Below are 57671 nucleotides of genomic sequence, written 5' to 3' on the forward strand. Positions count from 1 at the left end.
CAGCCATTCCCCCGACAGGATGCGCGATTCGATATCGTCCAGAATACGCTGATGCAGCGAAAGCGCCGGTGTTTCCTTTGCGATCGAATCTCCGCCAGCCATGCCGTCTCCTGTCAGGCGAGTAATTCGCCTATGGTTTTCTGGAAAGCACGCTCGGCTTCATCGCGCAAGCGGTGACGCCCGCCTTCCACCTGTTTAACGCCGCGCACCCATACATCGTTGATATGGGCGCGACCGCCGAAAATCCAGCCGTCCAGCACCGCGTCGCCTTTTGCATGCGGCAGACGCCCCGCATCAAGCGCAATGAAATCGGCTGAAGCGCCAATTTTCAGGCCATCGCCGGCGCGTCCCATGGCGATATTGCCGCCCGCAACCGCGCCATCGAACAGCGCGCGTCCGGTCGATCCTTCGTTTTCGGCCAGCACATTGCGGGCGCGATGGAACAGACGCTGCGAATATTCGAGCTGTCGCAACTCGTCGCCAATGCCGATCAGCACGTTCGAATCCGAGCCAATGCCGAACTTGCCACCGGCAGCGGCAAAGACCGTCGCGTTGAAAGTGCCGTCGCCGAGATTGGCTTCCGTCACCGGGCAGAGACCGGCAATCGCACCCGCCTCGGCCATATGCTTCGTTTCATCGTCAGTCATGTGGGTTGCATGAATGAGGCACCAGCGCGACGACAGGTCCTGATTATCGAGTAACCATTCGACCGGGCGCTTGCCCGACCAGGCGATGCAGTCCTCGACTTCCTTCACCTGCTCGGCCACGTGGATATGCACCGGCGCATCGGGCAGAAGCTGCGTAACGACCTTGAGTTCATCCGGCGTGACGGCGCGCAAACTGTGCGGCGCAACACCCAGAACAGCGCCATCGAAACCCGCCAGCGCCTGTTTGCAGCCTTCCAGCAGTCGCGCAAAGCGCTCCGGATCGTTGATGAACCGGCGCTGGCCTTCATTGGGAGCCGCGCCGCCAAAGCTCGAATGCGCATAAAAGACCGGCAGGAGCGTCAGGCCCATACCCGCCTTTTTGGCAGCGGAGACAATACGATCCGTCATTTCAGAAAGATTGGCGTAAGGCGCGCCATCACGATCATGGTGCAGGTAATGGAATTCGCCGACGCGCGTAAATCCAGCCTCCAGCATATCGACGTAGAGGCGCAGCGCCACGGCTTCCGCCTGTTCGGGCGACATGGTGAGCGCGAATTTATACATGATCTCGCGCCAGCTCCAGAACGAATCGGCGGACGGGCCGCGCCGTTCCGCAAGTCCTGCCATGCCATATTGGAAAGCGTGGCTGTGCAGGTTCGGCATGCCCGCGATGACGACAGCATGAGGCTCATCACCCGGCTTCACGGACGAACCCGCTTCGAGCGACACGATCTTTCCATCAGCAATGCCGATCCGCACGTCGTCGGCCCAGCCGCTCTCGAGGAGTGCCTGACCGGCATGGACAAAACGTGTTTTGAGCGTGGCATCTGACATGGATAGGCTCTCCTCGGCTTCGTTCTCATGCATTTCGACGCAAAGCGGTTTCCGCTTTTGGATCGAAAATGCTCCGGCGCATTTTTTTCTTTGCTGTTCCGGTAATATGTATATACATTATCTCAAAACAGGGGAAGCGAGAAAACGCTCATGCTCAAGAATTCAAGCACCGTTTTCACCAACGCTCGCATTGCGACGCTGGAGGAAAATGCCGCAAATCTCGGTTTGATCGAACGGTCGGCGCTTGCCGTCAGGGATGGCAGGATCGTCTATGTCGGCCCCGAAAGCGCGCTGCCGGGTGAATATGATTCCTTCGACAGGATAGATTGTGGCAACCGGCTCATCACGCCGGGATTGATCGACTGCCACACGCATCTTGTCCATGCAGGTAATCGCGCGCACGAGTTCGAACTGCGTCTCAACGGTGCATCCTATGAGGAAGTCGCGCGCGCTGGCGGCGGCATTGTTTCCTCGGTCAAGAACCTGCGTGCCGCCAGCGAAGACGATCTGGTGCGCGAAACCCTGCCCCGCCTCGATGCGCTGATTGCCGAAGGCGTCACCACCGTCGAAGTCAAATCGGGTTACGGTCTCGACCGTGACAGCGAGATCAAGTCCCTGAAAGCGGCTCGCCGTCTTGGCGAAGAGCGCGACGTGGCGATCCGCACGACCTTTCTCGGCGCGCACGCCCTGCCGCCCGAAATGAACGGCGACAAGGCCGCCTATATCGATCGCGTCATCAATGACATGCTGCCCGCCATTGCCGCTGATGGACTGGCCGATGCCGTCGACGGCTTCTGCGAGGGGATCGCCTTCCTGCCTGATGAAATCGCCCGCGTGTTCGATGCGGCCAGAGCCCATGGTCTTGCCGTCAAGCTTCATGCAGACCAGCTTTCCAACCTGCATGGCGCGGCACTTGCCGCGTCCTATGGCGCGCTTTCAGCCGACCATCTGGAATATACGGACGCGGAAGGCGCTGCCGCGATGGTCAAGGCTGGAACCGTGGCCGTGCTGCTGCCCGGTGCCTATTACTTCATCCGGGAAACGCAAAAGCCGCCGGTCGATGCTTTCCGCGCCGCAGGCACCAGGATGGCGCTTGCCACCGACAACAATCCGGGCACGTCGCCGCTGACCTCGCTGCTCCTGACCATGAACATGGGCGCAACGCTCTTCCACATGACGGTGGACGAATGCATCGGAGGCGTTACCCGCGAGGCCGCACGCGCGCTCGGCATACTCGACCGTACCGGAACGCTGGAGACCGGCAAGGACGCCGATCTCGCCATATGGGACGTCGACCGTCCGGCTGAACTTGTCTACCGCATCGGCTTCAATCCGCTCTGGAAGCGGGTGTTCAAAGGCCAGCTTTAACTCATTTGCAATGGAGCCTTCCATGACCATCATCCTCAAGCCCGGCAGCGTATCGCTGGAAACGCTTGAAACAATCTATCGCGATGGCCTCCCCGTCCGCATCGATCCGGCCTTTCATGCCGGTGTTGAAAAAGCGGCAGCGCGCATTGCGGAAATCGCGGCAGGCGACGAGCCGGTTTACGGCATCAATACGGGCTTCGGAAAACTCGCCTCGATCCGCATCGCGGCAGGCGATGTCGCCACCTTGCAGCGCAATCTGATCCTCTCGCATTGCTGCGGCGTCGGCGAGCCGCTTTCGGAAAACATCGTGCGTCTCATCATGGCGCTGAAGCTGATTTCGCTCGGTCGCGGCGCATCCGGCGTACGGCTTGAAGTCATCACCCTCATCGAAGACATGCTGGAAAAAGGCGTGATCCCGATGATCCCCGAAAAAGGCTCCGTCGGCGCTTCCGGTGATCTGGCGCCGCTTGCGCACATGACTGCGGCCATGATCGGCGAAGGCGAAGCCTTTTATAAGGGCGAGCGCCTCTCCGGCGCAAAGGCGCTGGAAAAGGCTGGCCTGAAACCGGTCGTGCTTGCCGCCAAGGAAGGGCTGGCGCTGATCAACGGCACCCAGACTTCGACTGCGCTCGCACTCGCAGGCCTCTTCCGCGCCCATCGTGCGGCACAGACGGCGCTCATCACCGGCGCCCTTTCCACTGATGCCGCCATGGGATCGGACGCGCCTTTCCACGAGGAAATCCACACGCTGCGCGGCCATAAGGGCCAGATCGATGCCGGGCGGGCGCTGCGTGCCCTGCTCGAAGGTTCCGTCATCCGCCAGAGCCACCTTGAAGGCGACCAGCGCGTGCAGGACCCCTATTGCATTCGCTGCCAGCCACAGGTCGACGGCGCATGTCTCGACATTCTGCGGCAGGCCGCACGCACGCTTGAAATCGAAGCCAATGCCGTCACCGACAATCCGCTGGTTCTCTCGGACGGCCGCGCGGTATCGGGCGGGAATTTCCACGCCGAACCCGTTGCCTTCGCCGCCGACCAGATCGCGCTCGCAATCTGCGAAATCGGCGCGATTTCGCAGCGCCGCATCGCTCTGCTGGTCGACCCGGCCTTGTCCTTCGGCCTTCCGGCTTTCCTCGCCCGCAAGCCCGGCCTCAATTCCGGCCTGATGATCGCCGAAGTCACTTCCGCCGCGCTGATGAGCGAGAACAAGCAGATGGCGCACCCGGCCTCGGTCGATTCCACCCCCACCTCCGCCAATCAGGAAGACCATGTGTCCATGGCCTGCCATGGCGCGCGTCGTCTTCTCCAGATGACCGCCAACCTCAATGCAATCATCGGCATCGAGGCGCTGACCGGCGCGCTCGGCGTCGAACTGCGCGAACCGCTGACCACCAGCCCTGAGCTTGCCAGGGTGATCGCCGCATTGCGTGACCGCGTGCCGACGCTGGAAGACGACCGCTACATGGCCGACGACCTCAGGAATGCTGCCGATCTGGTGGCCGACGGCGTGCTTGCCGGGGCGGTCTCGGGCGGCATCCTGCCAACGCTGGAGGCCTGATCATGAGCGCCTTTGAAGTCCGGCAAGGCACGTCGCCCGTCATTCTGGGCCTTCCTCACACGGGCACGGATGTTCCCGGCGACATCTGGGCGCGCCTCAATGAAAATGGCAGGATTCTCGCCGATACCGACTGGCACATCCACCGGCTTTATGACGGTATCCTTGAAGGCGCGACCATGGTTCGCGCCACCTTCCACCGCTATTGCATCGACGCCAATCGCGACCCGGAAGGCGTCAGCCTCTATCCCGGCCAAAACACCACGACGCTGATCCCGGAAACCGACTTTGACGGGCTTTCGATCTGGAAGGACGGCGAGGCGCCGACCGAAACCGATATTGCCGATCGCATCGCCCGTTTCCACAAGCCCTATCACGACGCGCTTGCCGCCGAGATCAGCCGTGTGAAGGCTATCCACGGCGTCGCCATCCTATATGACTGCCATTCGATCCGGTCCCACATCCCGTTCCTGTTCGAAGGCAAGCTGCCGGATTTCAACATCGGGACGGATATGGGCAAGACCTGCGCGCCCGCCATTGAGGCCGCCGCTGCCGAGATAACGGGACAGGCCGAGGGCTACACGTCGATCCTCAATGGCCGCTTCAAGGGCGGGTGGACGACCCGCCATTACGGCAAGCCCGAAACCGGCGTGCACGCCATCCAGATGGAGCTTGCCCAGTCCACGCACCTGGCCACAGAAGCCGTTCCCTTCGCCTATGACGAGGCCAAGGCGGACAAGCTTCGCGTACATCTCAAATCTCTTTTGCAGCAGCTGGAACAGCTGGCTCCCAAATTAATTTCCTGAGGAGAACATCATGTCCAATCCACGCCATAACGAGCGCGAAGTGCGTGCTCCACGCGGCAGCGAACTCAATGCAAAAAGCTGGCTGACCGAAGCGCCGCTTCGCATGTTGATGAACAACCTCGACCCTGACGTGGCCGAGCGCCCGCATGAACTGGTCGTCTATGGCGGCATCGGCCGCGCAGCCCGCACATGGGATGATTTCGACACGATCATCGCGACCCTCAAGACGCTCAACGAAGACGAAACCCTGCTGGTGCAGTCGGGCAAGCCCGTCGGCGTGTTCCGCACCCACAAGGATGCGCCACGCGTCCTGATCGCCAATTCCAACCTCGTGCCGCATTGGGCGACCTGGGACCATTTCAACGAACTGGATAAGAAGGGTCTTGCCATGTATGGCCAGATGACCGCCGGTTCGTGGATCTATATCGGTGCGCAGGGCATCGTTCAGGGCACCTATGAGACCTTTGTCGAAGCCGGTCGCCAGCATTATGACGGCAACCTCAAGGGCAAGTGGATTTTGACCGGCGGTTTGGGCGGCATGGGCGGTGCCCAGCCCCTTGCAGCGGTTATGGCTGGTGCCTGCTGCCTTGCGGTCGAATGCGACGAAACCCGCGCCGATTTTCGTCTGCGCACCCGTTATGTCGATGAAAAGACCCACAGCCTCGATGAGGCTCTGGCGAAGATTGAAGCATGGACCAAGGCTGGCGAGGCAAAGTCCATTGCGCTCATCGGCAATGCAGCCGAAATCTTCCCGGAACTCGTCAAGCGCGGCGTGAAGCCGGATATCGTCACCGACCAGACTTCCGCTCACGATCCGGTGCACGGCTATCTGCCGATCGGCTGGTCCGTCGCCGAATGGCGCGCCAAGCAGGAAAGCGATCCAAAGGCCGTTGCCAAGGCTGCCCGCGCCTCGATGAAGGTGCAAGTTCAAGCCATGCTCGACTTCTGGAACGCAGGCATTCCAACGGTCGATTACGGCAACAATATCCGCCAGATGGCGCTGGAAGAAGGACTGGAGAACGCTTTCGATTTCCCGGGCTTCGTGCCGGCCTATATCCGCCCGCTCTTCTGCCGCGGCATCGGGCCTTTCCGCTGGGCTGCCCTTTCCGGCGACCCTGAGGATATTGCCAAGACCGACGCCAAGGTGAAGGAACTGTTGCCCGACAACAAGCACCTGCACAACTGGCTCGACATGGCGAAGGAGCGCATCGCGTTCCAGGGCCTGCCCGCACGCATCTGCTGGGTCGGCCTCGGCGACCGTCACCGCCTTGGCCTCGCCTTCAACGAAATGGTCAGGAACGGCGAGCTGAAAGCACCGGTCGTGATCGGTCGCGACCATCTCGACAGCGGCTCGGTTGCTTCACCGAACCGCGAGACCGAAGCGATGAAGGACGGCTCGGACGCCGTCTCCGACTGGCCGCTTCTGAACGCGCTTCTCAACACGGCCTCGGGCGCGACATGGGTGTCGCTCCATCACGGCGGCGGCGTCGGCATGGGCTTCAGCCAGCATTCCGGCATGGTCATCTGTTGCGACGGCACCGAAGATGCCGATGAGCGTATCGGTCGCGTGCTGTGGAACGACCCTGCAACCGGGGTCATGCGCCATGCCGATGCGGGCTATGACATAGCGCTCGACTGGGCGAAGCAGCAGGGCCTGCGCCTGCCCGGCATACTCGGAAACTGAGGTCGAATGGCGCTCACGATCCTCAAGGCCGAAAACCATCGCCGCATGCCGTGGAAAAACGGCGGCGGCGTCACGGTCGAAATCGCCATTCATCCGCAAGGCGCGTCAGTCGATGATTTCGACTGGCGCGTTTCCATGGCCACGGTGGCCAGCGATGGCCCGTTTTCCGTCTTTCCCGGTATCGACCGCACATTGTCGGTGCTGGAGGGAGACGGCATCCTGCTCGATGTCGAGGGGGAGGAAACGAAGCTCACCCGCGAAAGCGCACCGCTGGCTTTTGCCGCCGATGCGCATTCCAGCGCGCGGCTGATCGGATCGGCCATTACCGATCTCAACGTCATGACACGGCGCGGTCGCCTTGCCCATAATGTCAGGCGCCTGCCTGTCGATGGCACCACATTGAGCGTGGCCGATGGCAACCCGGCGCTTCTTTTGTGTTCCGAAGGCCCGCTCGACTTGAATTCAGGTTCCGGGGCAGTTCGCCTGGAGAAACTGGACTGCGCGGTTTTCGCAGGCGGCAACGCCGAGCCTCTGACGATCAAGGGCAAGGGAACGGCATTTCTGATCTCGATTGTTGCAATCTGACCAGAGCCGTTTGCAGCAGGCAGACAGGCCGCACGAAAAATATTCCCTTAAAACATTCAGTGGCATATGAAAGGGCCGCGACTTGTGTCGCGGCCCTTTCACTTCAGGATTCATCCCACATGGCCGTTTCAGCAGAAGACCTCGAAAACCGTATTGTCTACGTCAACGGTGAATATGTCCCCGCCCGCGATGCACGCATTTCCATCTTTGACCGCGGCTTTCTGTTCGGTGACGGCATCTATGAAGTGACCGCCGTGCTGGAAGGCAAGCTCGTCGACAGCGAACCGCATATGCGGCGCCTGCGCCGCTCGACCGGCGAGATTGGCATTCCGATGCCGATGGATGAAAACGAGATCGTGGCCATCGAGCGCGAGCTGATCCGCCGCAACAATCTGACCGAAGGTCTGGTCTATCTGCAGGTGACACGCGGCGACGGGCGCGACCGCGATTTCGTGCCTGCAAAGGGCATGAAGCCATCGGTTGTCCTGTTCACGCAGGAAGCGAACCTGCTCGACAAGCCTGCGCTGAAAACCGGCGCGCGCGTGCTGTCGCTGGAAGATCTGCGCTGGAAGCGCCGGGACATCAAGACTGTCTGCCTGCTGCCGCAGGCGCTCGCCAAGGAAATCGCCAAGAATGCCGGCTGCGATGAAGCGTGGATGATCGAGGACGGCTATGTGACCGAAGGTGCGTCGTCCACCGCCTATATCGTCACACAGGATGACGTCATCGTCACGCGCCCCAACAGCAATTCCATCCTGCCCGGCTGCACGCGCCTGTCGCTGCTGCAACTGATCGCCGAGACCGGCATGAAGCTGGAGGAGCGCCTTTTCACCATCGATGAGGCCTATGCGGCAAAGGAAGCTTTCCTCACCAGCGCAGGCACATTCGTCACGCCGATCACCGTCATTGATGAAAAGTCCGTCGGCGATGGCAAACCCGGCCCTGTCGCCCGGCGCCTGCGCGAAATCTATCTCGATCACGCCCGCCGCACGGCGATCTGAGGCACGACGCACCCATTTTTCTTCGCTCCTCATCCTGAGCTTGTCGAAGGATCGAAGGGCGAGGGAAAACGCACAACGCCTGCCCTCGTCCTTCGAGGCTTCGCTCCGCTCCGCACCTCAGGATGAGGGATAAGCGTCGCGACAGACAAAGCTGCAATGATTTCCCCCAAACACAGAACCGCGCCGGAATAGCTTCCGGCGTGGTCTGGAGCTTCGCCCGCCCCCGACGGCGAAGCACCAGGCGTATTTTGGCTATGGTGAGCCGAAAATGGTGGAGTTTGAGAACCGGCGCGCAACGTACTTAAAGGTACGTGAGCACCGGAAGAGCAAAACAACGCCATTTGCAGGCCACCAGAGCCGAAATATCAGCGCTTCTGGTTATAGACGTCGATGCAGACAGCCCCCAGCAGCACGATCCCCTTGATGACCTGCTGATAGTCGATGCCGATGCCGAGGATCGACATGCCGTTGTTCATGACGCCCATGATGAGCGCGCCGATCACCGCACCCGTCACACGGCCCACACCGCCATAGGCCGATGCGCCGCCGATGAAGCAAGCGGCGATCACGTCCAGCTCGAAGCCGATGCCGGCCTTCGGCGTCGCCGTATTGAGGCGCGCCGCGAAGACAAGACCGGCAAGTGCTGCCAGCACGCCCATATTGACGAAAGCGAGGAAGGTCAGCCGCTCGGTCTTCACGCCGGAAAGCTTTGCCGCATGGCGGTTTCCGCCCACTGCATAGATCTGCCGTCCGAGCACCGTCCGGTTGGTGAGAAACGCATAGGCCGCAATCAGAACCGCCATGATGATGAGCACGTTCGGCAAGCCGCGATGCATGGAAATCAAGAGCGACAGATAGGCAATCGCTGCAAAGAACAGAATGTTCTTGATGACGAACAGGCCGAACGGCTCCGTTTCCACTTCATGGGCAATATGGCGCTGGCGTGATTTCACGTTCTGCCAGATCATGAAACCGGCAAGCAGCACGCCGATGATGAGCGATGTCAGATACACACCGCCGGTCGTACCGATGATTTCCGGTATGAAGCCGGACGACAGTTTCTGGAACACGACCGGAAACGGGCCCACCGACTGCCCGCCCAGCACGGCCAGCATCAGGCCCTTGAAGACCAGCATGCCCGCGAGTGTGACGATGAAGGACGGAATGTTGAAATAGGCGACCCAGAACCCCTGTATCGCGCCGATGAGACCGCCCACCAGCAGGCAGAGAATTGCCGCGATGGGAAAGGGCACGCCGAGCCTCACCATCATCACGGCGGCAAGCGCGCCGATAAAACCGCAGACCGAGCCGACCGAAAGATCGATATGGCCGGTGACGATGATGAGAAGCATCCCCAATGCCATGATGACGATATAGCTGTTCTGCAGCACCAGATTGGTGAGGTTCAGCGGCTTCATCAGCACGCCGCCCGTCACGATCTGGAAAAATATCATGATCGCGACCAGCGAGAGCAGCATGCCGGATTCACGCAGATTGTTCTTGAGATAACGCCCCACGCTGCTTGCAGGAACTTTCGATCCACTGCTTCCGATGATATTCTCGCTCATTGCCGTTTTCCCTTGTTCCGCATGATGGCGCGCATGATGTTTTCCTGCGTTGCTTCCTCGCCGGCGACTTCGCCGACAAAGGCACCTTCATGCATGACGACGATGCGGTCGCAGATGCCGATCAGTTCCGGCATTTCCGAAGAAATGACGACCACGCCCTTGCCGCTGTCTGCCAGTGAATTGATGATTGTGTAGATGTCGTATTTCGCGCCGACATCGATGCCGCGCGTCGGCTCGTCGAGGATGAGCACGTCGGGGCCGGTGAAGAGCCACTTCGACAGCACGACCTTCTGCTGGTTGCCGCCCGAAAGCGTGCCGGTTTCCTGATAGACGTTGTGGCAGCGAATGCTCATCTGCTCGCGATAGGAATTCGCGATCTTCATTTCGCGAATGTCGTCGATGACGCCTTTCGGACTGACGCCGCGCAAGTGCGCGAGCGAGATGTTACGCGAAATGTTTTCGCCTAAGACCAGGCCGAGCTTCTTGCGGTCCTCGGTCACATAGGCAAGCCCTGCCTTGATCGCCCGCGCGACGGTGGAAATATCCGCCTGCCGACCGTTGATGCGTGCGTCGCCGCTGATATTCGTTCCCCATGAACGCCCGAAAAGGCTCATGGCGAATTCCGTGCGGCCCGCGCCCATCAAACCGGCAATGCCGACGATTTCGCCCGCCCGCACCTTGAACGATACGTTCTTGACCGAATGACGCTCGGGATGCAGCGGATGATAGACCGACCAGTTATCGACTTCGAAGATGACATCGCCGATCTTGGGATCACGCTTCGGGTAGCGGCTTTCCAGGTCGCGATCCACCATCTTGCGGATGATGTCGTCCTCCTCCACTTCGCCTGCATGACAATCCAGCGTGGCCACCGCCTTGCCGTCGCGCAGCACGGTGATCTTGTCGGCGACCTCGCGGATTTCATTGAGCTTGTGCGAAATGAGGATCGACGTGATGCCCTGCGCGCGAAACTCCCGCAGAAGCGCCAGCAACGCCGCGCTGTCGGTCTCGTTGAGGCTCGCGGTCGGTTCGTCGAGGATCAGGAGCCGCACGCGCTTCGACAATGCCTTGGCGATTTCGACAAGCTGCTGCTTGCCCACGCCGATATCGGTGACGAGCGTATCTGGCTGTTCCGACAGGCCGACCTTCTGCAAAAGCTCGCGGGTGCGCTTGTGCACCGTGCTGCGGTCGATGACGCCATAGCTCGCGGGCGGATTGACGAGGAAAATGTTCTCGGCAATCGTCATCAGCGGTATGAGCGCCAGTTCCTGATGGATGATGACGATGCCAAGCGCTTCGGAATCGTTGATGTCGCGAAACTGCCGTTCCTCGCCGTCGAAGAAGATCGACCCCTCATAGCTGCCATGCGGATAGACCCCCGACAGCACCTTCATCAAGGTCGACTTGCCCGCCCCGTTCTCACCCACAAAGGCGTGGATCTCGCCCGGCATCACGGTAAAATTGACATCGCTCAGCGCTTTGACAACCCCGAAAGACTTGCTGATGCCGCGCATTTCCAGAAGCGGCTTGCCGGCGATATCCGGCTCGCCGTCAGGCTGCTCGCGCAGGACAGGATTGGCTACATTCATCGCTCGCTCCCATTACAAATTCTGCAACCATTGCCCGCGCTGGAAAGACAACGCTGTCAATCGCCAAGCCTACCCCAGCCGAAAGGCTGGGGGGTTTGGGGCAATGGCTTGCAGAATAGTTCCGGGCACATCCTCCGATACGCCCGGAACAATAAATTACTGAATCTGGTCTTCCTTGTAGTAACCGCTATCGACCAGAACCTGCTTCCAGTTCGACTTGTCGACGATCACCGGCTTGAGCAGGTAGGACGGCACGACCTTGACGCCATTGTCATAGGTCTTGGTGTCGTTGACTTCCGGCTCCTTGCCGCTCATCAGCGCATCGACCATGTCGACCGTGACCTTGGCGAGTTCACGGGTATCCTTGAAGATGGTCGAGTTCTGCTCACCGGCGAGGATCGACTTCACCGAAGGCACTTCCGCGTCCTGACCGGAGACGACCGGCATCGGCATGTCGCCACTGCCATAGCCTACACCCTTGAGCGACGACAGGATACCGATGGAAATGCCGTCATAAGGCGACAGGACCGCATCGAGCTTCTTGTCGGCATAATAGGCGGAAAGGATCGAATCCATGCGGGCCTGAGCGGTTGCACCGTCCCAGCGCAGGGTCGCCACCTTGTCCATGCCGGTCTGGCCGCTGCCGATAACGACCTTGCCGCTATCGATATAAGGCTGAAGCACCGACATCGCGCCGTTGTAGAAGAAGTAGGCGTTGTTATCGTCCGGCGAGCCGCCGAAAAGCTCGATATTGAACGGGCCCGGCTTGTTCTTCAGGTCCAGAGCCTTTTCAATAGACTGCGCCTGCAGCACGCCGACCTGGAAATTGTCGAAGGTCGCATAGTAATCGACATTCGGCGTATCGCGGATCAGGCGATCATAGGCGATGACCTTGATGCCTGCGTCATGTGCCTTGGCCAGCACGTCGGAAAGCGTCGTGCCGTCGATCGATGCAACCACGAGAACCTTGGCGCCCTTGGTCACCATGTTTTCGATCTGCGCAAGCTGGTTGGGCACGTCGTCTTCGGCGTATTGAAGATCGGTCTGGTAGCCGCGTTCCTTCAGCACCTTGACCATGTTGTCGCCATCGGCGATCCAGCGCGCCGAAGACTTCGTCGGCATGGCGACGGCGACAAGACCCTTGTCTTCCGCATGCGCCAGACCGCTAAAGGCAAGCGCGGCCATCGCGACTGCCAGTGTTAGAGATTTCATGCCTGCCATTGTCTCACTCCCAAATTGGGACAGGTTTTTCTGCCTGTCGTTCTCCCAAAATTTCCGCCCCCACCTTCCGGCCACGCGGAATTCTTCCCGTCGCGAAGCTTCTCAGCCCGCGATCTTGTCCCATGCCGCAACCGCGCGCTCAGCACGTTCACGAACTTCGGCCGCCGTAAAGCCGGCCTTGTAAAGACTGGAACCCAAACCGAAGCAGCTTACTCCCGCTGTCCGATAGGTCGCAAAATCAGCCTCGGAAACACCGCCCACGGCGCCGACCGGAATATCCTTCGGCAAGACGGCGCATACCGCCCTTGATGCCGTCAGCACCCAGCACGCTTGCCGGAAAGAATTTCAGCGCCGACGCGCCTGCGCGGATCGCCGTGAAAGCTTCCGTCGGCGTGAACACGCCCGGCATCGTCACCATGCCATGCTGTCCGGCACGGCGGATGACCTCCTGCTCGACATTCGGGCTCACCAGCAGCCTGCCGCCGACATCATTGAGGCGGTCCACATCTTCGACACTCAGCACTGTTCCCGCGCCAATCAGCACATTGGCAGGCGCGAGCTTGGCGGCCTTTTCGATCGACACGAAAGGTTCCGGCGAATTGAGCGGGATTTCGATAGCCTCGAAACCCGTCTCGATCAGCGCGCCGACAATCGCCTCGGTTTCTTGCCAGCGGATGCCGCGCAGGATAGCGACCAGCGGATAGCGCAATTTCGGCCATGCGATATGCCCGCTCATTGCGCAATTCCTCCGAAGGCGTGTCTTGCCGCCATGAAGAGACCATCCCGTACCAGCTCGTCCGCCGCCACGCGCCGGACCTTCAGCCCCGCGATTTCAAGCGCGCTGGCATAAAGCGCCCCCATCGTGTCGTCCGAAAGGAGCAGCACTTCTTCAGGTCCGCCATGGAGCGTGCGCCCGCCAGCAACTTCCAGCCCGATCAGCAGGCCCGACAGACGGGCCAATTGGTCCGTCGGCTTGCGATCATGCACGAGCCAGCCTGCACGAACGGAAAAGAGCGCGTTGGAAATCAGCGCCGGACTTTCCAGCGAGGCTTTCACACCCGCAGCGAAAGCCTCGCCATTCGGATCGACCGCACCCGCACCTTCCAGCGCACCGGCCAGCACCGATTTATCCTTCAGGAGAGCGAACATTTCGCCGGTCATGAAGGTGCGATAATCGGCGAGACCGCCATCGGCAATCCGCACCCATTTGGCATGGGTGCCGGGCATGACCACCACCGCATCCCGCGTTCCGCGATGCACGAGGCCCAGAAGCTTGGTTTCCTCCCCACGCATCACGTCGGGGGCCAGTTCGTCCCGGCGCGCGACACCCGGCAGCATGATGACGTGGCGACGCGCAGGCACGCGCACCGCCGCCTTCACAATGCCCTCCAGCCCGGCGGGCAGGCTCATATAGGGCGCTTCGATCCAGCCGGTCCGCGAACCGGCCATGCCGCATATCACCACCGGCAGATCATCCGCTGCGCCGACAGAAGCAAGGTGCCGTTCGAGCGTTGGCTCGAAACCGGCTTCCTTTGCCTGCAGCAGACCGTCATCGCCACGGCTTTCGCCCAGCACATTGCCATCGGCATCCAGCGTCCAGAGGCGGAACCGGGTGGTGCCCCAGTCCGCTACTGCTGCAAATGGCTTTTTATCGAGAGCCATCGGGACCGGCCTTAGTGATTGTCTCGCGGCAGGCCGCGCGTATGCGCGATATCCTGATACTTGACCGCATTTTCCAGAACCGCGCCGGTTTCCATCTGGCCGACAACGGCGCGCTGGATTTCCTGCCACGGCGTCTGGCTTTCCGGATATTTATAGCCGCCCGCAGCTTCCAGCGCCTTGCGGCGCTCGGCCAGTTCCTCATCCGAGATCAGAATATCCGCCGTGCCGCGACCGAGATCGATGCGCACGCGGTCGCCGGTCTTCAGAATGGCCAGTCCGCCGCCCGCGGCCGCTTCCGGCGAAGCGTTGAGGATCGAAGGCGAACCCGATGTGCCCGACTGGCGACCGTCGCCGATGCAAGGCAGCGAAGTAACGCCCTTCTTCAAGAGATAATCCGGCGCGCGCATGTTGACGACTTCCGCCGCGCCCGGATAGCCGATCGGGCCTGCACCGCGCATGAACAGCACCGTATGCTCGTCGATTTCCAGCGACGGATCGTCGATGCGGTGATGATAATCTTCCGGTCCGTCAAACACGACCGCCTTGCCTTCAAAGGCATTCGGGTCCTTGTCGTCGGACAGGTAGCGATTGCGGAACTCGTCCGAAATCACGCTGAGCTTCATGATCGCCGACGAGAACAGATTGCCGCGCAGCACGCGGAAACCGGCATGTTTCTTCAGCGGCTGGTCGTAGGTCTTGATGACATTGCCGTCTTCAATAGTCGCGTTCCTGCAGTTCTCGCCGATGGTCTTGCCGTTGACGGTCAGCGCGTCCTCATTGATGAGGCCCTGCCCCATCAGCTGATTGACGACAGCCGGTACGCCGCCGGCATGGTAATAGTCCTCGCCGAGATATTCACCGGCGGGCTGGAGATTGACCAGAAGCGGAATTTCCTCGCCATATTTCTGCCAGTCATCGACCGTCAGGTCCACGCCGACATGGCGGGCAAGTGCGTTCAGGTGGATCGGCGCATTGGTCGAGCCGCCGATAGCGGAATTGACGCGGATCGCATTGACGAAGGCATCCTTGGTCAGAATATCCGACGGCTTCAGGTCTTCATGAACCATTTCCACGATGCGGCGTCCGGTGAGATAAGCCACTTCCTGCCGGTCGCGATAGGGCGCCGGGATGGCGGCGGAACCGGGAAGCTGCATGCCGAGCGCTTCGGCAAGCGAGTTCATCGTCGTCGCCGTGCCCATCGTGTTGCAATAGCCGGTCGATGGAGCCGAGGAAGCAACGAGCTTCACGAAGCCCTGATAGTCGATTTCACCCTTGGCGAGCAGTTCGCGCGCCTTCCAGACGATGGTGCCCGAACCGGTGCGTTCGCCACGGAACCAGCCATTGAGCATCGGACCGACCGAAAGGGCGATGGCCGGAATGTTGACGGTTGCCGCCGCCATAAGGCAGGCGGGCGTGGTCTTGTCGCAGCCGATCGTCAGCACCACGCCGTCGAGCGGGTAGCCGTAAAGCACTTCCACGAGGCCGAGATAGGCAAGGTTGCGGTCGAGGCCCGCCGTCGGGCGCTTGCCGGTTTCCTGGATCGGATGGACCGGAAACTCGATGACAATGCCGCCAGCCTCACGCACGCCTTCGCGCACGCGCTTGGCCAGTTCCAGATGATGACGGTTGCAAGGCGAGAGGTCGGAACCCGTCTGCGCAATGCCGATGATCGGGCGACCGGACTGCAGCTCTTCCTGGCTCAGGCCGTAATTCATGTAGCGCTCCAGATAGAGCGCGGTCATGTCGACATTATCGGGATTGTCGAACCAGGCGCGGGAGCGGAACTTTGGCGGTTTCGGAGAGACGGGCTTGTTCATTTCATTGTCCTGCGTGGGTGAGAGACCGGACAGCGGTCTCGATTCCTTCGACGCCGATCCTTAAAATCAGATCGACATTCCAAATGTTTGGTTCATCGCGCATCTTGTCCGAAAACCGTTTCACACTTTTCGGGATGCGCTTTAATCTTCAAATGCTTCGACGACATGTCGCTTTCCGAGCAGAAACGCATCGGCCACATGGGTCAGCGGAGCGAGATCGACATCCGAACGCCCCGCACGGATCAATTGCACGAAACGCTTGTAAAGTCGTTGATATTCGCGGTCCGGCTCGGCCATCTTCTCGGTTCCGGCAATGGCCAGGCGGCTGCCGCCATGACTGAGCAGAACCGTGCCCTTGTCGGTCTCGACGCGAATGTCCCAGGTCTGCGGGCCGGTCTGGCGCCAGTCCAGCTCGAACGAAACCGGCAAGCCGCTTTCCGTCTCAAATTTGAGATCGGCGGCAATCGGCGCTGCACGGTTTTCAGGAAAATACAGATCGGACTGCTTCAGGAAAAAGCGCTCCGGCAGGATATGCGTCACGATGGAAAGCGCATTGATGCCCGGATCGAACACACCGAGCCCGCCCGGCTCCCATATCCATTGCTGGCCGGGATGCCAGTGGCGCACATCTTCCTTCCATATGACCGAGACCGAACGGATTTCCGCATCTTTCAGGAATTCCCGCGCCGGTTCGACCGCTGCCGCTTCCCGCGAATGCCACGTAGCATAAAGCGTCACGCCTGCCGCTTGCGCGAGCCGTTCCAGCGCCTGCACTTCCGAAATGGTCGCGCCCGGAGGTTTTTCCAGCATCACATGCTTGCGCGCCTTCAGGGCCGCGTAAGCCTGTTGAAAACGCCCTTGCGGCGGCGTGCAGAGCGACACCGCGTCAATGGCGACATCGCTGCCAAGCAGCGCATCGATATCGTGAAAGGACGACAGGCCGTCCAGCCCGGCATTGCGGCTGGCGATGGCTTTCAGCTCGATGCCATCGACGGCCTCGATGGACGGCAGATGCTGGTCGCGCGCGATCTTGCCGAGACCGACGATTGCGACAGCGATGTTCGATTCAGCCGCCATTTCAGAGCGCCTTCACAACAACGTCTTCGGCGGACGCCTGCGCCAGCCTGTTGACCAGCGGATAGCGGAACGGCTTGGCGGAAATCTCGAACCGGTCGCCAGTTTCCGTCTTCACGCCTTCCGAGAAGGACAGGGTCGCCGTGCCGAAGAAGTGGACATGAATGTCGCCCGGACGGCGGAACAGCTCATATTTGAAATGATGATGTTCTAGATTGGCGATGGTGTGCGACATGTTCGCTTCGCCCGACAGGAACGGCTTTTCAAAAATGATCTCATCGCCGCGACGAATGCGTGAAACGCCTTCCACATGATCCGGCAGCGCGCCCACATAAAGCTCCGGCCCAAGCGCCGCCTGCCGCAGTTTGGAATGGGCAAGCCAGAGATAGTTCTGCTTTTCGGTCACATGGTCGGAAAACTCGTTGGCAAGGCAGAAGCCGAGCCGGAACGGCGTACCATCCGGGCCGATCAGATAGATGCCTGCAAGCTCCGGCTCTTCGCCGCCATCTTCGGCAAAGGAAGGCGAAACCAGTTCGCCACCGGTAGCGACCAGCGCGGAGCCGTCGCCCTTGTAGAACCATTCCGGCTGAACGCCGGTCTCACCCGGCTGCGGCTTGCCGCCTTCGACGCCCATCAGGAACATGCGCATGGAATCGGTCGGCTTCTCGGCAGCCTGCGCGGCCTTGTGCATCTTGTCGCGGCCATCGGCGGAACCCAGATGCGTCAAGCCCGTACCGGCCACGATCAGATGGGCCGGATCGGCATGCGTGATCGGCAGGCCGACGCGGCCCGCTGCCAGGGCGGCATCGATATCGACAGCTTCACCCTTGCCGCTCTTCGCCACCTGTTCTTCAAGGCTGACGCCTGCGGCAATTGCCGCCGAGGCCAGTTCATAGGTCGTTGCCACGCCCCTGACGACATGCGCCGCTCCCTCGTCATTGCAGGCAGCCACACGCATTTCTCCGCTTTCGTCGCGGAACTGGACCAGACGTAACATTAAACCTCCCGTTTTCCGCATTACCCTTTGCGGAATTCACCCTGACCGCTTGAAAAACACCACAAGGCGTCAATCCACGGTTCGCGTTATTAATATGACTATTTTGCTGCAGGCTGCTTTGTCAAGCAAGCAGACGCCCCCACATGCATCGTTCAGAAAAGCTGCTCCCCGCGCAATGATACAAGCCTTTGTTTCATATTCATAAATTTAGATATTGCCCGTTTGTCACACCAGCATTTTATTGGGAATTATCGAAAGGCGCTTGCCATAAAGTAATATTATATGCTTCATAAACACGAAGGCCGGGAGGGCCTTATTATTGGGAGGAACTATCATGAAACGCAGTCTGGCGGCTCTGACGGCCGCACTATCGCTTGCCCTGATTTCGAGCGCATCCGCCGCATCGCTGACGGTCGGCTTTTCGCAGATCGGTTCGGAATCGGGCTGGCGCGCCGCAGAAACGGCCCTGACCAAGCAGGAAGCCGAAAAGCGCGGCTATACGCTGAAATTCGCCGACGCCCAGCAAAAGCAGGAAAACCAGATCAAGGCCGTCCGCGGCTTCATTGCTCAAGGCGTCGATGCGATCCTGATCGCGCCGGTCGTTTCCACCGGCTGGGATGCGGTCTTGAAGGAAGCCAAGGAAGCGGAAATTCCGGTCGTGCTGCTTGATCGCCAGATCGATTCCCCGGAAGATCTTTACCTCACCGCCGTCACCTCCGACCAGGTGCATGAAGGCAAGGTGGCCGGCGACTGGCTGGTGAAGGATGTGGGCGACAAGCCATGCAACGTGGTTGAGCTTCAGGGCACCACCGGCTCCTCGCCTGCCATCAACCGCAAGAAGGGCTTTGAGGACGCGATCAAGGGACACGACAACATCAAGATCACCCGTTCGCAGACCGGTGACTTCACCCGCACCAAGGGCAAGGAAGTCATGGAAAGCTTCATCAAGGCCGAAGGCGGCGGCAAGAATATCTGCGCGGTCTACGCCCATAATGACGACATGGCCGTCGGCGCCATCCAGGCCATCAAGGAAGCTGGCCTGAAGCCGGGTACGGAAATCAAGATCGTGTCGATCGACTCCGTGCCGGATATCTTTCAGGCCATGGCGGCTGGAGAAGCCAACGCAACCGTCGAGCTGACGCCGAACATGGCAGGCCCGGCCTTCGACGCGATTGAAGCCTTCAAGGACAAGGGCACCGTTCCGCCGAAATGGATCCAGACGGAATCGAAGCTTTATACACAGGCTGACGATCCGAAGGCCGTCTACGAAGCCAAGAAGGGCCTCGGCTACTGATCCGCTTCATCCGGGCCGCTGTCGGCCCGGATACCCCTTTGCGAAGCGCAAACGGAAGAATGCCATGGCTGCAAAAGACGCTGCATCGGCGGTGGGAACACCGCTTCTTGAAGCCCGTTCGATCACCAAATCCTTTCTGGGCGTAACCGCGCTCGACCATGTCGATTTCACGCTTCACCGCGGCGAAATCCACGCCTTGCTCGGCGAAAACGGCGCGGGCAAATCCACGCTCATCAAGATCCTGACCGGCGCCTATCACGGCTTCGATGGATCGATCCTGCTTGAAGGCCAGCCGATTGCGCCCGCATCCGTGGCGGAAGCCCAGACGCTCGGCATCGGCACGGTCTATCAGGAAGTGAACCTGCTCGAAAACCTGACGGTTGCAGAAAACCTGTTCCTTGGACGCCAGCCCAGGCGCTTCGGGCTGGTCGATCGCGGGCGGATGGAAAGGGATGCAGCGCAACTCCTTTCGCGCTACGGCCTCGCTATTGATGTCGGTGCGCCTCTGTCTGCCTATTCCGTCGCCATCCGCCAGATCATCGCCATTGCCCGCGCCGTCGATCTTTCCGGCAAGGTGCTGGTGCTCGATGAGCCGACCGCCAGTCTCGACGCGCGTGAAGTCGAAATGCTATTTGGCGTTCTGCGCCAGTTGAAGGCTGAAGGCCTTGGCATCATTGTCATCACCCATTTTCTGGATCAGGTCTATGCGATTGCTGATTGCGCCACCGTGCTGCGCAACGGTCGTCTGGTCGGCAGTCGAAACCTGTCGGACCTGCCGCGCACCGACCTTATTTCTATGATGCTGGGCCATCAATTGCAGGAAACCGTGCGCCGCCAGCTCACCGAGGATGTCAGCGCGGAAACGGTCGCGCCGATCCGTTTTTCGGACTTCGGCAAAAAGGGCAGCGTTGCGCCATTCGATCTCTCGATCAGGCCCGGAGAAGCCGTCGGCATTGCCGGGTTGCTCGGTTCCGGCCGCACCGAAACCGCACTTTTGATGTTCGGCGTCGATCAGACCGATAGCGGAAGCCTGACCGTCGATGGAAAGGAGACCCGGCTGCCCTCGCCCGTTGCCGCGATTGCCGAGCGCTTTGCCTTTTGTCCGGAAGAGCGCAAGACCGATGGCATCATCGGCGATTTTTCGGTGGCCGAAAACATTGCGCTCGCCGTTCAGGCGAAGCGTGGCTGGTCGAGACCGATCTCTTCACGTGAGAAGACGGCGCTTGCCCAGCGTTACATCAAGGCGCTTGATATTCGGCCTCCCGATCCCGACAAGCCGATCAAGTTCCTGTCCGGCGGCAACCAGCAGAAAGCCATTCTGGCGCGCTGGCTCGCTACCGATCCGCGTCTCCTGATCCTGGATGAGCCAACGCGCGGCATCGATATCGGCGCCCATGCCGAAATCCTCAAGCTCATCGGCGAGCTTTGCGCCGAAGGCATGTCGCTCGTCATCATCTCGTCGGAATTCGAGGAGCTTGCCGCCGTGGCCAACCGTGTCGTCGTCCTCTCGGATCGCCGCCATGTCGCGGAACTGAAAGGCGAGGAAATCACCGCCGACAACATCGTGCGCGCAATCGCAGAGACCGGAAGCGAAAAGGAAGCGGCAGCATGATTGCCCGCATGACCAGAAAACTGAAAAGACTTGCCCCCCAGCTCGCTGCCCTCGTGCTCATTCTGGCGGCAAACACCATCATCGCGCCCGGATTTCTCGACATCTCTTTCCAGAACGGACGCCTCTATGGCAGCCTGATCGATATTCTGGTGCGTGCGGCGCCCGTCGCCATCCTGTCCGTCGGCATGACGCTTGTGATCGCGACCCGCGGCATCGACCTTTCGGTCGGCGCGGTGATGGCGATCAGCGGCGCCTTTGCCGCTTCGCTCATCGTGGCGGGCTATCCGCTTGCTATCGTCATTCCGGCCGCACTTGGCGTCGGCCTGCTCTGCGGCCTGTGGAACGGCTTCCTGGTCGCCGTCTTCGATCTCCAGCCGATCATTGCAACGCTCATCCTGATGGTGGCGGGGCGCGGCATCGCGCAGCTTATCACCGAAGGCGCGATCCTGACCTTCAACAATGATTCCTTTGCCGCACTTGGTTCCGGCTCCTTCCTCGGCGTGCCCGTTCCGGTCCTGATCTGGATTCTGGCCGGTCTCGCAGTGGGCCTTGCCGTACGCACGAGCGCGCTCGGCTTCCTGATCGAAGCAACCGGCATCAACCGTCGCGCGGCGATGCTGGCGGGGGTCAAGGCGCACTTTCTCCTGTTCAGCGTCTATGCGGTTTCCGGCGTTGGCGCAGCCCTTGCCGGGCTGATCGCGGCGGCGGATATTCGCGGCGCGGACGCCAACAATGCAGGGCTGTGGCTCGAACTCGACGCCATTCTGGCGGTGGTCATCGGCGGCACGTCGCTCAATGGCGGACGTTTCTCGATCATGGCCTCGCTGCTCGGTGCTCTCATCATCCAGTCGATCAATACCGGCATCCTGATGGCGGGCTTTCCACCGGAATTCAACCTCATCATCAAGGCGATCATCATCGTGATCGTACTCACCTTCCAGTCGCCGGCCATCGTCCAGCTGATCGCCTTCCTGCGCTCCGAGCGCAAGGGCGACGGAGCCAAGCCGGTCCGCCAAAGCCAGCAGGGAGCACAGCAATGAGAGCGCTACGCAATCTGCCTTTCCTGACAACCGTTGCAATCTTCCTGCTTGCCTATGCGATCTGCATCATCCAGTTTCCGAACATGCTGTCGACGCGGGTGATCGGCAATCTTCTGACCGACAATGCCTTTCTGGGCATTGCCGCCGTGGGCATGACATTCGTGATCCTTTCGGGCGGCATCGACCTTTCGGTCGGCTCGGTCATCGCCTTTACCAGCGTCTTCGTCGCCGTTCTGGTGGGGCAGCTCGGCGTGCACCCGCTCGTGGCTTTCGCGCTCATTCTGGTGATCGCGGCCTTGTTCGGGGCGTGGATGGGCGTGATGATCCATTTCCTTGGCATCCCGCCTTTCGTCGCCACGCTTGCCGGCATGTTTCTGGCACGCGGCGCGGCCTTTCTCATCTCCACCCAATCCGTACCCATAGCGCATCCGTTTCTCGATAGCTTGCAGGGGCTTTATCTCCGGCTTCCGGGCGGCGGAAGGCTGACATTCATCGCCATGCTCATGCTCGCGGTCTTCATCGTCGGCGGCATCATCGCCCATCGCACGCGCTTCGGCGCCAATATCTATGCGCTTGGCGGCAACCAGCAATCGGCGGAACTGATGGGCGTTCCGATTGCCCGCACCACAATCGCCATCTATACGATGTCGGGCGTGCTTTCCGGCCTCGCCGGGATCGTCTATACGCTTTACACCTCGTCCGGCTATTCGCTGGCGACGGTCGGCGTGGAACTCGACGCCATCGCTTCGGTGGTGATCGGCGGGACGCTCCTGACGGGCGGCGCGGGCCTTGTGGCAGGCACATTCGTCGGCATTCTCATACAGGGGCTGATCCAGACCTACATTGTTTTCGACGGAACGCTGTCTTCATGGTGGACGAAAATTGCTATCGGTATATTGCTGTTTCTGTTTATCGCCCTGCAACGGGGACTCTTGTGGTTTTCCGATATAAAACACGCGCGGCAACGCATGAAGGAGGCCTGAATTGGGATTGCTGGAAACGGCCATAACCGGACGCAAGCGCCATAACAGCCACGCGGTGGTTGTGGGGGAACTGGGCCGTGGGATCGTCGCGGGCAACATTCCCGAAGGCTCGATCCTTCCCGGCGACCATGAACTTTCGCTGCGCTTCGGCGTATCCCGCACCGTCCTGCGCGAGGCGATGAAGACGCTTGCCGCCAAGCGCCTGATCGAACCCAAGGCCAAGGTCGGCACGCGCGTTCTGGGCCATGCCAGCTGGAATTTCTTCGATCCCGACGTTTTGACCTGGCGCTTCGAGGCGGGCTTCGATGAGGTCTTCGTGGATCATCTGGCGGAAATGCGCATGGCGCTGGAACCGGCGGCTGCGGCTGCGGCAGCAGAGCGCGCCTCCAGCGACGAGATCGTCGAACTTTACGCCCTCGCCGCCAAATTCGACAACCCCGACCACACGCCTGAATCCATCGCCAAGGTCGATCTGGAATTCCATCTTGCCATCGCCCGCATGTCGGGCAACCCGTTCATGCGCTCGGTCAGCGGCCTGATCGAGGCGGCGCTTGCAATCTCGTTCCAGCTTTCATCGCCTGCGGCATCGCGGGAAGGCATTGCCGAATGCGCGGCCAATCACCTGCGCATTGCCCATGCCATCGCATCGCGCGACCCGCAGAAAGCGCGTCAGGCCATGGAAAGCGTCATCAAGCTTGGCGTCGATCGCATCCGGGACGTTATTTGAGCATTTTCCAGCAAAAGTGGGAACCGGTGTTGCGTTCGAAAATGCGGTAAAGGAGAAAGGGAGAGGTTCTTACGGCTCTATCGTATAGAACCACTCTCAAGGTTACGATACCTTCAGATCAAACTGCGGCTCGCCGCGCAGCGTATTGCTGACCGTGCAGATTTCCTCGGCCATTTCGGCTAGCCGGTGCTTTTCGTCCCCGGTCAGATCGCCGCCGAAATGAAAGGTGATATCGAACCGCTCGATGCGCGACGGCCCTTCATGCGCCTTGTCGCCCTTCACCTCCACCCGCACATCGGTGAGTTTGTCCTTCAGCTCGAGCTTGCCGGCAGCAATGCGCGCGCTGAGCGCCATGCAGGCCGCGACCGACGAATAGATGAGGTCGAGCGGGTTGAAGCCTGCCTGACTGACACTGGTGACGATTTCGACAACGCCGCCGGTCGGCGTGGTGATGACCGGAAGCTTTCCATGCGGCATTTCAGCGACGGCGCCCGTCTCGCGGGTCCTGACTTTCAGTTCGCTCATTCCGGAATTCTCCTGTAGTCCACATGCCGCGCCAGCCAGCAGCCGACGGTCATGCCTGTTATCCCGCTTTTGGCATCGCGATGGAAGACAAGTTTCCATTCGCCCGGCGACGGCGCATCCATGGAGCGCTGCACCGGCAGCAACCAGACGTCCGGGCCTGCCTCATAGAGCGGATACATATCGCTCTTGCCGAGAAAACCCTCGAACGCCCCGTAGAATGCACCGCCCTCATTGACGATCAGAAGATCGGCTTCAAGCTCTTCGCTGCGATAGCGCCCTGCGATATCCTGCTTCGCCGCCCCTTTCAGGCGCTGCATCGTCAGGCTCAGATTTTCATCCTCACGCGCAAGATGGATCGTATCGCCCTTGCGGCGGATCGTGGTCATCGACGAGCGCGCTTCGTTCTCGCCCACCACATCCATCACTTCCGGTCCGGTGCCGAAACGCGCCTTCATGCGCCCGCGCCCGGCATCTTCGAGGCTCAGCACGAGGCCGGTTTCATGGTCCAGCCACGAGCCGAACCAAGCGGCATCGGCTTCGACGCGGACCTGTTCCGTCGTGGAAACGTCAAGCGCGATATTCATCAGCTTGAAGGCGACATCGGACGCGCCGCCTTCAAAATTGAACAGGGCAATCGTCGAGAGACGCTCATCGGCGCAGTGCCAGCGCTGGCAGCGCCAGCCGCGCAGCGCCCCGCCATGGCCGGTGAGCCGCCTGCCGCCTGCTTCCTCGAACTTGAGGCCGAGACCGTAGGGAGCCGCATTGCCATCGCTGAAAGTCTGCGGACCACTCAGGCGACGATAGATTCCGTCTTCGTCGTCGCGTGTCGCGTCGATAAACTGTTCCCAGGCGATCAGGTCGTCGAGCGACGCGCAGATGCCCGCATCGCCCATCCAGTGGATGCGATTGACGGCAGGCAGGAACCCGCGCACCGTATCGCCCTCATAGCCGGTGCATTCGTCAAACATCGCGGTATCGGGGATGAGTGCAGCGGTCTTCATGCCCGCAGGCTTGAAAATACGCTCCGCCAGAAGCTCGACCAGGGTTCGGCCCGTATGGCTTTCGATAAGATCAGCCAGAATGCGGAAATTGCCGTTGCAATAGGAATAATGCGTGCCCGGCGCGGAATGCGTGGTCTTCAGGCGGCGCAGCAGGCTTTGCGCCTGTTCCGGCAGCAAGACGCCTTCCGGATCGGCCCCGCACAGAACAGTCAGCGCCCAGTAATCGCGCAGGCCCGACTGGTTGTTGCACAGGTCGCGCACGCTCGGGCGCTCTTCCGTGAACCTGTCGAGATAGGCGGCAAGCGCATCGTCAAGAACTTCCGGCTCGCCAACGCTGTCCAGCAACACGGCGCAGGTGAACTGCTTGCTGACCGAGCATATCGGCATGCGCGTTTGCGGCGTCATCGCCTTTCGCGCTGAAAGATCGGCAAAGCCCCAGGCGTGGCGCAGGACGACCTTGCCATCCTTCACCACGGCGACCGCGCCGCCCGGCCCCTTATAGTGCTGCGGAACGGTGCGAACGAAAGCTTCTAGCGCGGGAAGATCGAATTTTGACATGATGCTCAGGCGACTCAGATGAAATCAACAGCCGCCACGAGGCATCATTTTATCCGTTCGATCAAGGCCATGGCCGCATGCGGATTATGCGCCTTATAGCCGCTGATGACATAGAGATAGACATCGCGGGCGATATAATCAGCAACGGGCGGCGTGACGGTCTTCAACCCTTCGGCAAGCTCGCCGGCGGCAACTGCCTTTGCGCGCGCCGCCCACTGATCGAGTTCGCCCTTGCCATAACCGCCCGGCTGGCTTTCCTTCGTCCCCATGATACGGAAATAGGCGAAAGGCGCCGTCATATCGGCAAATTGCGGAAAGTCGCTGTCGCCCGCAATCACCACCGCCACACCATATTCGCGCAGCAGCGCAATGAACTCCGGCGAGTTGAAACTGTCGTGGCGCACTTCCACCGCGTGGCGCACATCGCGCCCGTCGACCCGCTTGGGCAGAAGCTTCAAGAACGCCTCGAAATCCACGGGGTCGAACTTCTTCGTTCCCATGAACTGCCAGTTGACCACGCCCAGCTTGTCTTTCAGCTCCATCATGCCGCCGGTCATGAACTTCTCAATGCTCTCGCCCGCTTCGGCCAGCACGCGGCGATTGGTGGAAAAACGCGGCGCTTTCAGCGAAAACACGAAACCGTCCGGTGTTTCATCGTGCCATTTGGCGAAGGTCGCAGGTTTCTGCGGACCGTAATAGGTGCTGTTGATTTCGATGGAAGTGAGCTTGCTCGACGCATATTCGAGCTGGCGCTTCTTCGGAAGTTTCTCGGGATAGAAGCTCTCATCCCACGGTTCATAGGCCCAGCCGCCAATGCCGATGCGGATCTCGCCCGTCTTTTCCCTGGCCATTGCCTTTCCTCCATACCGGTGCATCATGAGTTCATACTGTTTGGTCATGATGTTTAATCTGTATTCGCACCGCTGGCTATGTTCATATCAGCGTGCTTGACTGGGAGGAAAAGCAGACGGCTGAGGGTAAAACCCGGCCGCGAGACCAAGGCCCGGTGCACCTGTCGGCCATTTGGGTGCGTCTGACCATGAGTTCCCGTTCCCCCAAACACATGAATTGTCCGGAATTTCGGGACGATCTTTTTGAAAAGAGGCGGAAAAACCGCCCTTGCAAGGCAAGCCGGGAATGGCGAGCCAGACATGGTGAGATTGAGGAAATGCATACAATGACGAGCAAACCCAATGCCCGTACCGGAGGCCAGATTTTGGTGGATGCGCTGCGCATCCATGGGGCCGACCGCGTCTTCTGCGTACCCGGCGAGAGCTATCTCGCTGCGCTTGACGCCTTTCACGATGCCAGCGATGCGATCGACCTGATCGTCTGCCGGCAGGAAGGCGGCGCGGCCTATATGGCGGAAGCCTATGGCAAGCTGACCGGCAAGCCCGGCATCTGCTTCGTCACACGCGGCCCGGGCGCGACCAACGCCTCCGTCGGCGTGCACACCGCTTTTCAAGACTCGACGCCGATGCTGCTCTTCATCGGACAGGTCGCCAGCGATCAGGTCGAGCGCGAGGCGTTTCAGGAAATCGATTATCGCCGCATGTTCGGCCAGATGGCCAAATGGGTCGTCCAGATCGACGATCCCGCCCGCATACCGGAACTCGTCAGCCAGGCCTTTCACCGCGCCGTCAACGGACGTCCCGGCCCGGTCGTGATCGCGCTGCCGGAAGACATGCTGACATCCTATGCCGCCGTCAGCGACGCACCGGCCTATAAGCAGGTTCAGATGCATCCGGGCGCGGACCAGTTGCAGGACATGCAGGCGCTGCTTGCAAAGGCCGAACGGCCGCTCGTGATCGTCGGCGGTGGCGGCTGGAATGACGATGCCGTCAGCGACCTGCGCAAATTTGCAGAAAACATGCACCTGCCGGTCGCTGCTTCCTTCCGCTGTCAGGATATGTTCGACAACACTCACCCGCTTTATGCTGGCGAAATGGGCACCTCGATCAGCCCCAGGCTGGCGCAGCGCGTGCGCGATGCCGACCTGCTGATCGTGATCGGCGCACGCCTTGGCGAAATGACGACGCAAGGCTACGAACTCGTATCCATTCCGGTGCCGCAGCAGAAGCTTGTCCATATCCATCCGGGCGCTGAGGAACTGGGCCGGGTCTATCATGCGGACGTTCCGGTCAATGCTTCCATGCCGGCCTTCTGTGCGGCAGCGGCCAGGCTTGCGCCGGTCGCCGATCCGCGCTGGAAGGCATGGACCGACAGCGCCAATGCCGATTATCGCGACAACATCAAGTCGCCGGTCATCCCCGGCGAAGTTCAGATGGGCGAAGTGATGGAATGGCTGCGTGCGCATCTACCAGCCGACGCCATCATCACCAACGGCGCGGGCAACTATTCCGCCTGGCCGCATCGCTTCTACCAGTACCGCACCTATCGCAGCCAGCTTGCGCCTACCAACGGCTCGATGGGTTATGGCGTACCGGCTGCGGTTGCCGCCAAGCTTACCGCGCCGGAACGCACCGTCATTGCCTTTGCAGGCGACGGCTGTTTCCTCATGAACGGACAGGAGCTGGCAACGGCGGCGCAGTATGGAGCCAATGCCATCTTCATCGTCGTGAACAACGGCATGTACGGCACGATCCGCATGCATCAGGAGCGCACTTATCCGGGCCGCGTTTCGGGCACCGGCCTTGCCAATCCCGACTTCGCGGCATTGGCCCGCGCCTATGGCCTGCATGGTGAAGTGGTGGAGAAGACGGCGGATTTCGCCCCCGCCTTCGAGGCTTGCGAAAAGTCCGGCAAACCCGGCCTCATCGAAATCCGCATCGATCCCGAAGCGCTTTCCCCGAAGATGAGCCTCAGCCAGATGCGCGAACAGGGTTTTGCGAAGCAGAAGTAAAAACAAGAGAGCCCCGGTTTTCCGGGGCTCTTTCATCTGCTTTATCTGGCTTTACTTTACAGGCGGCGCATACATCAGCCCGCCCTTGTTCCACAGTGCATTGAGGCCGCGGTCGATCTTGAGCAGGCTGCCCTTGCCGATGGTGCGTTCAAACATTTCACCATAATTGCCAATCGTGGAGACGACATTATAGGCCCATTTCGGCTCGAGGCCGAGCTGCTGGCCGCCGTCGCCTTCCGAACCGAGGAAACGGCGCACATCCGGCTTCTTTGAGTTGAGGTCCGCTTCAGCCGATGCCTGCGTGACGCCCAGTTCCTCTGCCTCAAGCAGCGCGAACAGGGTCCAGCGGACGACGTTGAACCATTTATCGTCGCCCTGTCGGACGGCAGGTCCAAGCGGCTCCTTGGAAATCACTTCCGGCAGAACGGTGAAGGCGTCCGGTTCGGCAAGCTTGAGACGCTGCGCGTAGAGCGCGGATGCGTCGGTCGTGTAGACATCGCAGCGGCCCGTTTCGAACGCCTTCAGAATACCGTCGGCGGAATCGATCACCACCGGCTCATACTTGATATTGTTGGCGCTGAAATAATCGGCGGCGTTCTGTTCGGTGGTGGTGCCCTGTTCGGTGCAAACCGACGCGCCGTCGAGCTTCAGCGCGCTGTCGACGCCAAGGTCCTTGCGGATCAGGAAGCCCTGCCCGTCATAATAGGCCGTGCCGACAAAAAGAATGCCCATGCCCGCATCGCGTGAGAGCGTCCACGTCGTCTGGCGTGAAAGCAGATCGACCGTGCCGGACTGCAAGGCGGTAAAGCGTTCCTTGGTCGAAAGCGGAATGAAGCTCACCTTGTCGGGATCGCCGAAGACCGCTGCCGAAACCGCGCGGCAGAAATCGATGTCGAAGCCGGTCCATTTGCCCTGATCGTCCGGCGACGAAAAGCCGGCGACGCCCTGGCTGACGCCGCAATTGAGCTTGCCGCGTTCCTTGACCGTCGAGAGCGTGTCGGCCTGCGCCCCACCTTGAGCGGACAGGGCAAAGCCCGCCGCCAGCAACGAACCCAAAAGAATATTTTTCATTGTTCCTCCTCCCAGAATATCGGCCCTAACCTCGGAATTTTAGCAAAGCCGATCCATTGCCCGGCGACGTGCCCGCCGGGCTTGTTGTTATTTCGATCAGACACGAACTAGGGTCAGGCCCTATTTCAGCGCAGCCGCGAAGCTGTCCTCCAGAACGTTCAGGAGATGATCCCGCATTGGCGCGGCTGAAGATCATCGGCGGGCGCATTTTCAGCACATTGTCGAACGGACCTTCGGTTCCCATCAGGATGCCGCGCTCGCGCGCGCCGTCGTTGATCTTCTTGGCCAGCGCGGTTGCCGGTTCCCTGGTCTTGCGATCCGTGACCAGTTCGATGCCGAGGAACAGCCCCTGCCCGCGCACATCGCCGATAACATCGAAGCGCTTCTGCATTGCGCGGAACCCGTCGAGGAGATAGTTGCCTGTCTCCAGCGCATTGCGGCGCAGGCCGTCACGTTCGATCACATCCAGCACCGCCAGACCCGCCGCGCAGGAAACCGGATTGCCGCCGAATGTGTTGAAATATTCCATGCCATTGTTGAAGCTGTCGGCGACTTCGCGCGTCGTCACCACAGCCGACATCGGGTGGCCATTGCCGATGGGCTTGCCCATGGTGACGATATCCGGCACCACGTCCTGCATTTCAAACGCCCACCAGTGGCTGCCGACACGGCCGAAGCCGACCTGCACCTCATCTGCAATGCAGACGCCGCCAGCAGCGCGCACCATCGCATAGACTTCACGCAGATAGCCTTCTGGCAGGAAGACCTGACCGGCCACGCTCGGGATCGATTCCGCAATGAAAAAGGCGGGGCCGCGTCCAGATTTCTTGATGGCCTCGATCTGTTCGGCCACGCTTTCGGCAAAGCGCTTGCCATGTTCCGCCAGCGGCCAGTTTTCCGGTGCGCGATAGCTGTCGGGAATAGCGGCTTCGAACACATGGTCCGGACGGCCCTTGCCGCCCTTGCGCTTGTATTTATAGGGGCTGAGGTCGATCAGTTCCTGCGTCGTGCCGTGATAGGCCCAGTCGAGCACCAGCGCATCGCGCTGGCCCGAATGCGCGCGCGCCATGCGCAGCGCCAGACTGTTCGCCTCGCTGCCCGAACAGGCAAATGACGCCACCGTCAAACCTTCCGGCAAGGTCGCCGTCATCCGCTCGGCATAGGAAACGATATTGTCGTGGAGATAGCGCGTATTGGTGTTGAGGATCGCCGCCTGTCTGGCAATTGCCTCCACCACTTCCGGATGCGCATGGCCGAGATGGCAGACGTTGTTGAAGCAGTCGAGATAGGCGCGGCCCCGATTGTCGATCAGCCATGCGCCCTCGCCGCGCACGAACTTGATCGGCTCGGAATAGGAGATGGAGAGGTTCGGCAGCAGAATATCCTTGCGCGCGCTGACGATTTCGGCGCGCGTGCGCCCGCTCTGGTGGAAAGCTTCCGCCGGAATGTCGGCAAGGGCTGCGGCATCCGGGAAGATGTCGGCCCATACATCGAGAAAGGCATTTTCGCCCACGCCCAGAATTTCCGCAGCCGTCAGGCCGGTATCGGTCGAAATCTGGAAATGGAGATGCGGCGTCCAGCCGCCATTCTCGTGCATGTCGCCCATATAGCCGACCAGTTCGCCAGCGGCGAGCTTCTGGCCGGGTTTCAGCCGCGACATCGCCTCATGCGCCATATGGCCCCAGAGCGTGATGAAGGGCGGGCAGTCTTCCGGCTGATGTTCCAGCGCGATCAACCCGCCATAGCCAAGCGGCGCGGTCTCGATCTCGACGCTTTTCACGATGGCTGCAAGCGGCGTGTAGACAGGCGTGCCTGCGGGCATGAACAGATCAAGCCCCAGATGGTGGACACGCCGCTCGCCTTCGACAAAGCGCGAACGGAACGCCTCGTCGGTATAAACGGTACGCCTTTCGCCCCATGGGCCGATGCCGAGTTCGATACGGTTGCGGGCGCAGAAATCATCCCACCAGGCCGTTGCTTCCTTCGGGCGCTGCCCGGCGGAATCGACCGTCATCACATGGGCCGGGTCGCCATAAGGCACCAGCGCCTTGGTCATCGTGGCAGGATGCGGGCGCACGACAGGCGCGAAAGCCTTGCTGTTCGCGGCGATCCAACGGCGCACCGCACCGGCACCCTCCACTGCATCGAAACCACAGGCTTTCCGCAGGATCGCGGTGGCAAAGCGCGGGTTCATGGAGTCCAGCTTGTGCAGAAGCCGCCATGCAGGTGCTTCGCTGATCGCCAGATAAGGATTGTCATCGGTCTTTTCGCGGCGCGACGCCGACAGCGTGACACTTGTCACGAGACGCATTGCGATCAGGTCGAACAGAAGGTCGATTTCCTGCGGCAGAAGCGGATATTTCGCATGGAACCCGGCGGCAAGGGCAGCGGCTGCCCCGATCGGGTCGTCCATGTCCAGGATGGAATAGGCGCAGGCAATCGCCACTTCGGCGATCAGCACCGTATGGACGGAATCGCCGAAATCGATCAGCCCGGCAATGCGTTCATTGTCCCGGCTGTCGACCAGCACGTTCCAGTCATTGGCGTCGTTGTGGATCACCTGCGCGCGCAGCAATGGCAGCTTCGGCGCCACATCGCGCTCGAAACGGGCAAGGAAGCGCTCCGCGACAGCGCGGTCTTCCGCCTTGTCGATAAAATGCAGCCGGTCGCGCGCCCGCCCCGCATGACGCAGATCCCAGTCGAAATCGCGAAGCGCGCCCGGATGGATGAAGCCCTGCAAGGCGCGATCAAGTTCGCCGAGCGCTGCGCCAAGGTTGTGCATGAGCGTTCTGGTGCGCGGAACTTCCGCAAGCGGCGTGCCGGGAAGCCAGCTCGCCACCCGCAGCGCATGCGGCTTGCCCTGATCCTTTTTGACAGAAGCCAGCACCTCGCCCGACAGGCTCGCCTTCAGGCGCGGCACGGCAAGCGCCGGATCGGCCTTTGCCAGATGCTGGAGAAGCGCGGTCTGGAATTCGCTTTCCACAGGCGGCTCGCTGGCATTGACGATCTTCAATATCCAGTCCGCCGACCCATTGCCCGTTTTCAGGCGGAAATTGCGGTCGCGCTCGCTGTCGAGCGGCGAAGCACTCGCCGTCACGCCGAAATGAAGCTGGGCCAGCACTTCGGCCTCTTCTGGCGAAAAATCGGGGGCGGGATGCGAAATATCGGTCATGGGAGGCGCTTCACGGGTTGAATATGAATGGGAGGCAACAGGAGGAGCTTGGCATGTCCGCGATTTTCAGGCATCAGACAAGGCGTCGGTCAGACCGGCACTTTGCCGGAATGGACCGGCACATTTACGGCGGGAGCACATCCGACCATGCGGGAACTGGATGCGAAGGATCGCGAGATACTGGCCATTCTCTCCAAGGAGGCGCGCATACCGTTGAAGACGCTTGCGGGCCGTATCGGGCTTTCGCGCAGCGCCACCGGCGAACGTGTCGCCAATCTGGAGAAAAGCGGCGTTATTCGCGGCTATCGGGCAGATATTGGCCAGATCGACGGCAATATCATCCGCGCCATAATTCTGGTCAGCCTCAAGCGCACGCCTGCGCTTGGCCTTCTCGACGAGCTGGCGCGCCATGCCGAAGTACGCCGCGTATCGTCGGTAAGCGGCCAGCTCGATTTGATCGTGGAGGTTGAAGTTCCCTCCATAGACCGCCTCAATCGCCTGCGCGATCTCATCGCCACCCATGAAACGGTAGAGGATCTCACTACCGCAATCGTGCTTCGCCGGGATATCGAGCGTGAGAACGGCTGAAGAGCGGCTCTACCACTTTAGTCTGGATAGTTGCAATTTAAGGTAGACATTCCACCGCAAGTCGAACATAACGCCCCTGGGTTGAAAGGGAGGGGTCATGAGAACACTTAATCTGTTCATTATCGGGTTCGGTTTTACCGCACTCGTCATTACATGCATCGTCGCCATCGGCGGCGGCACGATCTGAACGGCAATCACACAATATCATGCCCGCAGCAGGGGTTCCCCAAGGAAGATTGCTGACGACTCGCGCACGGCGCGGATCATGAAATCGCTCAACACCCGGATTCGGGGTGCGGCGACCACATCGATGTGACAGCTCATCCAGTATTCACGCACCAGATGCATCTCGCGCGGCAGAACCGGAACCAGTTCCGGGTGCCGGCTCGCGATGAAATAAGGCAGCACGCACAGGCCATAGCCGATCTGGGTGGCGATCAGTTGCGCATGGATACTCGAGCTTTGATAGGTACAGCGCTGCCCCGGCAGGATCTCGCGCATGTAATCGAGGCCGGGCGTGAAAACCATGTCGTCGATGTAACCGATGAAAGGATGCCGGGCCATGTCCTCGCGCGTCCTGATCGGCGGATGCCGGTCCAGATAATCGCGATGCCCATAGATGAAGAGACGATAGGGCGTCAGTTTCTCGCTGTGATAGGGACCGGTGCGCGGCATATGCAGCGTGATCGACAGTTCCGCCTCGCGGCGTGACAGCGACATGATCTGCTGGATCGTCACCACTTCCACGAACAGGCTCGGATAGGATTGCGCCAGCACCGGCAGGCGGTCGGCGAGGAAGAAATTGCCAAAGCCTTCCAGCGTCGAAAGCCGCACGACGCCCGACAGCGCCGCCAGATTGCCCGTGGCCTCCGTCTGGAACTTCACCGCCTCGCGTTCCATGACCTCGGCAGAGGTCACCAGCCGTTCACCGATGGGCGTCAGCAGATAGCCGCGCGGGTTCCGCTCGAAAAGCTTGGTCGCCAGGGCCTGTTCCAGCCGGTCGATCCGCCGCAGCACAGTAACATGGCTGGTGCGCAATTGCCGCGCCGCCGTCGAAAGCTGTCCCGTGCGGGCAACCGCCAGAAAATATTGCAGATCGTCCCATGTAAACTGCCGCACGCCGCCTCCCAGACAGCAGAGATGACCCACGCCACCGCCTCTGTACATTTTTGAACAGACAATGTTCAAAAATTGTTGTTCTTGTACGCATTTGTCAATGCTACCGTTCAATTCAAAGCCCGGGTGGAGGAACAAACCGGGCGCGGGCAGAGGGCGAACGGCGAAGAGGAAAAGCTGTTTCCCGATTTCGAAAGACTGCTTGAAGGAGGATGCCGTGCGGTTTTTCCGCAATGGCTCAAGGTGTTATTGGGAGGAGCACTTCATGAAATGTCTCGCATTGGCAACAGCGGCGCTTTTCGCCGCCACGGCTATCTCGTCGGCGGCGGAAATTTCCGACGGCAAGGTCAAGATCGGTATTCTGAACGACCAGTCCGGCGTCTATGCCGATTTCGGCGGCAAATGGTCGTTCGAAGCTGCCAAGATGGCTGCCGAGGATTTCGGCGGCAAGGTGCTCGATGCGCCGATTGAAATCATCACGGCCGACCACCAGAACAAGCCGGACGTGGCCTCGAACATTGCGCGCCAGTGGTACGACACCGAGCAGGTCGATTCCATCATGGAACTGACGACCTCGTCGGTCGGCCTCGCGGTGCAGGCCCTGTCGAAGGACAAGAAAAAGATCACGATCAACACCGGCGCAGCCACCTCGGAACTGACCGGCAAGCAGTGCACGCCCTATGGCTTCCACTGGGCCTATGACACCCATGCGCTCGCCGTCGGCACCGGCGGCTCGCTCGTGCAGCAGGGCGGCGATACCTGGTACTTCCTCACCGCCGACTATGCTTTCGGCTATTCGCTGGAAGAGCAGACGACCAAGTTCGTGGAATCCAAGGGCGGCAAGGTGCTGGGTTCGGTGCGCCACCCGCTGGCGACCACCGATTATTCCTCCTTCCTGCTGCAGGCACAGGCCTCCGGCGCGAAAGTGGTCGGTCTCGCCAATGCCGGTCTCGACACCTCCAACGCCATCAAGCAGGCGGCGGAATTCGGCATCGTTGCTGGCGGACAGCGCCTTGCAGCCCTGCTCTTCACGCTTGCCGAAGTGCATGGCCTCGGCCTCGAAGCCGCACAGGGGCTGACGCTGACAGAAGGCTTCTATTGGGACCGCGACGATGAATCGCGTGAATTCGGCAAGCGCTTCTTCGAGCGCACGGGCCGCATGCCGAACATGATTCAGGCAGGCACCTATTCTGCCGTCACGCAATATCTGAAGGCGATCAAGGAAGCAGGCACCGACGAAACCGAAGCCGTAGCCAAGAAGCTGCATGAAATGCCGGTCGAAGACGTCTTCGCCCGCCACGGCAAGGTCGGCCCCAACGGACGCATGATCTACGACATGTATCTGATGGAAGTGAAAAAGCCTGATGAAAGCAAGGCGCCTTGGGATTATTATAAGGTCCTTGCCACCATTCCCGGCGATCAGGCCTACATGAAGCCGGAAGAAAGCGGCTGCCCGCTTGTGAAGCAGTAAAAGAGGCTGGTTGAATGAACGCAGCAACTGGCAATATGACGGCCCTGCATGAAGCAGGGCCGGACGATGGCGGCGCATCCGGCCGGACGGTTCTGTCGGCGCGCGGACTGGGCAAGTCCTTTGGTGGCTTTCACGCGGTCAGGAACGTCGATCTTGATGTGGAACATGCCCGCGTCCACGCGCTGATCGGGCCGAATGGCGCGGGCAAGACGACCGTTTTCAACCTCCTGACCAAATTCCTGCAGCCATCGAGCGGCGAGATCACGCTTCTGGGCGAAACCATCACCAGAGCCGATCCGGCCCGGGTGGCGCGCATGGGGCTGGTGCGCTCGTTCCAGATTTCGGCAACCTTTCCGCATCTGACGGTGCTGGAAAACGTCAAGGTCGCGCTGCAGCGCCCCAACGGGCTTGCCACGCAGTTCTGGCGTCCGCTGTCGGCGCTCGACCGGCTCGACGCGCAGGCGATTTCGCTTCTGGAGCGCGTCGGCCTTGCCGATGCCCGCCATGCGCTGGCCGCCGACCTGTCCTATGGCCGCAAGCGCGCGCTGGAGATCGCCACCACGCTGGCGCTCGATCCCAAGGTGCTGCTGCTCGATGAGCCGATGGCCGGCATGGGCCATGAGGACGTCCACACCATCGCCGCCCTCATCGCCGATGTGGCGAAGGACCGCGCGGTGCTGATGGTCGAACACAATCTCAAGGTGGTGGCTGACATTGCCCACCACGTCACGGTGCTGCAGCGCGGCGAAATACTTGCCTCCGGCAATTACGCCGCCGTCTCGAAGGACGAGCGCGTGCGCACCGCCTATATGGGAACCGAACATGAATAGAGGCCAACCGCTATTGTCCGTGCGCGGGCTCAATGCCTGGTATGGCGAAAGCCATGCCCTGCACGGCGTCGACCTCGATATCTGGCCCGGCGAGACGATCACGCTTCTGGGCCGCAACGGCGTCGGCAAGACGACGACGCTGCGCGCCATCATGGGCATCATCCGCAAGCGCACCGGCACCATCACGCTAGACGGCAAGGACATCATGCGCGTGCCGTTGCACCGCATCGCCTATGCGGGTCTGGGCTTTGTTCCCGAAGAACGCGGCATCTTCGCCACCTTGAACGTGCACGAAAACCTGCTTCTGCCGCCGGTCGTCGCCAGGGACGGCCAGAGCGCCATGTCGCTCGATGAGATCTACGAACTCTTTCCCAACCTGCATGAACGCCGCAACAGCCCCGGCACCAAGCTGTCGGGCGGTGAGCAGCAGATGCTGGCGATTGCGCGCATCCTGCGCACCGGCGTCAAGGTGCTGCTCCTCGACGAGCCGACCGAGGGGCTTGCCCCCGTCATCGTGCAGCGCATCGGCGATGTGCTGGTGGAACTGAAGAAACGCGGCATGACCGTGCTTCTGGTCGAGCAGAACTTCCGCTTTGCCGCCAAGGTCGCCGACCGCTTCTACCTCATGGATCATGGCGTGGTGACGGACAACTTCCCCACCGCCGAACTGCCCGCCCGCATGGCAGAACTCACGCATGCATTGGGGGTCTGAATGACAATGATTTTTGGAATACCCTTGCAGGCACTTCTCGGGCAGTTGCTGGTCGGCCTCATCAACGGCTCCTTCTATGCGATGCTGAGCCTCGGCCTTGCCATCATCTTCGGCCTCCTGCGCATCATCAACTTCGCCCATGGCGCGCAATATATGCTGGGGGCCTTTGTCGGCTATCTGCTGTTGAGCTGGCTCGGCATCGGCTACTGGCCGGCGCTGATCCTCGCCCCGCTCATCGTCGGGCTGGGCGGCGCGATCGTGGAGCGCGTGGCGCTGTCGCGGCTCTATAATCTCGACCCGCTCTATGGCCTGCTCTTCACCTTCGGCCTGGCGCTCGTGATCGAAGGCACGTTCCGCTATTATTATGGCGCGGCGGGCCAGCCCTATGCGGTGCCGCCGTCGCTTGCGGGCGGACATAATCTGGGCTTCATGTTCCTGCCGAACTATCGCGCCTGGGTGGTCGTCGCCTCGCTCATCGTCTGCCTTGGCACATGGCTCCTGATCGAAAAGACCAAGCTGGGCGCCTATCTGCGCGCCGCGACGGAAAACCCGACGCTGGTGAAAGCCTTCGGCATCAATGTTCCGCTGCTTCTGACTTTCACCTATGCGCTCGGTGCCGCCCTTGCCGGACTTGCGGGCATCATGGCCGCGCCGATCTATCAGGTCAGCCCGCTGATGGGCTCCAACATCATCATCGTGGTCTTTGCCGTGGTGGTGGTCGGCGGCATGGGATCGATCCTCGGCGCCATCATCACCGGCTATGTGCTGGGGCTGGCGGAAGGTCTCACCAAGGTCTTCTATCCCGAAGCTTCCAGCATCGTCATCTTCGTCATCATGGCTATCGTTCTTCTGGTGCGCCCCGCCGGACTGTTCGGGAAGGAGGCCTGACATGGCTGATACCGCTCTCAAGGCAAATACGGCCTCGCGCGACAGCAAGGCGCCTGCCGTCAACAGCCTCTCGGCCGTCATCCTCGGCATTGCCCTTGTCGGGCTGCTGGCCGCACCCTTCATGGTGTATCCGATCTTCCTGATGAAGATGCTGTGCTTCGCGCTGTTCGCCTCCGCCTTCAATCTTCTTCTCGGCTACACCGGCATCCTGTCCTTCGGCCATGCCGCCTTCTTCGGCGGCGCGGCCTATATCACCGCCCATACGGTCAAGGTCTGGGGCGTCACGCCGGAGCTTGGCCTCGTGCTCGGCGTCCTTGCCGCCGCCGCGCTTGGTCTCGTCATCGGCTATCTCGCCATCCGCCGTCAGGGCATCTATTCGACGATGATCACGCTGGCGCTGGCGCAGATGTTCTTCTTCTTCTGCCTGCAAGCATCCTTCACCCATGGCGAGGACGGATTGCAGGGCGTGCCGCGCGGCCATCTCTTCGGCATCATCGACCTCAACCAGCCGATGACCATGTATTATTTTGTGCTGGCGGTGTTCGTGCTGGGCGTGTTCGTCATCTGGCGCATCATCAACTCGCCCTTCGGCATGATCCTGAAATCGGTGCGCGAAAACGAAAACCGCGCCATCTCGCTGGGCTATTCCGTCAACCGCTACAAGCTTGCAGCCTTCGTCATGTCGGCAGCCCTTGCAGGCCTTGCCGGCGGCCTGAAGGCGCTCGTCTTCCAGTTTGCAACGCTGACCGATGTCGGCTGGCAGATGTCGGGCGAAGTGATCCTGATGACGCTTCTGGGCGGCATTGGCACGCTCATCGGCCCCATCGTCGGCGCCGCCTTCGTCGTCGCCCTCCAGAACTATCTCGCAACATCCGACTTCCCCGTCACGATCGTAACCGGCGTCATCTTCATGGCATGCGTCCTCCTCTTCCGTAAGGGAATCATAGGCGAGTTCTACGCATCGCGCCTGGGAAAGAGGCTTTTCGGATAACCGACACTGCGGGGCCGCCCGCGCGTCCGGCGGCTCCCACCTTTTACTGGATATGAGATCATGACCGACATCTACGATTACATCGTGGTTGGCGCGGGCACGGCAGGTTGCGCCCTCGCGAACCGGCTTTCCGCAGACCAGAACCGTTCCGTGCTGCTGCTTGAGGCGGGCGGAAAGGACAATTATGCCTGGATTCACATCCCCGTCGGCTATCTCTATTGCATCGGCAATCCGCGCACTGACTGGTGCTTCACCACGGAAGCCGAAGCGGGGCTGAACGGCCGTTCGCTCGGCTATCCGCGCGGCAAGGTGCTGGGCGGCTGCTCGTCCATCAACGGCATGATCTATATGCGCGGCCAGGCACGCGATTACGACCTTTGGCGTCAGGCCGGATGCGACGGCTGGGGCTGGGACGATGTCCTGCCGCTCTTCAGGAAATCGGAAGATTATTTTGCCGGTGCAAGCGACCTGCATGGCGCGGGCGGCGAATGGCGTGTCGAGAGCGCCCGCCTGCACTGGGATATCCTCGATGCCTTCCGCGACGCGGCAGTCTCTGCGGGCATCCCCGCCACCGACGATTTCAATCGCGGCGACAATGAAGGCGTCTCCTATTTCAAGGTCAACCAGAAGCGCGGCATCCGCTGGAACACCGCCAAGGCCTTTCTGCGCCCGGCGCTGGATCGCAAGAACCTGACCGTTGAAACCGGCGCGCATGTCCGCCGCATCGAAATCGAGGACTTGCGCGCCACCGGCGTCACCTTCGACCAGAACGGCACGACCCGGACAGTGAAGGCACGGCGCGAAGTCATTCTCGCCGCCGGTGCGGTCGGCTCGCCGCAAATCCTTGAATTGTCGGGCATCGGGCGCGGTGATGTGCTGCAGCAGGCAGGCATTCCGGTCAAGCTGGAGCGCAGGCAGCTCGGCGAAAACCTGCAGGATCACCTGCAATTGCGCTGCGCCTACAAGGTCACCGGCATTCCGACGCTGAACGAGAAGGCAAGCAAGCTGGTTGGCAAGGCCATGATCGGGCTTGAATATTTCCTGCGCCGCTCCGGCCCCATGTCGATGGCTCCAAGCCAGCTTGGTGTATTCACCCGCTCCGACCCGTCCTACGAGACCGCCAATCTGCAATATCACGTGCAGCCGCTCAGCCTCGAAAAGTTCGGCGAGGCCGTGCACCCCTTCCCCGCCTTTACGGCAAGCGTGTGCAATCTGCGCCCCGACAGCCGCGGCTCGATCCACATAAAGTCGCCAGACCATCGGACACAACCGGCGATCAGGCCGAATTATCTCGCCACCGAGAGCGACCGCCGTGTCGCCGCCGACGCCATCCGCCTCACCCGCCATATCGTGGCGCAGCCGCCCTTGCAGAAATTCCACCCCGAAGAATTCAAGCCCGGCCCAGCCTACGAAACGCAGGAACAGCTGGAAAAGGCGGCGGGCGATATCGGCACGACGATCTTCCACCCCGTCGGCACCTGCCGCATGGGGCAGGACGCGGAAGCAATCGTCGATCCGCGACTGCGCTTCAACGGCATTGCAGGCCTGCGCGTTGCCGACGCTTCGGTCATGCCGACCATCACGTCCGGCAACACCAACTCGCCCACTCTCATGATCGCCGAGAAGGCCGCGCAGATGATTATTGCTGACAATCGATAAGCAAGCCGGAAGGGCGGAAATGGCAATCCGCTCACCGTCTCGTGAACGCAATTTCGGCATTATCGCCTCGGCAAATTCTGAAATAATTTTCCTTGTTTATTGCCCGACAAAAGGGAATTATCGGCAACAAGGTGGGCAGGGGGAGAAAGATCATCTCAAAAGATCGCTTTCCGGGACCGGCTCTCCAAAGTCTTTGAACAAGGAAAACAAAATGTCGTCAGTCCTTTCCCGCTATAACCTGACCCGCCGCGCCGGTCTGAAAGCCCTTCTCTTCACCGCAGCCGCACTGACCGTCGGCTTCGCGTCGGCCCCGAGCCACGCGGAAGACAAGACCATCAAGGTCGGCATCATGGGCGGTGAAGACGAAGACGTCTGGAAAGTCGTCGCCGAAGAAGGCAAGAAGCACGGCCTCAACATCGAGCGCGTGACCTTCAACGACTACAACCAGCCGAACGAAGCTCTGGAACGCAAGGAAATCGACGCCAACGCCTTCCAGCACAAGCCTTATCTGGACGAGCAGATCAAGCAGCACGGCTACAAGATTTCCGTTGCCGGCTATACTGCCGTCTGGCCGATCGGCATCTATTCCCGCAAGCACAAGAGCCTTGACGAACTGAAGGAAGGCGCGGTCGTCGGCGTGCCGAACGATCCGTCGAACGAAGGCCGCGCGCTGCGCGTGCTGGAAGAAAAGGGCCTCATCAAGCTGAAGCCGGATGCAGGCATTCTGGCAACCCCGATCGATATCGTCGAAAACCCGAAGAAGCTTGAGATCAAGGAACTCGACGCCGGTGTCGTCGGCCGTTCCATCGATGACCTCGATGCAGCCATCGTGAACAACGACTGGGCCGCAAAGGCCGGCCTCAAGAAGGAAGAGGCAATCGGCTGGGAATCGAAGGAAAACAACCCGTACAACAACTTCATCGCGGTCCGCACCGAAGATGAAAACGCCGAATGGGTGAAGAACCTCGTGGCTTCGTTCCAGAACGACGCCGTGAAGGCCGAAATCGACCGTGCCTACAAGGGCACCGGCATCCCGGCCTGGAAATAATCGCTTTTGAAGCTTGAAAGACCGCGCCGGAACCGTTTCCGGCGCGGCTTTTATTGACGCGCGGACAAAAATTGCCCTATAGCATGTCTCCCGAAAGTGGGAACCGGTTTCGGGTCAAAGACATGCGATAAAACAAACAGATAGAGCATTTCCAATGATTCATGAAAAACAGGAAATGCTCTAAAGCATCGCCACAGCAAAAGCTGATGGCTTGAGCGAGGCATCATCCTTCCTTGAACCTTAATAAAACAGCCGCTGTTCGCAGCGGCCTATCCAGACATAGAAGAAACGACCGTGACCATTGAAAAGCCACCCGCCGCATCAGCGCCCATCGTCGAGATGAAAGACGTGCGCCGAATGTTCGGCGAAACGGCAGCCATCAACGGCGTTTCGCTTTCGGTCTCACGCGGCGAAATCCTCGGCATCATCGGCCGCAGCGGCGCGGGCAAGTCCACGCTGATCCGCTGCGTCAACGGCCTTGAAAAGCCGGATACCGGTTCGATCCTGATCGAAGGCCGTGAAATCACCGGCCTTGGCGAAGATGCGCTGCGCCCGGTGCGCCGCCGCATCGGCATGGTGTTCCAGCACTTCAATCTGCTTTCCGCCAAGACGGTTGCCGAAAACATCGCCTTGCCGCTGAAGATCGCGGGCAAGCCGAAGGCCGAACGCGCCCGGCGCGTGGCCGAACTTCTGGAACTGGTCGGCCTTTCCGACAAGGCGACGCATTATCCGGCCCAGCTTTCCGGCGGCCAGAAACAGCGCGTCGGCATCGCGCGTGCGCTTGCCGCCGAACCGGCCGTGCTGCTTTCCGACGAGGCGACATCCGCGCTCGACCCGGAAACCACACAGTCCATTCTGGCCCTGCTGAAAGACATCAACACCAAGCTTGGACTCACCATCCTGCTCATCACGCATGAGATGGAAGTCATCCGCCGCATTGCCGACCGCGTGATCGTGCTCGACCACGGCATGATCGCCGAGGAAGGCCCGGTCTGGAAAGTCTTCGCCAATCCGCAATCGCCTGTGACGCAGAGCATGTTGCAGGTGCTGACACCGGAACTGCCTGTCGTCTGGCGCGACCGGCTGCAAAATTCGGGCAATCTTGCCGTGCTCAAAGTCAGACTATCAGGCGCGGCGGCAAAAGGCGCGTTCTTCAATGACATCGCAGCCGCTACGCAGATAGCGCCGCAACTGATCCATGGCGGCATGGACACGATCCAGGGCGAGCCGGTCGGCACGCTCTTCATCGGCTTGCCCGCACAGGAAAAGGCGAAGCTTGACGCCGCCATCACCTATCTCGACACCCATGCAGACGCCACGGAGGTACTCGGCTATGTCTCAGGCGATGCTTGATCTTCTCTGGCGCTCCTTCTGGGAGACCATCATCATGACCGGCTTTTCGAGCCTGATTTCGCTCGTCGTCGGCCTTCCGCTCGCGCTCATCATGATCCTGACGGAGCGTGGCGGCCTTGCCCAGAACCTGACGGTAAACACGATCCTCGGCGCCATCATCAACGGCTTCCGCTCGGTTCCATTCATCATTCTGCTGGTGGCGCTCATCCCCGTCACGCGCTTCATCGTCGGCACGTCCATCGGCACATGGGCCTCCATCGTGCCGCTGTCCATCGCCGCGATCCCCTATTATGCGCGCATTGCGGAAGTGTCGCTGCGTGAAGTCGATCATGGCCTCATCGAAGCCGCCCGCTCCATGGGCGCAAACCGCTGGACCATCGTGCGCGAAGTGCTGGTGCCCGAAGCCCTGCCCGGCATCGTCGCGGGTTTCACGGTGACGATCATCACGCTCGTCGGCGCATCGGCAATGGCGGGCGCCATCGGCGCGGGCGGGCTTGGCGACCTTGCCATCCGCTACGGCTATCAGCGCTTCGAGACGCAGATCATGATCGCGGTCGTGATCATCCTCATCATCATGGTTTGCGGCATCCAGTGGATCGGCGACCGGCTGGTCAGCCGTCTCGACAAGCGCAACCTGCGGGCCTGAGCCCTATCTCTTCCTCTCACGGAAACCCGCTTCGAGCGTGTTTCCGTCGGGGTCGAAGACCAGCGCCGCATAATAGCCCATCTCTTCCGGCCCCTGATAGGCGGGGCGGCCGCTATCCCTGCCCCCTGCCTCGAGCGCTGCCTGATGAAACGCCTCCACGGCCTCGCGGCTTCCGGCGGTAAACATCAGGTGCAGGCGGTCGCCGGGCTTGTCCTCGCCGTCGGCTATCCCATCGGCACTGCCGTGGATCCACAGAAACGGAACCGGCGCCCGCTCTCCCCCGCTGACGAAGAAGCCGCTGCCGGAACGGGCAATGACCTCAAGGCCAAGTTCGGGCATGCAGCTTTCGTAAAACGAAAGGCTGCGGTTGACGTTGCGGGCTTTGAAACCGATGTGATCGAAGAGCGACATGAGATGCAATATATCGCGGCCAATTATAAAGAAAAGCGGCGCTTCCCAATTTGAAAAGCGCCGCCATCAATCTTCAATACTTCGCTATATGGAAGGTTATCCGCGCGTGCGGGCCAGACCATCCTTTGCAGGCTGGTATTTCGGGTCCAGCTGCACGGCGCGTGAATAGGAATTGGCAGCCTTGGCCTTGTCGCCGTTATGCTCATAGACAAGCGCCTGATTGGCCCAGCTTTCCGCCACGTTCTGGTCGAGCGTGATGGCGGTGTTGAAATCGTCGAAGGCGTTGTCGTAATCGCCGAGCGCCACATAGGAAATGCCGCGGCCATTATAAGGCTCCGGCGCGGTGGAATTCAGCGAGACCGCCTTCGAGAAATCCTCGATGGCCTGCTTGTGCTGCCCTTTCGCCTGATAAATCAGGCCGCGATTGTGATAGGCTCGACCGTCGGTCGTCTGCAGGGCGATGGCCTGATTGAAGTCGCTCAGCGCCTGATCGAGCCGGCCTGCCTGACGATAGACATTGCCGCGCCCGATATAGGCGGCGTCATATTGCGGATTGAGCTGGATGGCCTTGCTGTAATCCTGCGCGGCCCTGGTGCTGTCGCCCATATAGCGATAGACCAGCGCGCGGTTGGCATAGGCCTGATAGAAATTCGGATTGAGCGCAATTGCCTGGTCGAAGTCGCGCAGCGCTTCCTTGTAGCGGCCGGACTTGCCATAGGCGGACCCGCGCACATTATAGCCTTCCGGATCGCGTGGATTGCTCTGGATCACGCTCGTCAGCGAACTGATGTTCTCGCTCGACCCTTGCGCCTTGTCCACCGTGCTGAGCGCGGTCGTGGAGCTTTGGCAGCCCGCAATGGTTAAAGCCAGAAGTGCGGTGGCAATGAGAAGGCCGTTCCGGCCTGTTCCACCCAATGCCTCAATTCCCGAAACTTTCGTTCCAGACGATTGCATCATCTTCAAGCGCGTGGGCAACGACTGCATTCCTTTCAGCTCGCATCGGGTGCCAGGACCCTATTGCTTCTTCTCCATCCCGTGGCCAGCCCGCCCTCAAGGGCTTGCTCCTGCCGGACTATTCTGCCTGTTACGGCACTATACTGGCCCCAACCAGCAGATAAAAACAGCAAAAAGGCGGCATTGTCTTGCGCTTGTTTTATCTCTGGATGGCGCGCCGCACAGGCGGATATCCTAATTATTTGTTTTTACACATAATGACGCCCGATAAGTCCAGAAACTTTTCGTAACGCTGCATTAAAAATGGAAGCAGGATAAAGAAATATGTCTGCCGTGGTCATGTCGACCCTTCGTTTCACATCGGAAACGAACACGCAAACTGAAGTCAAAACATGCAAAATCCGGCGCAGGCGAAAGCCGACACCGGAAAGCAGAAAAGGCGCTGTTCAACAGCGCCTGATTTCAAGGTCGATCAGCGAGCGCCGGCGCGGCCGCCGACGAGGCCTTCACGCTGAGCGCGCTTGCGGGCCAGCTTGCGTGCGCGACGAACGGCTTCTGCCTTTTCGCGGGCGCGCTTTTCGGACGGCTTTTCATAGTGGCCGCGCATCTTCATTTCGCGGAAGATACCTTCGCGCTGCATCTTTTTCTTGAGAGCGCGGAGAGCCTGATCAACATTATTATCGCGGACGAGTACCTGCACGTGTATTCCCGTATCGGTTAGAATTTCGGTTAAGCCTGAGGCCGTTAGGGGGTCTTTTAACGATTTCAGCCGGTCTGACCGGCCGATCAACGCCCAAAGGCTCCCAAGCTTCGCAACGGATACGCTGCAAATTGGTCGTGGCTATTATCAGAAAGAGCCTCGCCTGTCCACATCAAGATGCAACTTTGCCCACCGGCTTGCGCGAAATACCGGCTTGCGCACGATTTACTATGGCCGCGACCGTGCGAATAGGCTAAGCCGCACGGGTTTCTCGCATAAATCGGCCTTAATGGCACCCCATAGCACTTTGCCAGCAAACCGATGATGCCTCCTCTTATTACATCCGATTCTCCTTATGCCCCTCCGCAAGCGACTCGTTATCCAGTTCACAGGCTATGAAGGCCTGCATCCCAAGGCCGTCCGCGTGCGCCATGCGCAGGCATTGAAGGATTTCGACCGCTTGTGGAACGCCAGGACCAGGCTCCCGCCCATGGTGGACGAGCCTGACGATTGCGGCACGACGACCGCCCTAACCACGGGTAATGGCTGGCAGACGGAAACCGAGTTCTGTCAGTTCGGCACCGCGGATATTTTCGACGATTACGCCGCGCGCTCGACGCCGAAGCGCATGCTGACCGGTTTTCACGCCTTCCTGAACATCCTCTTCACCGGAACGCTGTTGCGCTATCTGACGACAAGCTGGCGCTTCGTCCTGTTTTTCCTGTGGCCGTTCCTGCTGTCGCTGGCGATTCTGGCCGTCGCCGCGCTGATCGCCCTTGCACCGCTGGCGGCGGGTCTCTCGGCCCTGCATCTTTTCTGGTCGACACCGCTGGCCGTCCTCGTCGCCACCTTGCTGGTACGCAAGCCCGGCGACCGGTTTTTCATGTCCTATCTGCTCGACGACTGGTCCGCGGCCTATGATCGTATCCATGGCCGCAACGAGAAGCTCAACCAGCGGCGCAAGGCTTTTGCCGAAGCCCTGAAACGGAAGATCGAGGCCAGCAATGCCGATGAAGTCGTCATTGTCGCGCATAGCCTTGGCACGGTTCCGGCGGTGGAAGCGCTCGCCGATCTCCAGCGCGATCGCCCCGACCTTCTGAAAAAACAGCCGGTTTCGATGCTGGCCATCGGTTCGTGCCTGATGATGATCGCGCTTCACCCAAGGGCAAAATCCCTGCGCGAGGATGTGCGCGTGGTGATCGAGGAAAGCCCCGTCCTGTGGTCGGAATTCCAGGTACTGACCGACATCATCCACTTCTACGGTTCGGACCCGGCAAAGGTCCTGAAGCTGAAGACCGCCAATCCGCCGCTCATCAACCGCATCCGCTTCAAGCACGTGCATAGCGAAAACCGCTACAAGCGCTCGAAGGGCAATTTCTTCCTGATGCACCTTCTTTATATGCGCGGTGCGGAGAAGAAGAATTTCTACGATTTCGGCATGTTCCTGCACGGCCCGTTCTTCTTCCGCGACCTGATGACCGGGCATAAGGGAAAAGCCGCCCCTCTCGACGAAGAAGGACGGCTTCCGGTTTCGTATCGCGAAGCGGCTTGAACCCCGATTGTCAGCCTTCGGGCGGCTCCACGACGGCAATCGTCAGCCAGGTTGCCGTCAGCGCGGGCTTCAGCGAGTTTTCGATTTCGAGCGTCACATCATAGTGATTGACCACGCGGCCCGACGGACGAATATCCGCATCCGCCAGCTTGAAACGGGCGCGCACGCGGGAGCCCGTCTTGACCGGCGACAGGAAGCGCAGCTTGTCGAAGCCGTAATTGATGCCCATCGTTGCGCCTTCCAGCATCGGCAGCGCCTCATAGGCCAGCGTCGAAAGCAGCGACAGCGTCAGGAAACCATGCGCGATGGTGCCGCCGAAAGGCGTTTCCTTCGCGGCGCGTTCCGGATCGACATGGATGAACTGGTGATCATCGGTCGCATCCGCGAACTGGTTGATCATTTCCTGCGTGACTTCGCGCCACTCCGAACATCCGATTTCCGTGCCGATTGCCTCGCGCAACTGGTCGAGCGTGATTGCGTCTTTCATTCGCTGGCTATTCCTGCTGATGTGATTTGCCTTGTGTTTAACCAATAAAGCCTGGTGTCTGAATCAAAAAGTGGCAGGCCATGGCGAAAATGGTGATTTCGAGAACCGGAGCGCAATGTACTTAAATGTACATGAGCCCCGGAAGCGCAGAAATTGCCATTTGCAGTCCGGCATGGCTACTTTTGGATCAGACACTTAGGCGGCAACCAGAATTTCCCGGGCAATGTCGTCCCAATGCGAGAAAACCTGATGCGCACCCTTGCCCGCCAGTTTTTCTGCATGGCCCTCATAGGTGTGCCCGCCGCCCGTATAACCGAATGCCGTCATGCCTGCCGCAATGGCACCTTCCACGCCGAAAGGCGAATCCTCGATCACGACGCAACGCGCCGGATCGACGCCCATCCTGGTCGCAGCAAACAGGAACAGGTCCGGCGCCGGCTTGCCGCGCTTTACCATGCTGGACGAATAGACCGCATCGCCGAAATACTGGCTGATGCCGGTCTTTTCCAGACTGAACGCAATGCGCTCCGGCTGCGACGACGAAGCCACGCAGCGCTTCTGCGGCAGTTCGCGCAGGAAGTCGGCGATACCCACGGTCGGCTGCAGGCTTTCCGCAAACAGGATTTTCGTCGCGGGCCAGAACAGGTTCGTCGCCTCCTCCGGCAGGCGGTGCCCGGTCATATCCTCGATCATCTTCATGATATCGGCCTGCTTCATGCCGATGCCTTTCGCGACCGTCCCTTCCGGCAGCTTCATGCCGTGATCGGCATAGACCTGCTCGAATGCAAGGCAGGAAAGCGGCTCGCTGTCGACAAGCACGCCGTCGCAATCGAAGATCACAAGATCGAAGGGGGAAACGCTGCTCATTTTGGCTCCAGTGACATGCATATTTTGTCGCGCAGTTTGGAGGTGCGCGTCCGTCAGTGTTGATATAGAGACTGTTCGTCTATTACGCACCTATATCAACACAAGCGTGACAAAATTACCTCGCTTGCTGGGTTTCGAGATTTTGCGGAGATTTTCATGACGACAAATGTGGCACTGGTTGGACTGGCGCGCGATCTCGCAGCGCGGGCTGAAACCGGCAAGCCGATCCGCATCGGTCTTATCGGCGCTGGCGAAATGGGCACCGACATCGTAACCCAGGTCGCGCGGATGCAGGGCATTGAGGTCGGCGCGCTTTCCGCCCGCAGGCTGCCCAACACCTTCAAGGCTGTCCGCACCGCCTATGGCGACGAGGACAACGCGCAGGAAACCGCCACCCAGTCCGCAATGACCCGCGCCATCGAAGCGGGCAAGATCGCCGTCACCGACGACAATGACCTGATCCTTTCCAACCCGCTGCTCGATGTCATCATCGATGCGACCGGCATTCCGGAAGTGGGTGCGGAGACCGGCATCAAGGGCCATCCGCAACGGCAAGCACCTCGTCATGATGAATGTGGAAGCCGATGTCACCATCGGCCCTTACCTCAAGGCCGAGGCCGACAGGCAGGGCGTGATCTATTCGCTGGGCGCAGGCGACGAGCCTTCATCCTGCATGGAGCTGATCGAATTCGTTTCCGCCATGGGCCACAAGGTCGTGGCTGCTGGCAAGGGCAAGAACAATCCGCTCAATTTCGATGCGATACCCGACGACTATCAGGAGGAGGCCGACCGCCGGAACATGAATGTCCGCCTGCTGGTGGAATTTGTCGATGGCTCCAAGACGATGGTCGAAATGGCGGCGATTGCCAACGCCACCGGCCTTGTGCCGGATATTGCAGGCATGCACGGCCCCAGGGCAGCAATCGACGAGTTGAACCGCACCCTGATCCCGAAGGAGGACGGCGGCGTCCTGAACAAAACCGGCGTGGTCGATTATTCCATCGGGCGTGGCGTGTCGCCCGGCGTCTTCGTCATCGCGAAGATGGAACATCCCCGCCTTGTGGAGCGTCTGGAAGACCTGAAAATGGGCAAAGGCCCCTATTTCACCTTCCACCGTCCTTTCCACCTCACCTCGCTGGAAGTGCCGCTGACGGTTGCCCGGGTCGTGCTGCACGGCAAGACCGACATGGTGCCGCTGCCGAAGCCTGTGGCAGAAGTGTGCGCCGTCGCCAAGAAGGACTTGCGGCCCGGCGATCATCTGGATGCCATCGGCCAATATTGCTACCGCTCATGGATCATGACGACACCGGAGGCCCGCGCGGCCAAAGCCATCCCCTGCGGCCTGCTGCAGAACGGCACGGTCCTCGCGCCGATCCGCAAGGGCGAACTCATCACCTATGCCAATGCGGCCCCGAAGCCCGGCTCGAAGATCGCCGAACTGCGGGCATTGCAGGACAAGATGATCTACGGCTGAAGCCCAACCGAAAGCTTAAACAAAAAAGGCGGGTGCGAGCCGCCTTTTTTGTTTTCCAACCGGGCACCCCGGTCTTATGAGATTCGGGAAATAGCGTGCCGAAAATGGTGAGGTTCGAGAACCGGAGCGGAGTGTACTTAAAGTACATGAGCACCGGAAGCGCAGAACCACGCCATTTGCAGGCCGCCAGAACCCGAATATCAAAGACCTAATGATCGAGCGCCTTCACAATGCTCTCCACCATCTTCTTCGCGTCGGCAAAGAGCATCATGGTGTTGTCGCGGAAGAACAGCTCGTTTTCCACGCCTGCATAGCCCGAACCCATGCCGCGCTTGATGAACAGGACCGTGCCAGCCTTGTCGACATCGAGGATCGGCATGCCGAAGATCGGTGACTTCGGATCGGTCTTCGCCGCCGGATTGGTGACGTCATTCGCGCCGATCACGAAGGCAACATCGGCCTGCGCGAATTCCGAATTGATGTCTTCCAGTTCGAACACTTCATCATAAGGCACGTTGGCTTCGGCCAGAAGCACGTTCATGTGCCCCGGCATACGGCCCGCGACCGGATGGATGGCATATTTGACTTCCACGCCTTCCGCCTTGAGCTTGTCGGCCATTTCGCGTAGCGCGTGCTGGGCCTGTGCCACGGCCATGCCATAACCCGGCACGATGATGACCTTGGAAGCATTCTTCATGATGAAGGCCGCATCGTCGGCAGAACCCTGCTTGACCGGACGCTGCTCCACCTCGCCGCCGCTGGCAGCGGATGTATCACCGCCAAAGCCGCCGAGAATGACCGAGATGAACGAGCGGTTCATGCCCTTGCACATGATGTAGCTGAGGATCGCACCGGACGAGCCGACCAGCGCGCCTGTGATGATCAGCGCCAGATTGCCGAGCGTGAAACCGATGCCTGCCGCAGCCCAGCCCGAATAGGAATTGAGCATGGACACGACAACCGGCATGTCCGCGCCGCCAATCGGAATGATGATGAGCACGCCGAAGGCAAGCGCCAGCAGCACGATCAGCCAGAACACGAAATGGCTTTCCGTGTTGGTGAGCACGACGATCAGCAGCACGATCGCCACGGCCAGAGCCGCATTGATGACATGGCGTCCCGGCAGCATGATGGGCTTGCCCGACATGCGTCCATCGAGCTTCAAAAAGGCGATGATCGAGCCGGTGAAGGTGATCGCGCCGATGGCGACGCCGAGCGACATTTCGACCAGCGCCTGACCGTGGATCTGGCCCACTTCGCCAATCCCGAACGAATGCGGCGAATAAAGCGCGGCAGCGGCCACCAGAACAGCGGCAAGACCGATCAGCGAGTGAAAGGCGGCAACAAGCTGCGGCATGGCCGTCATGGCGATGCGGCGCGCGATGATCGCACCGATGCCGCCGCCAATGGCGATGCCGATGACGATCAGGACCAGACCGCCGAAGCTCGGACGCGCCAGCAACAATGTGGTGAGGATGGAAATCCCCATGCCGATCATGCCGTACATATTGCCCTGACGGCTGGTCGTGGGATGCGACAGGCCGCGCAGCGCCAGAATGAACAGCACGCCGGAGACGAGATAAAGGAAGGCTGCGAGATTGACGCTCATGACTACTTCACAGCCTCCATGGTTTCGCTGGAAAATTCGACAGACGCAAATTCGGGATAGACCTGCCGCAGAATTGCGATCTGCTGCGCTTCACTGACGCGGACCAGATACCAGTCACCTGAATCCAGCATGGCCAGCGTGTCCCCTCTGACCACCATCTTGTTGCCGGTCAACCCGGACGCCGTGACCGTCTCCATCGGGATTAGCGCATAAGGCTCGCCATTCGGCAGCTCGTGCGTCGCGGCGGCGGAGAAGTCCATGTCGAAATCCTCGATCTTCACCAGCGCCATCGACGCCTTGGTCATATCCACCATGACGCCGCGCAACGTATCGACGTCGATATTCGCCTGCTTGGCGTAGAATTCCATCAGGCGTGGAGGAATGGTCTTCGTGATGATGTCGTAATCGCCCGTCCGCATGGCCTTGTTGAAGTCCACGACCGTGGTTTCAAGTTTCTGCTTCTCGGTACTCGTCAGACTGCGCGCCTGCGCGACGAAAACAGGGCTGGCGAGAAGCATGACGTAAAGGACAAATCTGGAGAGAATTCTCATCGTCCGTCCTTCTTCTTGTACATAGCGAGCATGCGCTGGGTGACCAGAAAGCCGCCGAAGATGTTGACGCTGGCAAGGATCAGCGCGATGAAACCGAAGCCGGTTGCCCAGCCGGAAAGCGACAGGCCGACGGCCAGCAGCGCACCCACCACGATCACCGATGAAATGGCGTTGGTCACGGCCATCAAAGGCGTGTGCAGCGCGGGCGTGACCGACCAGACGACGTAATAGCCGACGAAAATCGACAGGATGAAGATCGCGAAGCGAAACACGAACGGGTCGATTGCGCCGCCCGATGCGGCATGCGCGGCAGCAGCCGCCGCATCGCCCAGACCGCCCGCATTTTCCGCGGCCTGACGCACGGCGTCTGCGGCCTGGTTCAGGCTCTCAAGAGCTTTATCGAGACTAGTTTCGGCCATTATGCCTCTCCTCCATCAACTGGAGACTTGGGGGATGAAGAAGACTTTGCAGCAGCCTTCGGTGCTTTTGCAGGCGCTTTCTTCGCCGTTTCCTTCGCCGTTTTCGGGGCAGCAGGTTTCGCTGCATCGCCGACGACTTCTGCCTTTGCAGCCCTGGGCTTCGGTGCGGCTTTCGGTTTTGCAGCCGGTTTTGCAACAATGGGCGTGGCTACAGCAGGCGCAGCCTCAGCCTTGGCAAAAGCCGGATGGAGGATTTTGCCCTGATGGGTGAGAAGCGTCGCCTTCACCAGCTCTTCTTCCGGATCGATTTTCAGAAGCTTCGTTTCCTTGTCGACCAGCGTTTCGACGAAGGCGATCAGGTTGCGCGCGTAAAGCTGCGAGGCGCTTGCCGCAATGCGGCCCGGAACGTTGAGATGGCCGACGATCTTGACGCCGTTCATATCCGCAATCTGGCCAGCGACAGCGCCTTCGACATTGCCGCCGCGCTCGACCGCGAGATCGACAAGCACCGAGCCGGGGCGCATCGAAGCGACCATTTCCTTCGATACCAGCCGCGGTGCCGGACGGCCCGGAATGAGCGCCGTGGTGATGACGATATCCTGCTTGGCGATGTGGTCGGCAACAAGTGCCGCCTGTTTCGCCTGATATTCCTTCGACATTTCCTTGGCATAGCCGCCAGCGGTTTCCGCTGCCTTGAACTCTTCATCCTCGACCGCGATGAATTTCGCGCCAAGCGAGGCGACCTGTTCCTTCGCAGCCGGGCGAACGTCGGTGGCGGTCACGACGGCCCCAAGGCGACGGGCCGTTGCAATGGCCTGAAGACCGGCAACCCCTGCCCCCATCACGAACACCTTGGCGGCAGGCACGGTGCCAGCCGCCGTCATCATCATCGGCATGGCGCGGTCATAGGTTTCCGCCGCGTCGATCACCGCCTGATAACCGGCGAGATTGGCCTGCGAAGACAATACGTCCATCACCTGCGCACGGGTGATGCGCGGCATGAATTCCATCGTGAAGGCAGAAATGCCAGCTCTGGCAAGCGCCGCAACGGCATCTTCATGGCCGTAAGGATCGAGCATGGCGAAGAGCGCCGCGCCAGATTTATACCCTTTCAGTTCCGCATCGGAGGGGCGGCGCACTTTCAGGACGACATCCGCCGTTCTCGCATCCGCCACCGTGCCGATGCGGGCACCGACTGCGGTAAACTCGGCATCGGGAATGCGCGATTTCTCGCCCGCGCCTTTTTCCACCACGACATCGAAACCGAGCGCGATGAATTTCTTCACCGTCTCCGCCGACGCCGCGACACGGCTTTCATTGGGGTCGCTTTCTTTCGGGATAAATAACGTCTGGGCCAAGCTGGTTTCCCTTTCGTGGCGTTCTTCCGGGATTGATTCCGGTCATGCACAGTTACGAGCTTCCGGGGCGAAGCCCGTTCAAATAACCTGAACTATAGACATGCATAAAACCTCGGCACGGTATTCCATGCCAAGGCATTCGATCAAATCGTGCGGGTTGACCCCGGTTCGCGCTTCAGTTCAACGATACTGCGCCGGAAGCTGAAATCCGGCGGCAGTGGTCACGAAAGAATGAACCAGGCAGCGACACAGACTAGGATGAAAAGAACGGTCGCGGAGAAGAAACCACCAGCAAAAAAGCCGAACGCCATGGCAATCATAAGGGCGATAAGCGCCACCGTGCTCCATTTAACCAGGCCCGTGAAACCGGCATAAGTTTTCTCATGCTCGGAATAGTCCATCGGTGCGCCAAGTTCAGCCGGAGCCGTCGTATGATGTTCTGCCATTTTAGTTCCACCCATTTAAAGCATGTCTCCCAATAGTGGGAACCGGTTTTGGGACAAAGACATGCGTGAAAACAAGATTAAAGCGCAACACGCTTTAAAATTTCCGCCCATACACCGTCATGTTAAGCGGAAATGCCTGCAATCTTCAATGTGCGAGCGAACAAACCAATGCATTGACCGCAAGGCTTTTCGTCGCAGCTACCCTCTCTCCGCAGAAGCGGTTCCGCAATCTTCGTAAAGCGAAACTGCCCTTCTGGCTATATTTAATTGTTTAAGCTCCGGCGATGTTTTCAGATTCCTATATGCCGAGTCCGGTATATTTCGCCGTCGGCAGGATTGTCAGCGGCACGGAACTGTCCCGCATGTCGGCAAACATGGCGCGGCGCTCATGCGGCTGCGACTTGAAGAACGGAAAGCGCACGGCCACCGCATCGCGGATATTGCGGATGGGTGCAGCGCCGAGCCCCACCCTGATTCCATAGCCTTCATGCTCGCGGGCATCGGCCATGACCGAAGTGCCGAAAATGCGCTTGTAAAAGGCCATATGCTCGGGCTTCACCGAGGCAAGGCATTGATCCGCCGCGAAAAATTCCGACGCCATCGCCGCGATGCGCAAGGTGATATAGGGAATGGCGGGATATTCGCTCAACAGTTCCGGATCGGCGGCAAAGCGGGTCGGATCGACAAAATGCATGCCGCTGTTGAGCAGCGGGTCGAGGATATCCGGGAAAAGCGCATAGCTCGTGCCGCGACGATGATCGGGCGTGATATGATGGATGCGCAGCGTGCTGACCAGTTGCCCATCCACATGCACGCCATAGACGAAAGCATGGCTGTCACGGTCGATATCATCGACGATGGACGGCACTTCCGCCTCGTGCATCACATTGCGCGTGCGGTAGGAACGATAGCGCAGGCGGCCGATTTCCTCGAGGTCCTCCGCATGTACGATACGGCGATATTCCACCCGGTCGAGAAACTGCAACAGCTGCCGCGCAAAATTGGACAATGGCGGTTTATCGCCTGTAACAGCTGTATTCGTCATGCAATCGATTTTTCCGCACCCCGCAAATCAGTGTGCAGAATATGCGCCTTTATCAGCATGTAAAGATATAACTTTGTGCCCTGCCTTTTTGTCGCCGCACAATGAACGTTCGTTCGCCACAATTGAGGTGGGCTTTTACGCAGGAATATCCGGCAAAAAGTGCAAAATGGCCCGATTACGGGCCATTTCAGGGTTCTGCCTTAATTTGAAAAAGGCTCTTCAAAGTGCGTTGGCGATCGCCTGAAACGCATGCATGGTTTCGTCTTTCATATCCTGCCCATCGACATTGTAACTGGCATGGGCAGAGGTCTTGGCAATCACCACACGCCTGGCGGGATTGACATAGATGAACTGCCCATAGATGCCGGCAGCGCTGAAATCGCCCTGCCAGTCAACCGGCGTCCACCACTGATAGCCATAGCCGAACGGAATCTTGCCGAACGCATCCTCGCGGCCGGGCATCAGATAGGGCGCATCCGGCGTCACCGAATCATGCACCCACTGCGCGGGCACGAGTTGCTCGCCCTTGAAGTTGCGGCCTTCGTTGAGATAGAGCAGCCCGAACCGCGCATAATCGCGCAGCACGGCATTCATCCCGCCTGCTGCGGCAGCCTCCCCGGTCGGGTCGACGATCCAGAAGGCATCGGCTTCGGCGCCAAGCTTCGACCAGAGCCTGTCCTTCATGTAATCCTGCAAGGGAATGCCCGTCGCGCCTTCCAGAACCAGCCCGAGGGCCTGCGTATCCGACGAAACGTACTGGCTAAGCGTTCCTTGCGGACGCACGCTTTTCAGATGCGCGGTGAAATTCGTGATCGAGCCGGTCAAAAGCTCCACGGCATAACGGACAATATCGGAATTGAGATCGCCATAGTTCTCGTTGAAGCCGATGCCGGATGCCATCTGCAGCACGTTCTTGACCGTCACACCCTTGTAGCCGCCTTCGGCCAGCACCGGCGCATAGCGGTCGACCGGCTGGCCGATATCGATCAGGCCATCCCGGACGGCATTGCCGATAAGGAAGGAAACGACTGATTTTGAAACGGAAAATGCGATGGACTGGGTGGCCTGGCTGTTGCCGTGGTCATATTGCTCGTGGACGATGACGCCATCCTTGAGGACGATGAGGCCGGTGGTGCCGCCGCGCTCCAGCCAGTCGGAAATCTTTCGGGTTTCGCCCTTGTAGACGAAAGTTTCCGGCAGGGGCTGCTCCGCCTTGGCAAGCGGGCTGACCTCGCCTTCATG

49 protein-coding genes and 3 pseudogenes (2 of these 52 only partly in view) are annotated in these 57671 nt (G+C 60.2%); 24 read left to right on the forward strand and 28 right to left on the reverse strand.

Going from position 1 to position 57671, the window contains the following annotated elements; all coding sequences use genetic code 11:
- Nucleotides 1–102: the beginning of a histidine utilization repressor gene (hutC, locus tag OINT_RS09040; RefSeq protein WP_006467494.1), read on the reverse strand. It extends 642 nt beyond the left edge of the window; the window shows 102 of its 744 coding nt (coding positions 1–102); its start codon is at nt 100–102; its stop codon lies off the left edge, out of view.
- Between the two features lie 11 nt (nt 103–113).
- The gene (locus OINT_RS09045; RefSeq protein WP_031353090.1) at nt 114–1481 is read right to left on the reverse strand and encodes a formimidoylglutamate deiminase; all 1368 of its coding nucleotides are present in this window, start codon (nt 1479–1481) and stop codon (nt 114–116) included.
- A gap of 150 nt (nt 1482–1631) precedes the next feature.
- On the opposite strand from OINT_RS09045, the gene hutI reads away from it, so the two are divergent.
- The 6 genes from hutI (at nt 1632) to OINT_RS09075 (ending at nt 8480) form a co-directional block, all read left to right on the forward strand.
- Nucleotides 1632–2849, forward strand: a complete 1218-nt coding sequence (hutI, locus tag OINT_RS09050; protein ID WP_006467496.1) for an imidazolonepropionase — start codon at nt 1632–1634, stop codon at nt 2847–2849.
- Between the two features lie 22 nt (nt 2850–2871).
- Nucleotides 2872–4407, forward strand: coding sequence for a histidine ammonia-lyase (hutH, locus tag OINT_RS09055; protein ID WP_006472960.1), 1536 nt, complete (start codon nt 2872–2874; stop codon nt 4405–4407).
- 2 nt (nt 4408–4409) lie between these two features.
- Entirely contained in the window at nt 4410–5210 is an 801-nt protein-coding gene (gene hutG / locus OINT_RS09060; protein ID WP_006467498.1) for an N-formylglutamate deformylase, read from the forward strand.
- Between the two features lie 10 nt (nt 5211–5220).
- Nucleotides 5221–6894: a urocanate hydratase gene (hutU, locus tag OINT_RS09065; RefSeq protein WP_006467499.1), complete on the forward strand. Its 1674-nt coding sequence runs from the start codon at nt 5221–5223 to the stop codon at nt 6892–6894.
- Nucleotides 6895–6900: 6 nt separating this feature from the next.
- A complete protein-coding gene (locus tag OINT_RS09070; protein WP_006467500.1) occupies nt 6901–7479 on the forward strand; it encodes a HutD/Ves family protein in 579 nt (192 codons plus the stop codon).
- A gap of 119 nt (nt 7480–7598) precedes the next feature.
- Nucleotides 7599–8480: a D-amino-acid transaminase gene (locus OINT_RS09075; RefSeq protein WP_006472961.1), complete on the forward strand. Its 882-nt coding sequence runs from the start codon at nt 7599–7601 to the stop codon at nt 8478–8480.
- 365 nt (nt 8481–8845) lie between these two features.
- On the opposite strand, the gene mmsB is transcribed toward OINT_RS09075, so the two are convergent.
- The 8 genes and pseudogenes from mmsB to araD1 all read right to left on the reverse strand — a co-directional run bounded on the left by mmsB (nt 8846) and on the right by araD1 (nt 18408).
- On the reverse strand, nt 8846–10048 hold the full coding sequence (mmsB, locus tag OINT_RS09080) for a multiple monosaccharide ABC transporter permease (protein ID WP_006467502.1): 1203 nt from the start codon (nt 10046–10048) through the stop codon (nt 8846–8848).
- Nucleotides 10045–11637, reverse strand: a complete 1593-nt coding sequence (mmsA, locus tag OINT_RS09085; protein WP_006467503.1) for a multiple monosaccharide ABC transporter ATP-binding protein — start codon at nt 11635–11637, stop codon at nt 10045–10047. Before mmsA ends, mmsB begins: the two co-directional genes overlap by 4 nt.
- Nucleotides 11638–11793: 156 nt before the next feature.
- Nucleotides 11794–12858 (reverse strand): multiple monosaccharide ABC transporter substrate-binding protein, encoded by a 1065-nt coding sequence (gene chvE, locus OINT_RS09090; RefSeq protein WP_006472962.1) that lies wholly within the window; start codon nt 12856–12858, stop codon nt 11794–11796.
- A gap of 102 nt (nt 12859–12960) precedes the next feature.
- Nucleotides 12961–13594 (reverse strand): annotated as a pseudogene (locus tag OINT_RS09095) (2-dehydro-3-deoxy-6-phosphogalactonate aldolase).
- Nucleotides 13591–14520 carry a 2-dehydro-3-deoxygalactonokinase gene (locus OINT_RS09100; RefSeq protein ID WP_006467505.1) on the reverse strand — a complete coding sequence of 310 codons (930 nt, stop codon included), beginning with the start codon at nt 14518–14520 and terminating at the stop codon, nt 13591–13593. Before OINT_RS09100 ends, OINT_RS09095 begins: the two are co-directional and overlap by 4 nt.
- A gap of 11 nt (nt 14521–14531) precedes the next feature.
- Nucleotides 14532–16337: an IlvD/Edd family dehydratase gene (locus OINT_RS09105; protein WP_006467506.1), complete on the reverse strand. Its 1806-nt coding sequence runs from the start codon at nt 16335–16337 to the stop codon at nt 14532–14534.
- A gap of 141 nt (nt 16338–16478) precedes the next feature.
- On the reverse strand, nt 16479–17414 hold the full coding sequence (locus tag OINT_RS09110; RefSeq protein ID WP_006467507.1) for a Gfo/Idh/MocA family protein: 936 nt from the start codon (nt 17412–17414) through the stop codon (nt 16479–16481).
- Between the two features lies 1 nt (nt 17415).
- Nucleotides 17416–18408, reverse strand: a complete 993-nt coding sequence (gene araD1, locus OINT_RS09115) for an AraD1 family protein (protein WP_006472964.1) — start codon at nt 18406–18408, stop codon at nt 17416–17418.
- Between the two features lie 334 nt (nt 18409–18742).
- Here araD1 and ytfQ point away from each other — a divergent pair, with 334 nt between their 5' ends.
- From ytfQ to OINT_RS09140, 5 genes are all read left to right on the forward strand, one after another.
- The gene (ytfQ, locus tag OINT_RS09120) at nt 18743–19702 is read left to right on the forward strand and encodes a galactofuranose ABC transporter, galactofuranose-binding protein YtfQ (RefSeq protein WP_006472965.1); all 960 of its coding nucleotides are present in this window, start codon (nt 18743–18745) and stop codon (nt 19700–19702) included.
- Between the two features lie 64 nt (nt 19703–19766).
- On the forward strand, nt 19767–21314 hold the full coding sequence (locus OINT_RS09125; RefSeq protein WP_006467511.1) for a sugar ABC transporter ATP-binding protein: 1548 nt from the start codon (nt 19767–19769) through the stop codon (nt 21312–21314).
- On the forward strand, nt 21311–22354 hold the full coding sequence (locus OINT_RS09130; protein ID WP_006467512.1) for an ABC transporter permease: 1044 nt from the start codon (nt 21311–21313) through the stop codon (nt 22352–22354). Before OINT_RS09125 ends, OINT_RS09130 begins: the two co-directional genes overlap by 4 nt.
- A complete protein-coding gene (yjfF, locus tag OINT_RS09135) occupies nt 22351–23337 on the forward strand; it encodes a galactofuranose ABC transporter, permease protein YjfF (protein ID WP_006467513.1) in 987 nt (328 codons plus the stop codon). Before OINT_RS09130 ends, yjfF begins: the two co-directional genes overlap by 4 nt.
- 1 nt (nt 23338) lies before the next feature.
- Nucleotides 23339–24064 carry a FadR/GntR family transcriptional regulator gene (locus tag OINT_RS09140; RefSeq protein ID WP_006467514.1) on the forward strand — a complete coding sequence of 242 codons (726 nt, stop codon included), beginning with the start codon at nt 23339–23341 and terminating at the stop codon, nt 24062–24064.
- 102 nt (nt 24065–24166) lie between these two features.
- Here OINT_RS09140 and OINT_RS09145 read toward each other — a convergent pair whose 3' ends face one another.
- From OINT_RS09145 to OINT_RS09155, 3 genes are read right to left on the reverse strand one after another with little or no spacing between them, the layout of a single operon-like run.
- Nucleotides 24167–24589, reverse strand: a complete 423-nt coding sequence (locus tag OINT_RS09145; protein ID WP_006467515.1) for an OsmC family protein — start codon at nt 24587–24589, stop codon at nt 24167–24169.
- Nucleotides 24586–26148: a D-aminopeptidase gene (locus OINT_RS09150; RefSeq protein WP_006467516.1), complete on the reverse strand. Its 1563-nt coding sequence runs from the start codon at nt 26146–26148 to the stop codon at nt 24586–24588. Before OINT_RS09150 ends, OINT_RS09145 begins: the two co-directional genes overlap by 4 nt.
- Before the next feature lie 44 nt (nt 26149–26192).
- Complete coding sequence (locus OINT_RS09155) at nt 26193–26999, reverse strand: DUF72 domain-containing protein (protein ID WP_006472966.1); 807 nt, start codon at nt 26997–26999, stop codon at nt 26193–26195.
- Between the two features lie 326 nt (nt 27000–27325).
- On the opposite strand from OINT_RS09155, the gene OINT_RS09160 reads away from it, so the two are divergent.
- Nucleotides 27326–29011 carry a thiamine pyrophosphate-binding protein gene (locus tag OINT_RS09160; RefSeq protein ID WP_006472968.1) on the forward strand — a complete coding sequence of 562 codons (1686 nt, stop codon included), beginning with the start codon at nt 27326–27328 and terminating at the stop codon, nt 29009–29011.
- 51 nt (nt 29012–29062) lie between these two features.
- Here the strand turns inward: OINT_RS09160 and OINT_RS09165 are convergent, their stop codons facing one another.
- On the reverse strand, nt 29063–30082 hold the full coding sequence (locus OINT_RS09165) for an amino acid ABC transporter substrate-binding protein (RefSeq protein ID WP_006467521.1): 1020 nt from the start codon (nt 30080–30082) through the stop codon (nt 29063–29065).
- A gap of 120 nt (nt 30083–30202) precedes the next feature.
- A pseudogene (locus tag OINT_RS09170) lies at nt 30203–33254 on the reverse strand (aminotransferase class III-fold pyridoxal phosphate-dependent enzyme).
- Between the two features lie 147 nt (nt 33255–33401).
- On the opposite strand from OINT_RS09170, the gene OINT_RS09175 reads away from it, so the two are divergent.
- Nucleotides 33402–33842, forward strand: coding sequence for an Lrp/AsnC family transcriptional regulator (locus OINT_RS09175; RefSeq protein ID WP_006472973.1), 441 nt, complete (start codon nt 33402–33404; stop codon nt 33840–33842).
- A 204-nt stretch (nt 33843–34046) separates the two neighbouring features.
- Here the strand turns inward: OINT_RS09175 and OINT_RS09180 are convergent, their stop codons facing one another.
- Complete coding sequence (locus OINT_RS09180; protein ID WP_006472975.1) at nt 34047–34961, reverse strand: LysR family transcriptional regulator; 915 nt, start codon at nt 34959–34961, stop codon at nt 34047–34049.
- A 262-nt stretch (nt 34962–35223) separates the two neighbouring features.
- On the opposite strand from OINT_RS09180, the gene OINT_RS09185 reads away from it, so the two are divergent.
- The 9 genes from OINT_RS09185 to OINT_RS09225 all read left to right on the forward strand — a co-directional run bounded on the left by OINT_RS09185 (nt 35224) and on the right by OINT_RS09225 (nt 44556).
- Complete coding sequence (locus OINT_RS09185; protein ID WP_006472976.1) at nt 35224–36429, forward strand: ABC transporter substrate-binding protein; 1206 nt, start codon at nt 35224–35226, stop codon at nt 36427–36429.
- 14 nt (nt 36430–36443) lie between these two features.
- Nucleotides 36444–37259 carry an ABC transporter ATP-binding protein gene (locus OINT_RS09190; RefSeq protein ID WP_006467527.1) on the forward strand — a complete coding sequence of 272 codons (816 nt, stop codon included), beginning with the start codon at nt 36444–36446 and terminating at the stop codon, nt 37257–37259.
- Nucleotides 37252–37971, forward strand: coding sequence for an ABC transporter ATP-binding protein (locus OINT_RS09195; RefSeq protein WP_006467528.1), 720 nt, complete (start codon nt 37252–37254; stop codon nt 37969–37971). Before OINT_RS09190 ends, OINT_RS09195 begins: the two co-directional genes overlap by 8 nt.
- The gene (locus OINT_RS09200; RefSeq protein WP_006467529.1) at nt 37972–38859 is read left to right on the forward strand and encodes a branched-chain amino acid ABC transporter permease; all 888 of its coding nucleotides are present in this window, start codon (nt 37972–37974) and stop codon (nt 38857–38859) included.
- Nucleotide 38860: 1 nt separating this feature from the next.
- On the forward strand, nt 38861–39850 hold the full coding sequence (locus OINT_RS09205) for a branched-chain amino acid ABC transporter permease (RefSeq protein ID WP_006467530.1): 990 nt from the start codon (nt 38861–38863) through the stop codon (nt 39848–39850).
- 60 nt (nt 39851–39910) lie between these two features.
- Entirely contained in the window at nt 39911–41509 is a 1599-nt protein-coding gene (locus tag OINT_RS09210) for a GMC family oxidoreductase (protein WP_006467531.1), read from the forward strand.
- A gap of 211 nt (nt 41510–41720) precedes the next feature.
- Entirely contained in the window at nt 41721–42557 is an 837-nt protein-coding gene (locus OINT_RS09215) for a MetQ/NlpA family ABC transporter substrate-binding protein (RefSeq protein WP_006471184.1), read from the forward strand.
- A gap of 294 nt (nt 42558–42851) precedes the next feature.
- On the forward strand, nt 42852–43910 hold the full coding sequence (locus OINT_RS09220) for a methionine ABC transporter ATP-binding protein (RefSeq protein ID WP_006467533.1): 1059 nt from the start codon (nt 42852–42854) through the stop codon (nt 43908–43910).
- Nucleotides 43891–44556, forward strand: coding sequence for a methionine ABC transporter permease (locus tag OINT_RS09225; RefSeq protein WP_006471185.1), 666 nt, complete (start codon nt 43891–43893; stop codon nt 44554–44556). Before OINT_RS09220 ends, OINT_RS09225 begins: the two co-directional genes overlap by 20 nt.
- A 3-nt stretch (nt 44557–44559) precedes the next feature.
- Here OINT_RS09225 and OINT_RS09230 read toward each other — a convergent pair whose 3' ends face one another.
- The 3 genes from OINT_RS09230 to rpsU all read right to left on the reverse strand — a co-directional run bounded on the left by OINT_RS09230 (nt 44560) and on the right by rpsU (nt 46621).
- Nucleotides 44560–44967 carry a VOC family protein gene (locus OINT_RS09230; RefSeq protein ID WP_006467535.1) on the reverse strand — a complete coding sequence of 136 codons (408 nt, stop codon included), beginning with the start codon at nt 44965–44967 and terminating at the stop codon, nt 44560–44562.
- Between the two features lie 96 nt (nt 44968–45063).
- Entirely contained in the window at nt 45064–45951 is an 888-nt protein-coding gene (locus OINT_RS09235) for a tetratricopeptide repeat protein (RefSeq protein ID WP_006467536.1), read from the reverse strand.
- 442 nt (nt 45952–46393) lie between these two features.
- Nucleotides 46394–46621, reverse strand: a complete 228-nt coding sequence (gene rpsU, locus OINT_RS09240; protein WP_006471186.1) for a 30S ribosomal protein S21 — start codon at nt 46619–46621, stop codon at nt 46394–46396.
- 355 nt (nt 46622–46976) lie between these two features.
- Between rpsU and OINT_RS09245 the strand changes: the two genes are divergently transcribed.
- Entirely contained in the window at nt 46977–48173 is a 1197-nt protein-coding gene (locus OINT_RS09245) for a hypothetical protein (protein ID WP_006467539.1), read from the forward strand.
- Between the two features lie 10 nt (nt 48174–48183).
- On the opposite strand, the gene OINT_RS09250 is transcribed toward OINT_RS09245, so the two are convergent.
- The gene (locus OINT_RS09250; protein WP_006471187.1) at nt 48184–48660 is read right to left on the reverse strand and encodes a MaoC family dehydratase; all 477 of its coding nucleotides are present in this window, start codon (nt 48658–48660) and stop codon (nt 48184–48186) included.
- A 195-nt stretch (nt 48661–48855) separates the two neighbouring features.
- Nucleotides 48856–49527: an HAD family hydrolase gene (locus OINT_RS09255; RefSeq protein ID WP_006471188.1), complete on the reverse strand. Its 672-nt coding sequence runs from the start codon at nt 49525–49527 to the stop codon at nt 48856–48858.
- Between the two features lie 156 nt (nt 49528–49683).
- Here OINT_RS09255 and OINT_RS09260 point away from each other — a divergent pair.
- Nucleotides 49684–51001, forward strand: a pseudogene (locus OINT_RS09260) (1-deoxy-D-ribulose 5-phosphate reductoisomerase).
- Between the two features lie 208 nt (nt 51002–51209).
- On the opposite strand, the gene OINT_RS09265 reads toward OINT_RS09260, so the two are convergent.
- The 7 genes from OINT_RS09265 to OINT_RS09295 form a co-directional block, all read right to left on the reverse strand.
- Nucleotides 51210–52610 carry an NAD(P)(+) transhydrogenase (Re/Si-specific) subunit beta gene (locus OINT_RS09265; RefSeq protein WP_006467543.1) on the reverse strand — a complete coding sequence of 467 codons (1401 nt, stop codon included), beginning with the start codon at nt 52608–52610 and terminating at the stop codon, nt 51210–51212.
- Between the two features lie 2 nt (nt 52611–52612).
- Nucleotides 52613–53161, reverse strand: a complete 549-nt coding sequence (locus OINT_RS09270; protein ID WP_006467544.1) for a hypothetical protein — start codon at nt 53159–53161, stop codon at nt 52613–52615.
- Nucleotides 53158–53580 carry a proton-translocating transhydrogenase family protein gene (locus OINT_RS09275; protein ID WP_006467545.1) on the reverse strand — a complete coding sequence of 141 codons (423 nt, stop codon included), beginning with the start codon at nt 53578–53580 and terminating at the stop codon, nt 53158–53160. Before OINT_RS09275 ends, OINT_RS09270 begins: the two co-directional genes overlap by 4 nt.
- On the reverse strand, nt 53580–54938 hold the full coding sequence (locus OINT_RS09280; RefSeq protein WP_006467546.1) for a Re/Si-specific NAD(P)(+) transhydrogenase subunit alpha: 1359 nt from the start codon (nt 54936–54938) through the stop codon (nt 53580–53582). Before OINT_RS09280 ends, OINT_RS09275 begins: the two co-directional genes overlap by 1 nt.
- Before the next feature lie 221 nt (nt 54939–55159).
- On the reverse strand, nt 55160–55384 hold the full coding sequence (locus OINT_RS09285; protein WP_006471190.1) for an aa3-type cytochrome c oxidase subunit IV: 225 nt from the start codon (nt 55382–55384) through the stop codon (nt 55160–55162).
- 298 nt (nt 55385–55682) lie between these two features.
- The gene (locus tag OINT_RS09290) at nt 55683–56429 is read right to left on the reverse strand and encodes an N-acyl amino acid synthase FeeM domain-containing protein (protein WP_006467548.1); all 747 of its coding nucleotides are present in this window, start codon (nt 56427–56429) and stop codon (nt 55683–55685) included.
- A gap of 219 nt (nt 56430–56648) precedes the next feature.
- A protein-coding gene (locus OINT_RS09295; RefSeq protein ID WP_006471192.1) for a serine hydrolase domain-containing protein crosses the window boundary here: on the reverse strand, nt 56649–57671 show its 3' portion. The gene runs 195 nt beyond the window's last position; the window shows 1023 of its 1218 coding nt (coding positions 196–1218); its start codon lies off the right edge, out of view; its stop codon occupies nt 56649–56651.

The sequence above is a fragment of the Brucella intermedia LMG 3301 genome, assembly GCF_000182645.1.
GTDB lineage: Bacteria > Pseudomonadota > Alphaproteobacteria > Rhizobiales > Rhizobiaceae > Brucella > Brucella intermedia.

Coding starts and splice junctions, on each gene's coding strand:
- OINT_RS09045 (WP_031353090.1), bottom strand. CDS start 1,481: ATGTCAGATGCCACGCTCAAAACACGTTTTGTCCATGCCGGTCAGGCA.
- hutI (WP_006467496.1), top strand. CDS start 1,632: ATGCTCAAGAATTCAAGCACCGTTTTCACCAACGCTCGCATTGCGACG.
- hutH (WP_006472960.1), top strand. CDS start 2,872: ATGACCATCATCCTCAAGCCCGGCAGCGTATCGCTGGAAACGCTTGAA.
- hutG (WP_006467498.1), top strand. CDS start 4,410: ATGAGCGCCTTTGAAGTCCGGCAAGGCACGTCGCCCGTCATTCTGGGC.
- hutU (WP_006467499.1), top strand. CDS start 5,221: ATGTCCAATCCACGCCATAACGAGCGCGAAGTGCGTGCTCCACGCGGC.
- OINT_RS09070 (WP_006467500.1), top strand. CDS start 6,901: ATGGCGCTCACGATCCTCAAGGCCGAAAACCATCGCCGCATGCCGTGG.
- OINT_RS09075 (WP_006472961.1), top strand. CDS start 7,599: ATGGCCGTTTCAGCAGAAGACCTCGAAAACCGTATTGTCTACGTCAAC.
- mmsB (WP_006467502.1), bottom strand. CDS start 10,048: ATGAGCGAGAATATCATCGGAAGCAGTGGATCGAAAGTTCCTGCAAGC.
- mmsA (WP_006467503.1), bottom strand. CDS start 11,637: ATGAATGTAGCCAATCCTGTCCTGCGCGAGCAGCCTGACGGCGAGCCG.
- chvE (WP_006472962.1), bottom strand. CDS start 12,858: ATGGCAGGCATGAAATCTCTAACACTGGCAGTCGCGATGGCCGCGCTT.
- OINT_RS09100 (WP_006467505.1), bottom strand. CDS start 14,520: ATGGCTCTCGATAAAAAGCCATTTGCAGCAGTAGCGGACTGGGGCACC.
- OINT_RS09105 (WP_006467506.1), bottom strand. CDS start 16,337: ATGAACAAGCCCGTCTCTCCGAAACCGCCAAAGTTCCGCTCCCGCGCC.
- OINT_RS09110 (WP_006467507.1), bottom strand. CDS start 17,414: ATGGCGGCTGAATCGAACATCGCTGTCGCAATCGTCGGTCTCGGCAAG.
- araD1 (WP_006472964.1), bottom strand. CDS start 18,408: ATGTTACGTCTGGTCCAGTTCCGCGACGAAAGCGGAGAAATGCGTGTG.
- ytfQ (WP_006472965.1), top strand. CDS start 18,743: ATGAAACGCAGTCTGGCGGCTCTGACGGCCGCACTATCGCTTGCCCTG.
- OINT_RS09125 (WP_006467511.1), top strand. CDS start 19,767: ATGGCTGCAAAAGACGCTGCATCGGCGGTGGGAACACCGCTTCTTGAA.
- OINT_RS09130 (WP_006467512.1), top strand. CDS start 21,311: ATGATTGCCCGCATGACCAGAAAACTGAAAAGACTTGCCCCCCAGCTC.
- yjfF (WP_006467513.1), top strand. CDS start 22,351: ATGAGAGCGCTACGCAATCTGCCTTTCCTGACAACCGTTGCAATCTTC.
- OINT_RS09145 (WP_006467515.1), bottom strand. CDS start 24,589: ATGAGCGAACTGAAAGTCAGGACCCGCGAGACGGGCGCCGTCGCTGAA.
- OINT_RS09150 (WP_006467516.1), bottom strand. CDS start 26,148: ATGTCAAAATTCGATCTTCCCGCGCTAGAAGCTTTCGTTCGCACCGTT.
- OINT_RS09155 (WP_006472966.1), bottom strand. CDS start 26,999: ATGGCCAGGGAAAAGACGGGCGAGATCCGCATCGGCATTGGCGGCTGG.
- OINT_RS09160 (WP_006472968.1), top strand. CDS start 27,326: ATGACGAGCAAACCCAATGCCCGTACCGGAGGCCAGATTTTGGTGGAT.
- OINT_RS09165 (WP_006467521.1), bottom strand. CDS start 30,082: ATGAAAAATATTCTTTTGGGTTCGTTGCTGGCGGCGGGCTTTGCCCTG.
- OINT_RS09175 (WP_006472973.1), top strand. CDS start 33,402: ATGCGGGAACTGGATGCGAAGGATCGCGAGATACTGGCCATTCTCTCC.
- OINT_RS09185 (WP_006472976.1), top strand. CDS start 35,224: ATGAAATGTCTCGCATTGGCAACAGCGGCGCTTTTCGCCGCCACGGCT.
- OINT_RS09190 (WP_006467527.1), top strand. CDS start 36,444: ATGAACGCAGCAACTGGCAATATGACGGCCCTGCATGAAGCAGGGCCG.
- OINT_RS09195 (WP_006467528.1), top strand. CDS start 37,252: ATGAATAGAGGCCAACCGCTATTGTCCGTGCGCGGGCTCAATGCCTGG.
- OINT_RS09200 (WP_006467529.1), top strand. CDS start 37,972: ATGACAATGATTTTTGGAATACCCTTGCAGGCACTTCTCGGGCAGTTG.
- OINT_RS09205 (WP_006467530.1), top strand. CDS start 38,861: ATGGCTGATACCGCTCTCAAGGCAAATACGGCCTCGCGCGACAGCAAG.
- OINT_RS09210 (WP_006467531.1), top strand. CDS start 39,911: ATGACCGACATCTACGATTACATCGTGGTTGGCGCGGGCACGGCAGGT.
- OINT_RS09215 (WP_006471184.1), top strand. CDS start 41,721: ATGTCGTCAGTCCTTTCCCGCTATAACCTGACCCGCCGCGCCGGTCTG.
- OINT_RS09225 (WP_006471185.1), top strand. CDS start 43,891: ATGTCTCAGGCGATGCTTGATCTTCTCTGGCGCTCCTTCTGGGAGACC.
- OINT_RS09230 (WP_006467535.1), bottom strand. CDS start 44,967: ATGTCGCTCTTCGATCACATCGGTTTCAAAGCCCGCAACGTCAACCGC.
- OINT_RS09235 (WP_006467536.1), bottom strand. CDS start 45,951: ATGCAGTCGTTGCCCACGCGCTTGAAGATGATGCAATCGTCTGGAACG.
- OINT_RS09245 (WP_006467539.1), top strand. CDS start 46,977: ATGCCCCTCCGCAAGCGACTCGTTATCCAGTTCACAGGCTATGAAGGC.
- OINT_RS09250 (WP_006471187.1), bottom strand. CDS start 48,660: ATGAAAGACGCAATCACGCTCGACCAGTTGCGCGAGGCAATCGGCACG.
- OINT_RS09255 (WP_006471188.1), bottom strand. CDS start 49,527: ATGAGCAGCGTTTCCCCCTTCGATCTTGTGATCTTCGATTGCGACGGC.
- OINT_RS09265 (WP_006467543.1), bottom strand. CDS start 52,610: ATGAGCGTCAATCTCGCAGCCTTCCTTTATCTCGTCTCCGGCGTGCTG.
- OINT_RS09270 (WP_006467544.1), bottom strand. CDS start 53,161: ATGAGAATTCTCTCCAGATTTGTCCTTTACGTCATGCTTCTCGCCAGC.
- OINT_RS09275 (WP_006467545.1), bottom strand. CDS start 53,580: ATGGCCGAAACTAGTCTCGATAAAGCTCTTGAGAGCCTGAACCAGGCC.
- OINT_RS09285 (WP_006471190.1), bottom strand. CDS start 55,384: ATGGCAGAACATCATACGACGGCTCCGGCTGAACTTGGCGCACCGATG.
- OINT_RS09290 (WP_006467548.1), bottom strand. CDS start 56,429: ATGACGAATACAGCTGTTACAGGCGATAAACCGCCATTGTCCAATTTT.